This is a genomic window from Acidovorax facilis, from assembly GCF_050626955.1.
GTDB classification, from domain to species: Bacteria; Pseudomonadota; Gammaproteobacteria; order Burkholderiales; family Burkholderiaceae_C; genus Acidovorax; species Acidovorax facilis.
The window spans coordinates 1,067,501-1,124,191 of record NZ_CP192460.1 but is presented as its reverse complement, the minus strand read 5'-3'; the positions used below and the strand labels follow the sequence as shown (position 1 = coordinate 1,124,191).

48 protein-coding genes, 2 tRNA genes, 2 rRNA genes and 1 riboswitch (2 of these 53 only partly in view) are annotated in these 56,691 nt (G+C 64.1%); of the genes, 17 read left to right on the top strand and 35 right to left on the bottom strand.

Going from position 1 to position 56,691, the window contains the following annotated elements:
• Positions 1-469: the beginning of a ribonuclease R gene (gene rnr, locus ACQ4MJ_RS05100; RefSeq protein WP_055394778.1), read on the bottom strand. The gene continues 1,859 nt to the left of window position 1, outside the view; the window shows 469 of its 2,328 coding nt (coding positions 1-469); its start codon is at positions 467-469; its stop codon lies off the left edge, out of view.
• A gap of 19 nt (positions 470-488) precedes the next feature.
• Here rnr and ACQ4MJ_RS05095 point away from each other — a divergent pair.
• Both ACQ4MJ_RS05095 and ACQ4MJ_RS05090 read left to right on the top strand, forming a co-directional pair.
• Positions 489-573 (top strand) — tRNA-Leu (locus ACQ4MJ_RS05095).
• Positions 574-759: 186 nt separating this feature from the next.
• Positions 760-844, top strand: a tRNA-Leu gene (locus tag ACQ4MJ_RS05090).
• A 149-nt stretch (positions 845-993) separates the two neighbouring features.
• On the opposite strand, the gene ACQ4MJ_RS05085 is transcribed toward ACQ4MJ_RS05090, so the two are convergent.
• Entirely contained in the window at positions 994-3,750 is a 2,757-nt protein-coding gene (locus ACQ4MJ_RS05085; protein ID WP_431149663.1) for a DUF349 domain-containing protein, read from the bottom strand.
• A gap of 922 nt (positions 3,751-4,672) precedes the next feature.
• On the opposite strand from ACQ4MJ_RS05085, the gene ACQ4MJ_RS05080 reads away from it, so the two are divergent.
• From ACQ4MJ_RS05080 to ACQ4MJ_RS05065, 4 genes are all read left to right on the top strand, one after another.
• Positions 4,673-5,512, top strand: coding sequence for a lytic transglycosylase domain-containing protein (locus ACQ4MJ_RS05080; protein WP_055394774.1), 840 nt, complete (start codon positions 4,673-4,675; stop codon positions 5,510-5,512).
• 93 nt (positions 5,513-5,605) lie between these two features.
• Positions 5,606-5,760: riboswitch (ZMP/ZTP riboswitch) on the top strand.
• Between the two features lie 35 nt (positions 5,761-5,795).
• Positions 5,796-7,040 (top strand): serine hydroxymethyltransferase, encoded by a 1,245-nt coding sequence (glyA, locus tag ACQ4MJ_RS05075; protein ID WP_121420559.1) that lies wholly within the window; start codon positions 5,796-5,798, stop codon positions 7,038-7,040.
• A 17-nt stretch (positions 7,041-7,057) separates the two neighbouring features.
• The gene (gene nrdR, locus ACQ4MJ_RS05070; RefSeq protein ID WP_055394770.1) at positions 7,058-7,507 is read left to right on the top strand and encodes a transcriptional regulator NrdR; all 450 of its coding nucleotides are present in this window, start codon (positions 7,058-7,060) and stop codon (positions 7,505-7,507) included.
• Between the two features lie 289 nt (positions 7,508-7,796).
• Positions 7,797-8,699 (top strand): DMT family transporter, encoded by a 903-nt coding sequence (locus ACQ4MJ_RS05065; RefSeq protein WP_431149665.1) that lies wholly within the window; start codon positions 7,797-7,799, stop codon positions 8,697-8,699.
• 15 nt (positions 8,700-8,714) lie between these two features.
• Here the strand turns inward: ACQ4MJ_RS05065 and ACQ4MJ_RS05060 are convergent, their stop codons facing one another.
• Positions 8,715-10,532, bottom strand: coding sequence for a bifunctional metallophosphatase/5'-nucleotidase (locus tag ACQ4MJ_RS05060; RefSeq protein WP_431149666.1), 1,818 nt, complete (start codon positions 10,530-10,532; stop codon positions 8,715-8,717).
• Between the two features lie 103 nt (positions 10,533-10,635).
• Entirely contained in the window at positions 10,636-11,733 is a 1,098-nt protein-coding gene (aroC, locus tag ACQ4MJ_RS05055; protein WP_431149668.1) for a chorismate synthase, read from the bottom strand.
• A gap of 173 nt (positions 11,734-11,906) precedes the next feature.
• Between aroC and ACQ4MJ_RS05050 the strand changes: the two genes are divergently transcribed.
• Complete coding sequence (locus ACQ4MJ_RS05050) at positions 11,907-14,141, top strand: sensor domain-containing protein (RefSeq protein ID WP_431149669.1); 2,235 nt, start codon at positions 11,907-11,909, stop codon at positions 14,139-14,141.
• Between the two features lie 305 nt (positions 14,142-14,446).
• On the opposite strand, the gene ACQ4MJ_RS05045 is transcribed toward ACQ4MJ_RS05050, so the two are convergent.
• Positions 14,447-14,899, bottom strand: a complete 453-nt coding sequence (locus ACQ4MJ_RS05045) for a CBS domain-containing protein (RefSeq protein ID WP_055394762.1) — start codon at positions 14,897-14,899, stop codon at positions 14,447-14,449.
• A 147-nt stretch (positions 14,900-15,046) separates the two neighbouring features.
• Here ACQ4MJ_RS05045 and ACQ4MJ_RS05040 point away from each other — a divergent pair, with 147 nt between their 5' ends.
• Positions 15,047-16,357, top strand: a complete 1,311-nt coding sequence (locus ACQ4MJ_RS05040; RefSeq protein ID WP_431149671.1) for an O-acetylhomoserine aminocarboxypropyltransferase — start codon at positions 15,047-15,049, stop codon at positions 16,355-16,357.
• A gap of 2 nt (positions 16,358-16,359) precedes the next feature.
• Entirely contained in the window at positions 16,360-17,178 is an 819-nt protein-coding gene (locus tag ACQ4MJ_RS05035; protein ID WP_431149673.1) for an alpha/beta fold hydrolase, read from the top strand.
• A 30-nt stretch (positions 17,179-17,208) separates the two neighbouring features.
• Here ACQ4MJ_RS05035 and ACQ4MJ_RS05030 read toward each other — a convergent pair whose 3' ends face one another.
• The gene (locus ACQ4MJ_RS05030; protein ID WP_431149675.1) at positions 17,209-18,447 is read right to left on the bottom strand and encodes a DUF418 domain-containing protein; all 1,239 of its coding nucleotides are present in this window, start codon (positions 18,445-18,447) and stop codon (positions 17,209-17,211) included.
• A 131-nt stretch (positions 18,448-18,578) separates the two neighbouring features.
• On the opposite strand from ACQ4MJ_RS05030, the gene ACQ4MJ_RS05025 reads away from it, so the two are divergent.
• Entirely contained in the window at positions 18,579-18,917 is a 339-nt protein-coding gene (locus ACQ4MJ_RS05025) for an Mpo1-like protein (protein WP_055394757.1), read from the top strand.
• A gap of 96 nt (positions 18,918-19,013) precedes the next feature.
• Here the strand turns inward: ACQ4MJ_RS05025 and ACQ4MJ_RS05020 are convergent, their stop codons facing one another.
• Positions 19,014-20,309 (bottom strand): YihY family inner membrane protein, encoded by a 1,296-nt coding sequence (locus tag ACQ4MJ_RS05020; protein ID WP_431149677.1) that lies wholly within the window; start codon positions 20,307-20,309, stop codon positions 19,014-19,016.
• Between the two features lie 21 nt (positions 20,310-20,330).
• Between ACQ4MJ_RS05020 and ACQ4MJ_RS05015 the strand changes: the two genes are divergently transcribed.
• Genes ACQ4MJ_RS05015 through ACQ4MJ_RS05005 form a run of 3 tightly spaced genes read left to right on the top strand, consistent with a single transcriptional unit; the run spans position 20,331 to position 22,702 of the window.
• Positions 20,331-20,753 carry a DUF2069 domain-containing protein gene (locus ACQ4MJ_RS05015; RefSeq protein ID WP_176886420.1) on the top strand — a complete coding sequence of 141 codons (423 nt, stop codon included), beginning with the start codon at positions 20,331-20,333 and terminating at the stop codon, positions 20,751-20,753.
• Positions 20,754-20,799: 46 nt separating this feature from the next.
• A complete protein-coding gene (locus ACQ4MJ_RS05010; RefSeq protein ID WP_431149679.1) occupies positions 20,800-22,215 on the top strand; it encodes an FAD-binding oxidoreductase in 1,416 nt (471 codons plus the stop codon).
• A 19-nt stretch (positions 22,216-22,234) separates the two neighbouring features.
• Positions 22,235-22,702 (top strand): GNAT family N-acetyltransferase, encoded by a 468-nt coding sequence (locus ACQ4MJ_RS05005; RefSeq protein ID WP_431149680.1) that lies wholly within the window; start codon positions 22,235-22,237, stop codon positions 22,700-22,702.
• Between the two features lie 185 nt (positions 22,703-22,887).
• Here ACQ4MJ_RS05005 and ACQ4MJ_RS05000 read toward each other — a convergent pair whose 3' ends face one another.
• The 15 genes from ACQ4MJ_RS05000 to ACQ4MJ_RS04930 form a co-directional block, all read right to left on the bottom strand.
• The gene (locus ACQ4MJ_RS05000; protein WP_431149682.1) at positions 22,888-23,358 is read right to left on the bottom strand and encodes a GNAT family N-acetyltransferase; all 471 of its coding nucleotides are present in this window, start codon (positions 23,356-23,358) and stop codon (positions 22,888-22,890) included.
• Between the two features lie 14 nt (positions 23,359-23,372).
• On the bottom strand, positions 23,373-23,648 hold the full coding sequence (locus ACQ4MJ_RS04995; RefSeq protein WP_431149683.1) for a hypothetical protein: 276 nt from the start codon (positions 23,646-23,648) through the stop codon (positions 23,373-23,375).
• Between the two features lie 75 nt (positions 23,649-23,723).
• Positions 23,724-24,758: a PfkB family carbohydrate kinase gene (locus ACQ4MJ_RS04990; protein ID WP_431149684.1), complete on the bottom strand. Its 1,035-nt coding sequence runs from the start codon at positions 24,756-24,758 to the stop codon at positions 23,724-23,726.
• 28 nt (positions 24,759-24,786) lie between these two features.
• Positions 24,787-26,271, bottom strand: coding sequence for a xylulokinase (xylB, locus tag ACQ4MJ_RS04985; protein WP_431149686.1), 1,485 nt, complete (start codon positions 26,269-26,271; stop codon positions 24,787-24,789).
• Positions 26,272-26,400: 129 nt separating this feature from the next.
• Positions 26,401-27,336 carry an AraC family transcriptional regulator gene (locus tag ACQ4MJ_RS04980; RefSeq protein ID WP_056743668.1) on the bottom strand — a complete coding sequence of 312 codons (936 nt, stop codon included), beginning with the start codon at positions 27,334-27,336 and terminating at the stop codon, positions 26,401-26,403.
• A 29-nt stretch (positions 27,337-27,365) separates the two neighbouring features.
• Positions 27,366-28,769 carry a D-arabinitol 4-dehydrogenase gene (gene dalD / locus ACQ4MJ_RS04975; protein ID WP_431149688.1) on the bottom strand — a complete coding sequence of 468 codons (1,404 nt, stop codon included), beginning with the start codon at positions 28,767-28,769 and terminating at the stop codon, positions 27,366-27,368.
• Between the two features lie 19 nt (positions 28,770-28,788).
• Positions 28,789-29,535 carry an SDR family oxidoreductase gene (locus ACQ4MJ_RS04970; RefSeq protein WP_431149689.1) on the bottom strand — a complete coding sequence of 249 codons (747 nt, stop codon included), beginning with the start codon at positions 29,533-29,535 and terminating at the stop codon, positions 28,789-28,791.
• A 5-nt stretch (positions 29,536-29,540) separates the two neighbouring features.
• The gene (locus ACQ4MJ_RS04965) at positions 29,541-30,584 is read right to left on the bottom strand and encodes an ABC transporter ATP-binding protein (RefSeq protein ID WP_431149691.1); all 1,044 of its coding nucleotides are present in this window, start codon (positions 30,582-30,584) and stop codon (positions 29,541-29,543) included.
• 46 nt (positions 30,585-30,630) lie between these two features.
• A complete protein-coding gene (locus tag ACQ4MJ_RS04960) occupies positions 30,631-31,476 on the bottom strand; it encodes a carbohydrate ABC transporter permease (protein WP_121420576.1) in 846 nt (281 codons plus the stop codon).
• Positions 31,477-31,491: 15 nt separating this feature from the next.
• Positions 31,492-32,355, bottom strand: coding sequence for a carbohydrate ABC transporter permease (locus ACQ4MJ_RS04955; protein WP_431149692.1), 864 nt, complete (start codon positions 32,353-32,355; stop codon positions 31,492-31,494).
• A gap of 175 nt (positions 32,356-32,530) precedes the next feature.
• Positions 32,531-33,862 (bottom strand): ABC transporter substrate-binding protein, encoded by a 1,332-nt coding sequence (locus ACQ4MJ_RS04950; protein ID WP_431149693.1) that lies wholly within the window; start codon positions 33,860-33,862, stop codon positions 32,531-32,533.
• 389 nt (positions 33,863-34,251) lie between these two features.
• The gene (locus tag ACQ4MJ_RS04945; protein ID WP_431149694.1) at positions 34,252-36,735 is read right to left on the bottom strand and encodes a TonB-dependent siderophore receptor; all 2,484 of its coding nucleotides are present in this window, start codon (positions 36,733-36,735) and stop codon (positions 34,252-34,254) included.
• A gap of 317 nt (positions 36,736-37,052) precedes the next feature.
• Positions 37,053-38,078, bottom strand: a complete 1,026-nt coding sequence (locus ACQ4MJ_RS04940; RefSeq protein ID WP_431149696.1) for a FecR domain-containing protein — start codon at positions 38,076-38,078, stop codon at positions 37,053-37,055.
• A gap of 56 nt (positions 38,079-38,134) precedes the next feature.
• Positions 38,135-38,647, bottom strand: a complete 513-nt coding sequence (locus ACQ4MJ_RS04935) for a sigma-70 family RNA polymerase sigma factor (protein ID WP_431149698.1) — start codon at positions 38,645-38,647, stop codon at positions 38,135-38,137.
• Between the two features lie 96 nt (positions 38,648-38,743).
• Positions 38,744-39,265, bottom strand: a complete 522-nt coding sequence (locus ACQ4MJ_RS04930) for a hypothetical protein (RefSeq protein ID WP_121420581.1) — start codon at positions 39,263-39,265, stop codon at positions 38,744-38,746.
• Positions 39,266-39,376: 111 nt separating this feature from the next.
• On the opposite strand from ACQ4MJ_RS04930, the gene ACQ4MJ_RS04925 reads away from it, so the two are divergent.
• The 4 genes from ACQ4MJ_RS04925 (at position 39,377) to xth (ending at position 42,273) form a co-directional block, all read left to right on the top strand.
• Complete coding sequence (locus ACQ4MJ_RS04925; protein ID WP_431149699.1) at positions 39,377-40,216, top strand: thymidylate synthase; 840 nt, start codon at positions 39,377-39,379, stop codon at positions 40,214-40,216.
• Positions 40,217-40,316: 100 nt separating this feature from the next.
• Entirely contained in the window at positions 40,317-40,916 is a 600-nt protein-coding gene (locus ACQ4MJ_RS04920; protein ID WP_055400411.1) for a DUF4337 domain-containing protein, read from the top strand.
• Between the two features lie 17 nt (positions 40,917-40,933).
• The gene (locus ACQ4MJ_RS04915) at positions 40,934-41,422 is read left to right on the top strand and encodes a dihydrofolate reductase (protein WP_121420583.1); all 489 of its coding nucleotides are present in this window, start codon (positions 40,934-40,936) and stop codon (positions 41,420-41,422) included.
• Between the two features lie 74 nt (positions 41,423-41,496).
• On the top strand, positions 41,497-42,273 hold the full coding sequence (xth, locus tag ACQ4MJ_RS04910) for an exodeoxyribonuclease III (protein ID WP_431149701.1): 777 nt from the start codon (positions 41,497-41,499) through the stop codon (positions 42,271-42,273).
• A gap of 204 nt (positions 42,274-42,477) precedes the next feature.
• Here the strand turns inward: xth and ACQ4MJ_RS04905 are convergent, their stop codons facing one another.
• From ACQ4MJ_RS04905 to ACQ4MJ_RS04845, 13 genes are all read right to left on the bottom strand, one after another.
• On the bottom strand, positions 42,478-43,416 hold the full coding sequence (locus ACQ4MJ_RS04905; RefSeq protein ID WP_431149703.1) for a ferritin-like domain-containing protein: 939 nt from the start codon (positions 43,414-43,416) through the stop codon (positions 42,478-42,480).
• A gap of 193 nt (positions 43,417-43,609) precedes the next feature.
• Entirely contained in the window at positions 43,610-45,280 is a 1,671-nt protein-coding gene (ntrC, locus tag ACQ4MJ_RS04900; protein ID WP_431149704.1) for a nitrogen regulation protein NR(I), read from the bottom strand.
• 53 nt (positions 45,281-45,333) lie between these two features.
• On the bottom strand, positions 45,334-46,356 hold the full coding sequence (glnL, locus tag ACQ4MJ_RS04895) for a nitrogen regulation protein NR(II) (protein WP_121508642.1): 1,023 nt from the start codon (positions 46,354-46,356) through the stop codon (positions 45,334-45,336).
• Between the two features lie 92 nt (positions 46,357-46,448).
• Entirely contained in the window at positions 46,449-46,967 is a 519-nt protein-coding gene (locus ACQ4MJ_RS04890) for a hypothetical protein (protein ID WP_055397181.1), read from the bottom strand.
• Between the two features lie 212 nt (positions 46,968-47,179).
• A complete protein-coding gene (glnA, locus tag ACQ4MJ_RS04885; RefSeq protein ID WP_121420585.1) occupies positions 47,180-48,595 on the bottom strand; it encodes a type I glutamate--ammonia ligase in 1,416 nt (471 codons plus the stop codon).
• Between the two features lie 174 nt (positions 48,596-48,769).
• Entirely contained in the window at positions 48,770-49,591 is an 822-nt protein-coding gene (locus ACQ4MJ_RS04880) for a competence/damage-inducible protein A (protein ID WP_431149706.1), read from the bottom strand.
• Positions 49,588-50,526, bottom strand: a complete 939-nt coding sequence (locus ACQ4MJ_RS04875) for an EI24 domain-containing protein (RefSeq protein ID WP_431149707.1) — start codon at positions 50,524-50,526, stop codon at positions 49,588-49,590. The genes ACQ4MJ_RS04880 and ACQ4MJ_RS04875 overlap by 4 nt, the downstream gene beginning before the upstream one ends.
• A gap of 38 nt (positions 50,527-50,564) precedes the next feature.
• Positions 50,565-51,575: a sterol desaturase family protein gene (locus ACQ4MJ_RS04870; RefSeq protein WP_431149708.1), complete on the bottom strand. Its 1,011-nt coding sequence runs from the start codon at positions 51,573-51,575 to the stop codon at positions 50,565-50,567.
• An 83-nt stretch (positions 51,576-51,658) separates the two neighbouring features.
• Positions 51,659-52,516: a polysaccharide deacetylase family protein gene (locus ACQ4MJ_RS04865; RefSeq protein ID WP_431149710.1), complete on the bottom strand. Its 858-nt coding sequence runs from the start codon at positions 52,514-52,516 to the stop codon at positions 51,659-51,661.
• On the bottom strand, positions 52,489-53,472 hold the full coding sequence (locus tag ACQ4MJ_RS04860) for a YncE family protein (RefSeq protein WP_218300367.1): 984 nt from the start codon (positions 53,470-53,472) through the stop codon (positions 52,489-52,491). The genes ACQ4MJ_RS04865 and ACQ4MJ_RS04860 overlap by 28 nt, the downstream gene beginning before the upstream one ends.
• 272 nt (positions 53,473-53,744) lie before the next feature.
• A complete protein-coding gene (locus ACQ4MJ_RS04855; RefSeq protein ID WP_431149711.1) occupies positions 53,745-54,497 on the bottom strand; it encodes a 16S rRNA pseudouridine(516) synthase in 753 nt (250 codons plus the stop codon).
• 87 nt (positions 54,498-54,584) lie between these two features.
• A 5S ribosomal RNA gene (gene rrf, locus ACQ4MJ_RS04850) occupies positions 54,585-54,697 on the bottom strand.
• Positions 54,698-54,851: 154 nt separating this feature from the next.
• Positions 54,852-56,691 (bottom strand): 23S ribosomal RNA (locus ACQ4MJ_RS04845) (it continues 1,039 nt past the right edge of the window).

Here is a 56,691-nt window from a genome sequence, read left to right as displayed (position 1 = left end):
CCATGCCAGGATCGTCCACTTCACCGAGCACTTCGGTGATACGCCCCACAGGCTGGCCGAACAAGGCTGGAGGTTCTGTCAGCTCAACCACCACGACCTGCCCGGGCTTCGCGGCGCCCGTGGCGCCTTTGGGGATCAGTACATCCTGACCGTAGCGCTTGTCTTCGGGGGCCACGAGCCACACGCCGCTTTCCTGCAGCAGTCGGCCGATGATGGGCTGGGGCGGACGCTCAATGATTTCAACGACACGCCCTTCGGGGCGGCCACGGCGGTCCTGGCGGACGATGCGCACGCGCACACGGTCCTTGTGCAAGACTGCGCGCATTTCGTTCGGGGGGATATAGATGTCGCCTTCGCCATCGTCACGGATGACAAAACCGTGTCCATCACGGTGCCCTTGCACGCTGCCTTCAATCTCGTCCGACAAATGCGTGGACTGCGTGCCGGGGGTGGTTTTTTTGATATACAATCTTAGACTTTCCTGAAATGCCCAGGTGGCGGAATTGGTAGACGCACTAGTTTCAGGTACTAGCGAGTAACATCGTGGAGGTTCGAGTCCTCTCCTGGGCACCAAGTTTAACGAGAACCAGCGATGGTTTTCAAAATATCGAAGCCGCTGTACACACAGCGGCTTTTTTATTTGCCGATACGTTTTGCACCTTCTGTTGCGGCCAAAGAATTTTGAACCGACGGCACATTTTTTTGAAAACTCTCCAGAAGCCCGAGTTTCTTATCCTATAATTCGAGGCTGATCTGAAAGCCCAGGTGGCGGAATTGGTAGACGCACTAGTTTCAGGTACTAGCGAGTAACATCGTGGAGGTTCGAGTCCTCTCCTGGGCACCAAACACATTAAAAGCCGTTGCAGTTGCAACGGCTTTTTTGTTTTCTGGCCGCCAAAGAAAAACGAGACCACCAGCGATCTCGTCTTGCGTGTTGCGGTAAGCGCTGTGGGCACACACACCGCAGTGCACATGCCCACCCGTCACATCACATCACTTGCGCAGCAGTGTTTTCAGCACATTCTGCAAACGGCGTGCGCTGCCTGCATCGCTGGAGCTGGCCAGCACGCGCGCCACATCCTGCCCCCAGGTCTGTGCAGGCGCAGGATCATTGCGGCGCGTCAGCAGCTGCAACTGCAGCATGCGACGGGCAGCGATGTGCTCCGCCGGAGTGGGCGCCTCAGCCGCCATCTCCAGGCGCAGCAGCGCTTCTGCCGCATCACCCTTGGGGGCAGCAGTCAGCGCTTGCGTCCAGGCGCTGCGCACCGATGCCGTCACACCCGAACCCAGATCTTGCGTGCCTGGCACCAGCGCTGCATCGCGCTTCTCCCAGGCCGTCAACAACTGGGTCAGCGCCTCGCCGTGGGCCTGAGCCGCCAGCTTCTTCAAGGCCAGCTGGGCATGCTCCATGGCTTCGCGCTGGGCGCGGAACGCGGTGTCACCCAGGCGGGGGCCGCGGTCCTCGAACGCTGGGCGCTCGCCAAAACGGCCGCCACGGTCAGCACGGTCGCCCATGCGACCATCGCCACGCGGGCCACGGGCGCCATCGCGATCACCCGGACGACCATCGCGGCGGTCGCCTGGACGCGCACCACGGCCAGGGGCCGCAGGCGCATCCTTCTTCATGCCGGGGCGGTCGTCACCGCGCACTGCCACCACAGGCCGGGCAGCAGGCTTAGGTGCTGCGGGCGCTGGAGTGGCAACCTCGGCAACTTCACCACCATCGGGGGTTTCGGCAGATTCACCGGCGCCACCCTCGGTAGCAACCGGGAGAGCGCCTGCCTGCGCCTCTGAATGCGCCTGAGCATCCTTTTGCGCCGTGGCCACAGCTTCTGCCGCCTGGGCCTGACCGCGCAGTGCAGCTTCCAGCGCCTGCATGGCCGCGCGAATCTGCTGCGCATCACCGCTGGCATTGGCAGCCTCCAGGGCCTTCGAAGCCTCCAGCACCACGCGATCACGTGCGCTCAATTCGGTCACCGCGCGCTCGCGGTCTGCCGACTTGCGGTTGAAGGCTTCATCGATGGGTTTGCGAAACGCATCCCACAGCTTCTGCTCGTGCTTGCGGTCCAAGGGCACGGTTTGCGCCTCAGCCTGCCAGCGCTGCTGCAGCGCCTTGACCGCATCGATGCGCAAAGTGGGGGCCGCACCAAGGGCCATGGCCTCATCAATCATTGCATGACGGCGGGCCAGGCTTTCCTTCTGAGCAGCTTCCAGGGGAGCAGCTGCCATGGAAATCGCCTGCTTCCAAAGGGGTTGCAGTTCCGCAAACAGCTTCTCGCCCACATGGCCGCCTTCGCGCCAGCGATCACCAAACTGGTGGAGGGCACGGTTGATGGCTTTCCAGTCGCCAGAGTTGGCATGTTCCTGCGCCCACGCCTTGACCTCTTCGATCAGCGCCAGGCGTTGGGCTTTGTGCTCAGCGGCTTCGGTGCGGATCTTGTCAAGCCACGCCTCCACCACCTTGTGCGCAGCGTTGCAGGCTTCGTCGAATTTCTTCCACAGGCTGTGGTTGGGAGCCCCGCCCTGGTCTGCCTGTTTCCACTGCTCGCGCAGGTTGCGCAGGGTTTCCTGCATCTTGCGGCCGCCCAGGGCCTGGCCCTCAGGGCGGTTGAGCAAGGCCTCAGCCTTGGCCACCAGGTCTTCGCGCACCTGGTCTGCGCTCCAGCGTTGCCAGCCTTCCAGCTCACCAGCCGCCACCAGGGCCGTATGCACCTGCTGCTCCAGGGCGCTATCGATGTGTTTGCCATGCACCTTGAGCACGGCGCGCAGCGCGGCTGCAGCCCCGGCACTGGCCTTCCCATGACCCTCGGCAGTTTCCTTTTCGAGGACCGCCAAGGCCTCCCGCACACTATGCGCAGCCTTTTCAATCACTTCCGGCGCGACTTTGGGCTTGGCAACACGCGCAGGCTTGGCGGCCGCAGCGGCAGCAGCAGCCTCCGTGGGCAGGCCGCGCGCGGTACGCAGCTCATCCGCCCAGACGGGCACTGGCGGCAGCGGTGCATTGACATCTTCGGCGGCCGCCACAGCCTGGGCCAAAGCGGGCTGGAATGCCTCCCACACCACCAGCAGCTGGGTGCGCGACGCATCGAGCAAGGGGGGGAAACGTGCCTCCACACTGGCCCAGCTGGCATCGCCAGTCAATTCCTGCGCCTGTTCTTGCCAGCGGGCCACATCGGCACGCAACAGCTCCAGCGCCGCCTGAGCGTCACGCCAGGACTTGGTGGAAAGCACTTCGATGCGCTGGGCCAGCAGCACAGCCGCCTCACGCTGCACCTGAACGCGGTGCTGCAGATCCTCGATCACCTTCACGCGATCCGCGACCTGTACCTTGAGCACAGACAAGGGCTCGCGGGACAGCGGTGCGCCCGCCTTGGCGGCATCACGCTGCCATGCCAGGGCATCGGCAATGTTGAGCTTAGGGGCTGCAAGCAGCACCTGCGCTTTTTCAGCCCACTCGGCGGCAATGACCTCCTGGCCCTTGGCGCGGCGGATTTCATCGAGGCGCTCACGCACCGCGCGCGCGGCGCCCTTGTCACGCCCGCTCAACTCTTTGAAAACCTCCTGCAACTGCTCGTGGTCTGGCTGGGTAGCCAGCCAGTCACGAATGCGGGAGGCGCGCTCGCCTGAGGTAGCGGCAGAAAAAGCGCCACCGGTCAGCGCATCAAGCGGATGCGGCTCATGGGTTTTGGCCGGGGCCGGATTCACTTCAGGTGCGTCGGACATTTTGCTGCGGGAAAAAAATGGAAACATGGATCCAATGGATAACAAAGGCGGCCCCGGGCGCACTGCCTGAAGGCCTGCCCCGGCAACTGCGCTGCACGCGCGCCAGGGCAACAAAGCGGCTATTTTCACCGGGTTTGGCAAACAGGCCGCAGCATGGCGGTGTGCCAAGCCCTGAGGGGTGATCTGGCACAAGGCTTTGCCAGACGGGCTGACATGCTGCGGCCCTGCAAGGGTGCCGCCGCTCTAGGGAACAGCCCCCATTATCTATATATAAGGGCCAAGAGCCCAAAAGCACGCCACGCCACAAACAAGAAAGCCCGGCAGACAGGGCCTCAAGGCCTGCCTGCCGGGCTTGACGGCTGACACAACGGTCTTTGCCATCGGTCGCGATGCGGAGATGAAGGTCCACATGGCGAGGAGGCAAGGTATTGCCTCCAGGGGTTTGCCGTAGAAGCCGCATCTGCTGCACCAGGACACTGAATGCCCTCGGAGGGAGACTTGGCTTCGTCTGGCGATGCCTGAAATCTACAGGCAACGCAACCTTACCAAAGGCGCCGCCGCAACTCAAACTGGATTCTCAATGGCGAAAAGACCGGCGATTGAATTTGACATACGCACGTAACAACAGCTCGCAAAGTCCCAAGCGCCAGGTCGGCGCACACCCCCTAAAACCTGTGATTTTTTACATACTTTTCATAACTTAATGATCTTAAAAATCAAAATGTTAGTATTGACTAAGCATTTAGTGAACTTCTAGAATCCGCCAGCCCCAAAACGGGCTAGTAAAAACCCCAACCTCGCTGCCGAACCCGGCTAAGTCAAAGCAGGCCCCAAGCACACCAAAGACGTGCGGCCTCACTTGATGGCGTACCAATCCAGGCGATCCGCCGAGACGAGACAGTCCCCGACGACTGCCCGGCTCACTGTGGCGCCTCAGAAAGGAAGAGCTATGACAGCGTCAGGAAAAATAGTCTCCGGCGTGCGGACCTTCGTGGCCGACGTGACCGAAGGTTTTCTTGAAATCACCCACAACAGCTTTGCCCTCATCGGTCTTGCTGTCGCCTTCGTCGTGATCACCCTCACGGCCCGCCCGGACTTGCGCCAGGCTGGTGAAGCACAGTTGATGAACTGGCTGCAGGCCCGCCAAGTGGAAGTGCTTGGCATGCCCATCGAACCAGAAGCCAGTGAGCGCGCCACGGCGGGCAACCCCAAGGACCTGCCCAAAGAGCAGGCTGCCGTCGCCTTCTGGCTCAGCAAGAAGTACCGTGTGGCCCCTGAGCCGCTGAGCGTGCTGGTGGCCGAGGCCTATGAAATTGGCGCAAAGTCCAAGATCGACCCGACGCTGATCCTTGCCATCATGGCCATCGAATCGAGCTTCAACCCGTTTGCACAAAGTGCCGTTGGCGCCCAGGGGCTGATGCAGGTGATGACCAATGTGCACACCGACAAGTACCAGAACTTTGGCGGGCACTTTGCTGCCTTTGACCCCGTGAGCAATCTGCGTGTGGGCGTGAAGGTTCTGCAGGAGTGCATTGCGCGCGCGGGTTCGGTGGAGGGCGGGCTGCGCTTTTATGTCGGCGCAGGCAATCTTGCCGACGATGGCGGCTATGCGGCCAAGGTGATGGCCGAGCATTTCCGGCTGCGCCAGGTCGCCGGTGGCCGTGCCATGCCCACCACGCCACCACCCAACCTCTCCACCCAGGCTCCCGCACAGGTCATCCCGGTGGCCGCACCGCCCGCAACGCCTGCCGCCAGCGGCGACAAAGTGGCCCTGCTCTCTGGGCTCTGACAAGGTTCGCGAGCCCCTGGGGGCAGAAACATCCCCCGGACACACCGCCTCCCATTTCCCTGGCACCTTTGCGCGCGTCACGTCAGCTACACTAGCGAGGTACGCGACTGGCGATAGGCGCGGCATCCCACACAGGGTGCTGCCGCTGACGTGGAAACCGACAAGGGCCTGCCTCTTGTGAACCACTGGGAAGCGTGCCGCACGGGGTTTATCCCTCCTGCGTTCAGCCGTTCGCCTGGGCAGCCCTTGTTTCAAGGGACACAAGTTCATAGGACTGCCAATCATGTACGACCGCAATATTCTTGTCGAACAAACCGACCCCGAACTGTTTGCCGCCATCCAGGCTGAAAACGCCCGGCAAGAGCACCACATCGAGCTGATCGCCAGCGAGAACTACGCCTCCCCCGCCGTGATGTGGGCGCAGGGCACGCAGCTGACCAACAAATACGCCGAAGGCTACCCCGGCAAGCGCTACTACGGTGGCTGCGAGCATGTGGACGTGGCCGAGCAACTGGCCATCGACCGCGTCAAGCAGATCTTCGGCGCCGAAGCCGCCAACGTGCAGCCCCACTGCGGCGCCTCTGCCAACGAGGCGGTGTTCCTGGCCTTCCTGAAGCCCGGCGACACCATCATGGGCATGAGCCTGGCCGAAGGCGGCCACCTGACACATGGCATGCCGCTGAACATGTCGGGCAAGTGGTTCAACGTGGTCTCCTACGGACTGGACGCCAACGAAGCCATCGACTATGAAGCGATGGAAAAGAAGGCCCACGAGACCAAGCCCAAGCTCATCATCGCCGGTGCATCGGCCTACAGCCTGCACATCGACTTTGCGCGCTTTGCCAAGGTGGCCAAGGACGTGGGTGCGATCTTCATGGTGGACATGGCCCACTACGCTGGCTTGATCGCAGCTGGTGTGTACCCCAACCCCGTGCCCCACGCCGACGTGGTCACCTCCACCACGCACAAGAGCCTGCGCGGCCCCCGTGGCGGCATCATCCTGATGAAGGCCCAGCACGAAAAGGCTATCAACAGCGCCATCTTCCCCGGCCTGCAAGGCGGCCCGCTGATGCACGTGATCGCCGCCAAGGCCGTGGCCTTCAAGGAAGCTCTGCAACCCGAGTTCAAGGCCTACCAGGAGCAAGTAGCGAAGAACGCCAAGGTGGTGGCAGAGACGCTGACCGCACGCGGCCTGCGCATCGTGAGCGGCGGCACGCAAAGCCACGTGATGCTGGTGGACCTGCGCGCCAAGGGCATCACCGGCAAGGAAGCCGAGGCCGTGCTGGGCGCCGCCCACATGACCATCAACAAGAACGCGATCCCCAACGACCCTGAAAAGCCGATGGTGACCAGCGGCGTGCGCATCGGCACCCCCGCCATGACCACGCGCGGTTTCAAGGAAGAAGAGGCCCGCATCACGGCCAATCTGATCGCCGACGTGCTGGACAACCCGCGCGACGAAGCCAACATCGCTGCGGTGCGTGCCAAGGTCAATGCCCTGACCGCCCGCTTCCCCGTCTACGGCTAAATCCACAGCCGAAAACCATGAAGTGCCCCTTCTGCAGCCACCTCGAGACGCAAGTCGTTGAAACGCGGGTGTCTGAGGATGGGGTCTTCATCCGCCGCCGCCGCCAGTGCGGCGCGTGCGACAAGCGCTTTACCACCTACGAGCGGCCGGAAGTGAACTTCCCGGCCATCGTCAAGAAGGACGGGCGCCGCATTGAATACGACCGGGGCAAGCTGCTCGCCTCGTTCAACCTGGCTTTGCGCAAGCGCCCCGTGAGCACCGACCAGATCGACAGCGCCATCGAGCGCATCGAGGAAAAGCTGCTCAACCTGGGCCAGCGCGAGGTGATCTCCAGCCGCATTGGTGAGCTCGTGATGCGCGAGCTCAAGAAGCTCGACAAGGTGGCCTACATCCGCTTTGCCAGCGTGTACCGCAGCTTTGAAGACATCGACGACTTCCGCGCCATGGTCGACGAAGTGCGCAAGTAAAAGCCTTCGTATTGCTGTCTGCACCGGTGCCGGCTACAGGGCCGGACGATCTCAGGCGATTTTGGCCTCCAGCGGTTATCACACAAGCGCTAACAGCTATAAATAGAGTAGCACCCACATCCACGGGCGACGCATGTGGACCTGTGCGGGCGGGCGCTGTCGCGCGTGCTACACCGCAAAATGCTCCAAAATTAATAGCTGCCCGCGCTTTCTGGACAAACGCTAGGTGCCAATTTGGCTTGAAAACTGGCTTGGTGCGAGCCAGCGCGTGAGTCGCTTGTACTCCACAATGCGCCCGGTGAAAACCCGCCACTTCCTGCAGCTGGTGCTGCTGTCCGCCCTGTGGGGCGCCTCCTTTCTTTTCATCCGCATTGCCAGCCCCGTGCTCGGGCCCAACGTGATGGCCGCGCTGCGCATTGGGCTGGCCACGCTGACGCTGATGGGCATCATGCGGGTCGCCAACGAACCCTGGCCGTGGCGCCATTGGCGCGAGCTGTTCGGGCTGGGCACGCTCACCGTCGCACTGCCTTTTCTGCTGTATGCCTGGGCGGCCTTGCACCTGCCCGCCGGCTACAGCTCACTGCTCAACACCATGGCCGTGCCCTTTGGCGTGATTGCCGCCGCGTGGATGAAGGAGGACACACTGAGCACGCGCAAGTGGCTGGGTTGCGTCTGCGGCTTTGCGGGGGTGGCGCTGATCGTGCAGCTGGGGCCCGTGGAGCCCACGCCTGCCTTGCTGATGGCCGCGGCGGCCTGCATTGCAGCGTCTGCGTGCTATGGCATCTCTACGACGTGGATGAAGCGCGCCACGACGCGAATGTCCCCGTTGTCGATCGCCGCAGGCATCCACGCCGCCGCGCTGGTGTTGCTGCTGCCGGGCGCTGCGTGGAGCCTGCCCGAGGCCCGTTTCACACCGGGGGCACTGGCTGCGGTGGCCGTGATGGGCATCGTGACCTCGGGCCTGGCCTACTGGCTCAACCTGCGGGTGCTCAAACATGTCTCGCCCGTGGCAGCGATGAGTTCGGCCTTCATGATCCCGCTGTTCGGTGTGGCCTGGGGCCACATCTTTCTGGGCGAGGCCTTGGGCCCCGGGATGGTGTGGGGCGGGGCGCTGGTGCTGGTGGCCACCGGGCTGGTGACAGGATTCAACCCGCTGCGCTGGCTGGCGGCAATGCGCCCGGGGCGCAGCTAAGAACCAGCACGCGCCTCAGCGGGCCCCGCGCGTGATGCGGTCAGTGGCGGGCACCGGCACCGGGCTGTGGGCTCGGAAGTAAGCCTCCAGCGCGTCCAAGTCCAGCCCGCCCACCAGGCGGTCGCGGCCTTCGGCCAGCACGGTGAAGTTGTCCCCGCCGCTGTCCAGGTAGCTGCTCATCACCACGCGCACCTGCGCATCGTCGTGCAGCGGTGTGCCGTTCAGCACCATGTGGCTAATACGCGCACCCACTGGCTGGGTGAGGTCATAGCGGTACGAAAATCCTGCTGACACCAATAGCACCCGGGGCCGCTGCACGGTGTTGCTGCCGCTGGCGAACTGCTGCTCCAGCGCCGCCTTGATCTGCGCGCCCGTGAAGGTCTTGACGACCAACTGGTTGCCGAAGGGCTGCACCGCATAGAGCTGGCCATAGCGCACCAGCCCTTGTTCATTGGGCACCAGATCAGCGCGCAGGCCACCCGGATTCATCAAAGATAGCTGCGCCCCACCCTGCTCCGGTGCACGCATGGCGTGGAGCTGGGCATCGGCCACCAGATTGCCCAGCGCGCTTTCGAGCGACGGGGCCGGTGTGCGCCGCAGGGCGCCAGCGGCCTGCCCCACGGGGCGCTGGGCCAGCGGCACGGCAGCCGCGCGGTAGGTGTCGATGACTTTCTGCACCTGCGGATCCGCCGCAAAGGACGGCACGGCGGAGGTCAGGGGCACGTGCCCCTGGCTGCCCGTGAACGCCTCGCCCTGCACGATGACATTGCGCGCAGCTTTGTGCACCACGCGGCGGGTGCGCGTGTCCACCCGCAACTGGATGTCCGTGAGCAGCGTGCCGTACTGGCCCGCGCTGGTCAGCAGAAAGGGCTTGGCCGGGTTCACGCGGCCGTAGTCGCAAACATAGGCCTGGTGCGTGTGGCCCGAGACCACCACGTCCACGGCCGGGTCCAGCCGCTCCAGGATGGGCACGATGTCGCCCGAGAGGCCCGCGCAGCTGGTCTCCTGCACGCCAGCCGTGGTGCCGCCGCCCTCGTGGATGACCACGGCGATCACATCGGCGCCCTGGGCCCGCAGCAGCGGAATCAGCGCGTTGGCCGTGGCCGCTTCGTCCTCAAAGCGCAGGCCCGCCACACCCGAAGGGCTGACCATGGTGGGCGTGGCCTGCAGCGTGAGGCCGATCACGCCCAGGGTGACGGTCACCCCACCCTCGGTAAATCGCTTGATGCCGGTGGCAGGCAGCAGCGTGCGCCCATCCTCGGTGCGCACGGTGTTGGCGGCCAGGAAGCCGAACCGCGCCCCAACGAAGGGCTGGCTGATCTGGCAGGGCTGGCGCGCGGTGAACTTCTCGCAGCCGCCGTGCTGCAGGCGCAGCAGTTCGCGCCAGCCCCGGTCGAACTCATGGTTGCCCACGGCATTGAAGTCGATCTGCATGGCGTTGACCGCCTCGATGGTGGGCTCATCCAGGAACAGTGACGACAGCAGGGGTGATGCGCCCACCATGTCCCCCGCCGAAACCACGGCGTGGTGCGGCCCCCGGGCCTTGAGCGCTGCCATGGCGCTGGCGAAATAAGCCATGCCCCCGGCAGGCACCGAGACCGGCCCCGCCGCAGTCTGGACGGTATGCGCCATGCGCGGCGGCTCCAGGTTGCCGTGCAGGTCGTTGAAGCCAATGAGCGTGATGTCGATGTGCTGAGGGGTTCGCCCATCGCCAGTTGGCAAAGCCGTGCCGCAGCCCGCAAGCAGCCCCCCCAGTGCGGCCACCATCGCGAGTGTGACCTTGCGGCGACCTCGCTGCGATCCCATGAAACCCTGTGCCAACAAGCTGCGCATGGACTACATCATTCAATCCAAGAAAAAAGGGCGCGCATCGCTGCACGCCCTCTGCGTCACCAGCACCGAAAGCCCGTGCTCCACCCGCAGCGCAGCGCGCCCGTTACAGGAACGATGCCTGGATGGGCGGCACCGGGGGCACCACGTCACCACACTGCGCGCGGTGGCGCAGGGCGTGGTCCATGAGGACCAGTGCCAGCAGCGCTTCGGCAATGGGCGCCGCGCGGATGCCCACGCAGGGGTCATGACGGCCCTTGGTGATGACCTCGGTGCTGTTGCCATGCACATCGATCGATTCACGCGGGCTGATGATGGAACTGGTGGGTTTGATCGCAATGCTCACCTCCAGGTCCTGCCCGGTGCTGATGCCGCCCAGCACACCACCGGCGTTGTTGGTGCGAAAGCCCTGGGGCGTCATCGAATCACCGTGCATGGTGCCCCGATGGGCCACGCTGGCAAACCCAGCGCCGATTTCCACGCCCTTGACAGCATTGAGGCCCATCATGGCGTGGGCAATGTCGGCATCAAGCTTGTCGTACAGCGGCTCACCCAGGCCCACCGGCACGCCGGTGGCCTGCACGCGGATGCGGGCACCGCACGAATCACCGGCCTTGCGCAGGGCATCCATGTAGTCCTCGTACTGCTGCACGTCGGCCACGGGGGCGAAGAAGGGGTTGCTGCGCACATGCTCCCAGCTCTCGAACGGGATGACCAGCTCGCCCAGCTGCGTCATGCAGGCGCGAAACTGCGCACCGTACTGCTGGGCCAGCCACTTCTTGGCCACCGCGCCCGCAGCCACCGTGGGGGCCGTCAGCCGGGCCGATGACCTGCCACCGCCACGCGGGTCGCGGATGCCGTACTTGTGCCAGTAGGTGTAGTCGGCATGGCCGGGGCGAAAGCTCTCGGCGATGTTGCTGTAATCCTTGCTGCGCTGGTCGGTGTTGCGGATCAGCAGGGCGATGGGCGTGCCTGTGGTCTTGCCCTCGTACACGCCGGAGAGGATTTCCACCGCATCGGGCTCGTTGCGCTGCGTGACGTGGCGGCTGGTGCCAGGGCGGCGCCGGTCCAGGTCGGCCTGGATGTCGGCCTCGGACAGCGGCATGCCGGGCGGACAACCGTCAATCACGCAGCCAATGGCCGGGCCGTGGGATTCACCAAAATTGGTGACTGCGAATAGGGTTCCGAAGGTGTTGCCGCTCATGGGGCGGGATTATCCCAGAGCGGCGTGCGCCGCCGTCGCTGGGCCCCACCACAGAGCACGCCCCACCCAAGAATGACAGGCACAACATGGGGTTCAGATGAATACTTGCCACAAACGCGCTTGGCAGTGTGGCGCGCACTTGCTAGCATCCATGGACGATCTTTGGGACATCCATGCCCGTTTCAGCCCCGCACACTTCCGGCACTCCTCCCCACCACGGCATCCTGCCGCCAGCCCCTTTGGCCGATTCCCCGTTGCGCAGGGCACTGGATGCCAGCGACAACGCCATCGTGATGAGCAACAGCACCCGGCACGTGGTGTATGTGAATGAAGGATTCACCCGCCTGTTTGGGTTCAGCCCTGCGGAGGTGCTGGGCAAATACCTCAGCGACGTGCTGCTGGGCCCACACTCCGACCCCGGGCTTCTGAGTGAAATCCGTGATGGCATCGACCAGCAAGGGGGCTTTCATATAGAGACGCTGCTGTACAGCAAGGCTGGCCAGCCACGCTGGGTGTCGATGATGATCAATGCCTCGAACGAGGCCTCCGGCGGACCGGGTGGCAGCATCACGGTGCTGACCGACATCACACTCACCAAGATGCACGAAGTGCTGCAAAAGCGCGTGCTGGAGGGCATGGTCAACGAATTGCCGCTCGCCGACCTGATGGCTCTGGTGTGCCGCGAAGTCGAACGCATCGCCCCCGAAGTCACGGCCTCCATCCTGTCCGTGGACGAGCTGGGCCTGCTGCACCCGCTGGCAGCGCCCGGGCTGCCCCCCGCCATCTGCCAGGCGCTGGACGGGGTTCCCATCGGCCCTTGTGTCGGTTCGTGTGGCACTGCGGCCTTCCGGCGGGCGCCTGTTGTGGTCACCGACATCGCCACCGACCCCTTGTGGGCCGACTACCGCACCCTGTTCGAGCCCAGCGGCATGCGAGCCTGCTGGTCCAGCCCGATCTGTGACCACGCAGGCAAGGTGATTGGCACCTTTGCCTTTTATTTTCGGGAGCCGCGCGCGCCGGACGCGCTGCACCATCGGCTGGTGGACGTATGCCTGCACTTGTGTGCGCTGGCCATTGAACGCAACGCCACACGCCAGCGCATTCACCAGCTCGCCTTTTTTGATGAACTCACGGGCCTGCCCAACCGCGCCATGTTCCGCAGCAGTGCGGAGCGTGCGCTGGCCAGCCTGCGGCAGGAAGACCACCCTGGTGCGGTGCTTTTCATCGACCTGGACCGCTTCAAGCAGGTCAACGACACCCTGGGCCATGCCGCAGGCGACGCACTGCTGTGCGAAGTGGCCAAGCGACTCACGCAGTGCCTGCGCGCGCGCGATCTGATCGGCCGGCTGGCGGGTGATGAATTCGTGCTGCTGTTGTCCGAGTGCAGCACCGGGCAAGTCGTGCAGATGGCCCAGAGCATGTTGCAAGAGATGGCCCGCCCCATGGACCTCCACGGGCAAGCCCATGTCTGCCACGCCAGCATTGGCATTGCGATGTTTCCGGACGATGGCGATGCGATCGACACGCTGCTGCGCCACGCTGACCAAGCCATGGTCCAGGCCAAAAGCGACCACCGGCACAGCCTGCAATTGTTCAGCGCCGAAATGAACCGCCGCGCACAGGAGCGCGCCGCCCTGGAACGCGCCTTGCGTCAGGCGCTGGCCGAGCGCAGCCTGAGCCTGCACTACCAACCCCAGGTGCTCAGCAGTGCGCCTGGCACCCTGCACGGTGTGGAAGCCCTGGCGCGCTGGCAACATCCCGAATGGGGCATGGTGCCCCCCAGCCGGTTCATCCCAGTGGCCGAAGAGGCCGGCCTCATTCACGAACTGACCTTGTGGCTGCTGGACGAAGCCTGTGCGCAGCTGTCGGCCTGGCGTGCAGCTGGCCACAGCGTGCCCTGCGTGGCCGTGAACCTGTCAGGACGCAGTTTTCACCAGGCAGAGTTTGCGCAGCAGGTCTGCGACGCGCTGGAGCGCCACGGCCTGCGCACCAACGATGTGCTGCTGGAGATCACCGAAAGCGTGATGATGGATGCACGGCCGGTAACGCTGGCCAACATCGAGGCGCTGCACCACAAGGGCTTTAAGCTGTCGCTCGATGACTTTGGCACCGGCTACTCCAGCCTGAGCTACCTGCACCGCCTGCCCATCAGCGAACTCAAGCTGGACATGGCGTTTGTGCAGGACCTCACCACCAGCCCCACCGCACGCGCGCTCACGGTATCGGTGCTCAGCATTGCCCACAGCCTGGGCATGGTGGTGGTGGCCGAAGGGGTGGAAACTACAGGCCAGCAGCAATGGCTACAGGCCCACGGTTGCCCTGTGATGCAGGGCTATCTGTTCGGCAGGCCCATGCCACCAGATGAACTGGAAGCCTGGCTTTGCGCGCCTGCGCGGGGCGTGAGTTGAGAACCTGTTCAAAGTCTTTTTGGAGACCGCATTGGAGTGCAATCGGGATGAGTGGATGCTTCGGATGTGCCGCATGGGCTGGTGCCCATGCAAGCAGTCGGGGCGTCCAGTCGCCCGATTTCACTCCAACCCTTCGGGCAAACGCCTTGCCGGGCGGTCTGCGGCGTTGCGGCGCTTGCCAATAGCACGGGCTATTGGCTGCACCCCGCGCCTTGCATCCCATCCCGGCAAGGAGCTTGTGCGGTTCTAAAAAGACTTTGAACAGGTTCTGAGAGCCGCGCTCGGTGTCGCAGACGTCGCAGCGTTCAGCCGCTGCGGGACTCGTCTTCCGGCCAGTCGCGGATGTAGGCCTTGAGCATCTTGTTCTCGAAGTTCTGGCTATCCACGACGGCCTTGGCCACGTCGTAAAAGCTGATCACGCCCATCAGCATGCGGCGGTCCATCACGGGCATGTAGCGCGCATGGCGGTCCAGCATCATGCGGCGCACTTCGTCCATGTCGGTTTCGAGCGTGCAGGTCAGGGGCGCGTCGTCCATGGCCGAGCGCACCAGCATCGTGCCCACGCTGCCCCCGTTTTTGACCAGGGCCTGGATCACCTCGCGGAAGGTGAGCATGCCCACCAGGTCGCCATGCTCCATCACCACGAGCGAGCCAATGTCGCGCTCGGCCATCAGGCTCACGGCACCCGCCAGCGGCTCGTCCGGCGATGCGGTGTAGAGGGTGTTGCCTTTGACGCGAAGGATGTCGCTGACTTTCATGGTGCAGAGTCTCCGGGGGATCGGGAAGAGTATGTGTGGACCCACAGGCACCAGCACATCCGCTGGGGTTGCCGAGGTGCTGCAGGCCGTTTGTCGGCAAATATAGCCCACAATGCCCGCCTGCATTGACAACATGGGAGACACAAGATGCCCGGTTACTCCGACCCCGGCTTTGACACGCTGGCGCTGCACGCAGGCGCGAGCCCCGACCCCGCCACTGGCGCGCGCGCCACGCCCATCCACCTGACCACGTCGTTCGTCTTCGAGTCGAGCGACCACGCGGCTTCACTGTTCAACCTGGAGCGCGGCGGCCATGTGTACAGCCGCATCAGCAACCCCACCAACGCGGTGCTGGAACAACGCGTGGCAGCACTGGAAGGCGGCGTCGGCGCGATTGCCACCGCCAGCGGCCAGGCCGCTCTGCACCTGGCGATTGCCACACTCATGGGCGCGGGCAGCCACATCGTGGCCAGCACGGCGCTGTATGGCGGCTCGCAGAACCTGCTGCACTACACGCTCTCGCGCTTCGGCATTGAGACCACGTTTGTGAAGCCCGGCGACATCGACGGCTGGCGCGCTGCCGTACGCCCCAACACCAAGCTGTTTTTTGGCGAGACCGTGGGCAACCCCGGCCTGGATGTGCTGGACATTCCCACCGTATCCTCCATCGCGCACGAGGCCGGCGTGCCACTGCTGGTGGACTCCACGCTCACCTCGCCCTGGCTCATCAAGCCCTTCGAGCATGGCGCCGACCTGGTCTACCACTCGGCCACCAAGTTCCTCTCAGGCCATGGCACCGTGGTGGGTGGCATCGTGGTGGACGGCGGCAGCTTCGACTGGGACGGTCCGAAATCCGCCGGCAAGTTTGCCGAGCTGACCCAGCCCTACGACGGCTTTCACAACATGATGTTCACCGAGGAGAGCACCGTGGGCGCCTTTCTGCTGCGCGCGCGCCGCGAGGGCTTGCGCGACTTTGGCGCCTGCATGAGCCCGCACACGGCCTGGCTCATCCTGCAAGGCATTGAAACCCTGCCGCTGCGCATGGCGCAGCACATGCGCAACACCGAGAAGGTGGTCGAATTTCTGGCCACACAGCCCTTTGTGTCGCGCGTGGGCCACCCCATGCTGGAGTCGCACGGGAGCCACGCCCTCGCGCAAAAGCTGCTGCCGCGTGGCGCGGGCTCGGTGTTCAGCTTTGACCTCAAGGGCAACCGCGAGCAGGGCAAGAAGTTCATCGAAACCCTCAAGGTCTTCAGCCACCTGGCCAATGTGGGCGACTGCCGCAGCTTGGTGATCCACCCGGCCAGCACCACGCATTTCCGCATGAGCGACGAAGCGCTGGCGGGCGCAGGCATCAGCCAGGGCACGATCCGCCTGTCCATCGGCCTCGAAGACGCCGACGACCTCATTGACGACCTGAAACGCGCGCTCAAAGCCGCAGAAAAGGCGGGGGCCTGACCATGCACATCCAAGTCAACGGCGCCGCCATCTACTGCTACACCGGCGGCAAGGCATTTGACGCCGCCAAACCGACCGTGGTGTTCATCCATGGCGTGCTCAACGACCACAGCGTGTGGGCCCTGCAAAGCCGCTACATGGCCAACCACGGCTGGAACGTGCTGGCCATCGACCTGCCCGGCCACTGCCGCAGCAGTGGCGAGGCGCCCGCCACAGTGGAGCAAGGCGCGGACTTCATCGGTGCGCTGCTCGATCCCGCCGGTGTGCAGCGCGCAGCGCTGGTGGGCCACAGCTGGGGTTCACTCATTGCCATGGAGGCGGCCGCGCGCCTGAAGGACCGCATCAGCCACCTGGTGCTGGTGGGCACGGCCTTCCCGATGAAGGTCTCGCCCGCGCTCATCGAAGCGTCACAGACCGACCCCGAGAAGGCGATGCGCATGGTCAATGTGTTCTCACGCAGCACCTTGTCTGCGCCCCCGTCGGCCCTGGGCCCTGGCACCTGGGTGTTTGGCGCAGGCATGGCGCTGGGGCGCAAGGTGCTGCGCAGCAATACGGCGGTCAACGTGTTCCACCGGGGGTTTGTGGCCTGCGATAGCTACACCGGCGGCGAAGCCGCCATGGCGCAGCTGACATGCCCGGTGCTGTTTGCGCTAGGCAGCCAGGACCAGATGACACCGCCCAGAGCCGCGCAGGGCCTGGTGAATGCGGCACGCGCAGCAGGCAAATCCGTGTCGATGGCCAACCTGCCGGTGGGCCACAACCAGATGACCGAGGCGCCGGAAGAAACGCTGTTCGCGCTGCGCGACTTTCTGGCCCGCTGAGCAGCGCTCCGCACGCGTCCCGGCCTGCAGTCAGGCCGGGACGCGCCGCCATGCGGGCCACTGCCACTGCGTGAAAGCACGCAGCAGCCATTCCACCGGACCATAGGCATGCGTGGCCATCCAGCGGTGGCTCCACGCCAGCTGGCTGGCGTACAGCACCAGCACGCCCAGCACCACCCATCCCGGCGACACCTGGCCCACCAGTGCCAGGCCGTAGGCCGTAAAGACCAGCGCCCCCACCAGCGACTGCAGCAGGTAGTTCGTCAGTGCCATGCGCCCCGCTGGTTGCAGCGCAGCGCCCAGCCGGCGGCCGGCAGGGCCGCGCTGCAGCAACCACAGCAGCAGCGCGACATAGCCGAAAGTGAGAAACGGTGCGGTGGCCAAATCCACTGCCAGTGCAGCCAGACCCACATGCTCGGGCGAGTGAGCGCTGCCGCCTCCCTGCGTAGAGGCATAGAACAACGCACCCACCACACCGACCGGCAGGCAGCACACCATCCAGCGGCGCAGTCGCGCGGGGTGCTGCGCCACAGTGGCCAGATAGCCGGTGCGGTGCGCCGCCAGCCCCAACAAGAACATGGCCAGCGCACACGGGCCCTGCACGAACACCAGCACAAACCACACGCCCTCGGCCATGTCCCGCCCGCGCTGCGCAATGGCCTCCAGGGCACTGGCGCGATACGCTTGCGCGGCTTGCTGCGCCTTGGCGTGCAGCTCTGCCAGGGGCAAGTCCATCGGCGGCACCTGCGCCACCAGCCAGGCCAACAGGCCCCAGCCAGCGGCAGTGGCCCCCAGCAGCACCAGTGCCAGCACCACTGCCGTGCCCGGACGCACGTCCCGCCATGCGAGCAGCAGCACACCCAGCAGCGCATAGGTGACCAGGATGTCGCCCGCAAACAGCAGCCACGCATGCACCAGCCCCAGCAATGCGAGCCCCAGCAAGCGCCGCAGAAAACGCGGAACAAAAGCGCTGCCGGTGCGCTGGGCGGCATCCATCTGCAGTGCAAAACTGTAGCCAAACAGCATCGAGAACAGCAGATAGAACTTGGTCTCGAAGAAGAAGCGCACCAGCCAGCGCACGGCGTGGTCCACCGGCCGCGAGAAGGCTGGGTCAGACACTCCCACGCCAAAGTAGGTGGAGGCAAAGCTGCCCGCATTGACCATGAGGATGCCCAGCAGCGCAAAGCCGCGCAGCGCGTCGATGGCGTGTTCGCGGCCCACTGCGGGGGCAGCGACCGACGCGGTGGTTGTGGATTCCGTGGAAGTCATCCTGGCGATGGTGACAGAACCAGTTCAACGACAGCCCACGGCATCTCATGTCCACAGTGGCACTGCATTTTCAAGGGCTTGGGCGTATAAAGCGTTTGGCCTCAGGTAGCCCCACCCCCAAGGAGACAACGATGGACATCAGTGCCCCCCACACCACGACCACCGACCCGCGCACCTTCAAGCGTTTCGCCGACTTCTACCCCTTTTACCTCGGCGAACACAGCAACCGCACTTGCCGCCGCCTGCATTTTGTGGGCTCCACGCTCACCCTGGTCTGCCTGGCCATGCTGGTGGTCACGGGCAAACCGCAGTACCTGCTGTATGGCCTGCTGTGCGGCTACGGCTTTGCCTGGGTGGGTCACTTCGGCTTTGAGAAGAACAAACCCGCCAGCTTCAAGCGGCCGCTCTACAGCTTCATGGGCGACTGGGTGATGTACAAGGACATCTGGACGGGGAAGGTGCCGTTCTGAAGCGGTGATTCGCCACAGCTGTCACGGCGATAAATTCAATTAAAAACAGGCCCTAGCGCTTATCCAGCAGGCGCAAGCAGCTATATTTTCGATAGCTTACATGGGCACGGCCCGCTGCGCGCCCAGGCCGGAGTCAGCGCCTGCGCCCACCTGCAGCACATCCTCCAGCAGCAACCCGTCCAGCCGGGCCTGTGACCACAGCGGCTGCAGGCTCTCGGCGCGCTCCAGCAGCAGGCGCTGCACCAGCGGCACCAGGGGTGTCGCGCCCGGGTTGGCCAGCAGCACATAGCGGGGCTCGGGCACGTCCGCAGCGTCCACCGCCGCATCGTTGACCTGGCCCACCCAGTCCAGCGCGGTCAACGCCTCGAGCACCGGGGCCAGTTGCAGCACGTCCACCCGCAGCAACTGGGCGAGCTGGCCGGGGCGCAGGCCTTTGAGGGGCTGGTGGCGCACGCGGTGCAGCTGCTGCAGCACCTCCACCGCCAGTTGAAACGTCCAGCCCGCCACGGTGCCGCGCCGCGCCACACCTGCCAGCAAGCTGGGCAGGTAGGCCGTAACCACCGCGCCCAGCAGCACGATGACCCAGGCCACATAGATCCACACCAGCAAAATGGGCAGCGTGGCGAATGCACCGTACACCACCGAATACGTTGGCACCTTGCCGAGGTACAGCGCCAGCACCTTCTTGGCCAGCTCGATGCACACGGCCACGAACAGCCCACCCGTCCAGGCGTGCCGCCACTTCACCGGCGTGTTGGGTACATAGTGGTACAGCGACGCCATGCCCCCCGCCAGCACCACAAACTGGATCGAATCGAACAGCAGCTGCACACCATCGGGCAGGCGCTTGACCAGCCCGCCCGAGGCCGACATCACATACGACGTGAGCGCCAGGCTCGCCCCCATGAGCAGCGGGCCGAGTGTGATGGCGGCCCAGTAGATCAGCACCCGCTGGCCCAGCGGCCGCAGCCGCTGCACGCGCCAGATGTCGTTGAGCGTGCGGTCGATGGTCAGGATCAGCGCCAGCGCCGTGGCCAACAAAATGCTGAAACCCGCCACCCCCAGGCTGCTGGCCTTGGCAGCAAACTGCGTGAGGTAGCCCAGCACCTGTCGGGAGATGCTGTCGGGCACCAGGCTGTTCACCAGCCAGCCCTGCAGCGCATCCTGCAGCTTGCCGAAGATGGGGAAGGCCGTGAACACTGCCAGCGCCACGGTGAAGAAAGGCACCAGCGCCAAGATGGTGGTGAAGGTCAGGCTGCTGGCCGTGAGCCCCAGATGGTCCTCACGAAAGCGCTCACGCAGCGTCTGGGCCGTGGTTTTCCAGGGGAAGTGCGACAGCTCGGTCACCAGCGCCTCCGCGCGCTGGGCCACTGCCTGTAAGGACAAGGACATGGCCGATATGATGCCACCCCAATGACCGCATCACCTTCCGCCCCGCCCGCCCTCCCCGTTCCCGCAGACAGCGCTGTGGAATCCACGCGCTGGCTGGCCACCGGCAGCCTGCTGGCGCTGATTGTTCTGTGCCTGGCCTGGGAGCTGGTGCTGGCCCCGTTGCGCCCTGGTGGCTCATGGCTCGCACTCAAGGCGCTTCCGCTGTGCATCCCGCTGGCGGGCATTCTCAAGAACCGCATGTACACCTACCGCTGGGTCAGCCTGGTGATCTGGCTGTATTTCACCGAAGGCGTGGTGCGCGGCTGGAGCGACAAGCCCCCGTCGCAGTGGCTGGCCTGGGCCGAGGTGGCCCTGTGCCTCGTATTGTTCACCGCCTGCACGCTGCATGTGCGACTGCGCCAGCGCAATGCCAAGGCGGCTGCAGCCGCCTCTGCTGCATCCTGATGCTGGCCTCCTCTTTTCATCGCCTTGAAGAAGAAACTCCTTGACCATGACCACTCTGCTTGACACCCTGCGCGCCATCGTCGGCCCTGCCCATGTGATCACCGAAGGCGACCTCTCTGCCTGGGAGCAGGACTGGCGCCGTCGCGTGCGCGGCAAGGCCCTGGCCGTGGTGCGCCCCGCCAACACGCAAGAGGTGGCGGCTGTGGTCAAGGCCTGCGCAGCAGCAGGCACCGCCATCGTGCCCCAGGGCGGCAACACCGGCCTGGCCGTGGGCTCTACGCCCGACGACTCGGGCACGCAGATCGTGCTGAGCCTCACGCGCATGAACACGGTGCGCAGCGTGGACACCGACAACCTGACCATGACGGTGGAAGCCGGCTGCATCCTGCAGAACCTGCAGGATGTGGCGCAGAACGCGGGCGTGCTGTTCCCCCTGTCACTCGCGGCCGAGGGCAGCTGCACCATTGGCGGCAATCTGGGCACCAACGCAGGCGGTACACAGGTGGTGCGCTATGGCAATGCACGCGACCTGTGCCTGGGCCTCGAAGTGGTCACCGCCCAGGGCGAGGTGTGGGACGGCCTCAAGGGCCTGCGCAAGGACAACACGGGCTACGACCTGCGCGACCTGTTCATCGGTAGCGAAGGCACGCTGGGCATCATCACCGCTGCGACGATGAAGCTCTACCCCCAGCCCGCCGCCAACCTCACGGCCTGGGCCGCCGTGCCGTCGATGGAACACGCCGTGGCCTTGCTGGGCCTGGCGCACAAGCAGCTGGGGGCGGGCCTTACGGGCTTTGAGGTGATGGGCCAGTTTGCGCTGAGCCTGGTGGGCAAGCACATGCCGCAGCTGCGCGTGCCCTTTCTGGGCGACGACAACGCGCCCTGGTGCGTGCTGCTCGAAAACTCCGACAGCGAATCCGAAGAACACGCGCGTGCACGGTTTGAGTCGCTGCTGGAGACGGCGTTTGAAATGGGCTGCGTGACCGACGCCGTGGTGGCAGAGAACCTCACGCAGGCCCACCAGCTCTGGCACATCCGCGAGAGCATTCCGCTCGCCCAGGCCGAAGAGGGCCTGAACATCAAGCACGACATCTCGGTGCAGATCTCGCGCATCCCCGCCTTTGTGGCCCACACCGACGCGGTGCTGCAGCGCGAGATCCCCGGCGTGCGCCTGGTCAACTTCGGCCACCTGGGCGACGGCAACCTGCACTACAACGTGCAGGCGCCCGCCGAGGGCGACCCCAAGGCCTTTCTGCGCGAGCACGAAGCCCATGTGAACCACCTCGTCTATGAGGCCGTGGCCGAGTTCGGCGGCTCATTCTCGGCCGAGCACGGCATTGGCGAACTCAAGGCCGACAAGCTGGAGAAGTACCAGTCGCCTGTGGCCATGGGCATGATGCGCGCCATCAAGCAGGCGCTGGACCCGCAGGGAATCATGAACCCGGGGCGGGTGCTCCAATAAATCCACTGGAGGTCACCCCATGACCGCTGCGGTTACCGTACGCCCCGTTCAGCCCGAAGACTATGCCGCATGGCGCCCGCTCTGGGACGGCTACAACGCGTTTTACGGCCGCTTTGGCGCCACCGCGCTGCCCGAGCACATCAACGCAACCACCTGGCAGCGCTTGCTGGACCCGGCAGAGCCCGTCTTCTGCCTCGTGGCGCACGACGCTGCGGGCGGCAAGATCCTCGGGCTTGCGCACTACCTTTTTCACCGCAGCACAACACGCATCGATCCCATCTGCTACCTGAGCGACCTGTACACCAACGAAGCCGCGCGGGGCCGGGGAGTGGGACGTGCGCTCATCGACGCCGTGTACAGCGCAGCGCGGGCAGCCAAGGCATCGCGCGTGTATTGGCAAACCTACGAAACCAATACCACCGCGCGACTGCTGTACGACAAGATGGCCAAGCACCATGGGTCCATCGTCTACTCGCAGGAACTCTGATCAACGCCTGCCGGCCACGCCGAGATTTACTATGAAAACAATAGCTGATTGCGCTTACACATCAAGCGCCAGGGCCATTTTTTACTAACATTCTCGATTCCAACAACTGCCATAACCCTGATGGACAGGGCTCTCGCCGAGGTCGTGGCTCTGGGCATCGCGTTCCACGCGGCCGAGAGCCCCCTTCAGAACACCTTGCGCATCGGCTGTGCCTGCAGCCCGGCCCAAGACTGCACTGCACCTGCGGGTTCATAGCCATTGCGGCGGTAAAAAGCCTCCGCCGTTCGCGTGCTCTCCAGCCCGAGTGCCGCCAGCCCTGACTGCCGCGCGTGGGCCTCAGCCTCAAGCAGCAGGGCGTGGCCTACCCCCTGATGCAAGGCCTCTGGCACCACATAGCACAACGCCAACGTGGCCCTCGCCAGCAGCGCAAAGCCCACCATCATTCCGCCCCGGTATGCGCCCCACACCGCAGCGCCCGGCGCGGACATCCACGCAGCAAGGTTCTCGGGCGTCTTGTTGGCCAGCCAGGCCGTCAGGATAGCGGGGTCATTGGCATGGTCGAGCACGCAGCAGTGGGTGATGGACCGACGGATGACCGTGCAGGCGGCTTCTGCCGCCTCGGGGCCCACCGGGATGATCTTTGTGCCCTGAGGCACTGCGCTAACCGCAATCACGCCGAAGCCAGCCCCGAAAGCGCGATGGCCAACACAGCGAGCACCCCATAGAACAACAAGCCCACGAATATCAGGCCATTGGTCGTCACCACACGTTGTCCTTCATGCCGGAACGACAGTGCGCCCGCTGCACTCCAGGTCCGCGCTTCGTTGCTGCCCCAGCGCTCAGAGCGCCAGCGGCCCAGGCCGACCACCCGCACCACCTGAGCACCCGTGAAGACGATCAGCACTTCAACCACTGACCACAGCATCGCAACCAGAAACTCCGTCATCGGCATCCTCCGCAAATCTGTGAAGGGAAATGATAGACGGACAGCCTTGACGAGGGCGATACCCCTCCTCGGACGTCAGCGCGGGTCTTGGGCTGCCGGATTCTGCTGGCTCCACACGAGGGCGGCCTCCCAGCCCGGTGGCACGCAGCCTTGCTCCATCACGCACAAACTGGCGCTGGCCAGCGCATGGCGCAGCGCCTGCTGGCACGCATCGGCCGCCAGCGCTTCGACAAACCGCACAAAGCTCGCACCACCGGCAGCCTGCGATTGCCGCAGCAAATGCGCCAGCAGCCCGGCCAGAAAGCTGTCGCCCGCGCCCACGGTGTCCACCACTGGCAGCGACTGGGCCTCTTTGGCAAAACGCTGCGCGCCGTTACGGTGCAGCAGCCAGGCGCCTTCCGCGCCCAGCGTGAGCGCCAGCAGATGGGCCTGTGGGTTGGCGGCCAGCAGGTGCTGTGCGCGGGCCAGGGCATCCACACCAGGCACAGCGAGATGCTCCAGGTCTTCGTCGCTGGCCTTGATGATGTGGGCGTGGGCCAGCGCGGCATGCACCGTGGTGCGGTAGGCCGCCAGGTCGGGCATGACGGAGGGGCGCAGGTTGGCATCAACCACCACACAGCGGCCTGCGGCGCGCTGGGCGGCCAGCCACGGCAGGTAGATGGCTGTGTCACGCGCGTCGAGTGCCAGCGCGCCGGTGCAGACCAACTGCAGCGCGGGCAAGGCGGTGCAGGCGTCGCCCAGGCCTTGGGCCGACACGGCACGGTCTGCCACGCCTTCGCGGTAGAAGGCATAGTCGGGGTGACCATGTGCATCGAGGTTGACCACTGCCAATGACGTGACTGGCTGTACGGGCTCGGGCTGGGCCAGCGCCACACCGTCGGCCACCAATTGCGCCGCCAGCTCGCGGCCAAAACGGTCACGCGACAAGGGGTTGAGGTACTGCGTGCCCACGCCCTGTCGCGCCAGCGCGCGGCACAGGTTGTAGAGCGCGCCGCCCAGGCACGGCAAGTAGCTGCCATCGGGGCGGCGGATCAGGTCGATGAGGGCCTCGCCTGCAATGGCGGCGTGGATGGGCGCTGTGCCGTTGGAAATCGTGGATGCGGAAGTCATGGACGTTTGGGAGGAAGCAGACAGTGCGTCAGAACTGCGATTGCAGCGCGGGGTACAGCGCGACAAAGCGGGAATAGCGTTCGGCCAGCAGGGCTTGTTGTGCGGGCTGTGGCATGAAGGTGGCGTCAGCAGCCAGGGGCTGGCACCAGTGGGCTTCGTCACCACCGCAGGCCATGGCCGCCAGGCGCGCGGCACCTAGGGCTGCGGCAGCGTGTGCGCCCTGCGGGCGCTGCAGTGGGGTGCCCAGCGCGCTGGCCAGCAGCTGCGCCCAAGGGCTGCTGCGTGCGCCACCCCCGACGAGCGCCAGGGGCGCATCACTCCGACCTGTGTCACTACCCTTCCCCGGCCCTGCGGCGCGCATGGCGTTGAGGCCATCGAGCAGGCCAAAGCCCACGCCTTCCATCACGGCATAGGCCAGGTCCGCCGCTTCGTGCTCGGCCCGCAGGCCCATGAACACGCCGGTGGCAGCAGCGTTGTTGTGCGGTGTGCGCTCGCCGCTCAGGTACGGCAAAAACAGCGGCGCCTGCGCCTGGCGGGTGGTGTTGAGGACGCTGACGGCGTCAGACAGTTGCGCCTCGTCGCCACGCCCCGTGAGCCGGGTGACCCAGCCAAACGCACTCGCTGCACTGAGCATGACGGACATGTGGTGCCAGCGCTGCGGCAGCGCATGGGCGAAGGCATGCACGGCGCGCTCGGTGGCAGGCGCAAAAGCGTCCGTCACGCGAAAGACCACACCCGAGGTGCCCAGCGACACAAAGCCCTGCCCCGCAGTGCGGGCGCCCACGCCCACGGCACTGGCGGCGTTGTCGCCCGCGCCAGCAGCCACGACGATGCTGTCACCGAGCCCCCAGCGGCGTGCCACATCGCTGCGCAGTGTGCCGGTGGGCGCACTGCCCTCGGCCAGCGTCGGCATGTGCGAAACATCGAGCCCACAGGCTTGCAACATGGCCGGGCTCCAGGCGCGGGCCTGCACGGCCAGCCACAGCGTGCCCGATGCGTCGGACATGTCGCTCACTGCATCGCCGGTGAGCTGCAGGCGCAGCCAGTCCTTGGGCAGCAGCACGGTGCGGATCTGGTCGAACACGGCGGGCTCGTGCGTGCGCAGCCACAGCAGCTTGGGCGCGGTGAAGCCGGGCATGGCGAGATTGCCGGTGATCTGGCGCGAGCTGGGCACAGCCGACTCCAGCTGCGCACATTCGGCGCTGGCGCGGCCGTCGTTCCACAAGATGGCCGGGCGCAGCACCTGGCCCTGCGCGTCCAGTACCACCGCGCCATGCATGTGGCCCGAGAGGCCGATGCCCCGCACCTGCGCCCACGCTGCGGGAGCCTGCGCGCGCAACTGCGCCACGGAGGTCTCCACAGCAGTCCACCAGTCGGCGGGGTGCTGTTCGCTCCAGGTGGGCTGGGGGCGCAGCTGAGGCACGGCGGCATCTGCCGTAGCGACCACAGTGCGCGCATCGTCCAGCAGCAGGAGCTTGACACCCGAGGTGCCTAAATCAATTCCGAGGTACATGGGTGATGGACAGATGTCAGTGATTCACAGTGAAAGCCATGGCCCGGCCTTTGCCTTTGGCGGGCTGCGTGCAGGGGTCACGCAACAAGGGCCTCCCCCCGCCTCTCAGGGTGCAGATCCGGCCGGGGATCAGGAAGTCTTTCCAAACCTTCCCGCGCCCTGCTTGCGGTACTCGCTGGGCGTCATGCCCTTGATGTCCAGAAAGCGGCGGTTGAAGTTGGCCATGTTGTTGAAGCCCACGTCATATGCAATGTGGGTGATGTAGCGCTCGGTCTCCATCAGTAGCTGGCACGCGCGGTTCACGCGCACCAGGTTCACGAAGTCGGTGAAGGTATTGCCCGTGGCGCGGCGGAAGAAGCGCGAAAAGCGGCTCTCCGTCATGCCCAGCTCTTGCGCCAGGTCGGCCGCCGACAGCGGGTCGGCCAGGTGGTCGGTGATGCGGCTCACGATGGCGTTGATCTGGTCGAGCTGGGTATCGTTGTCCTCGCTTTGCAGCTGCGTGCTCGACAGCAGGCGAAAGTCGGTGCAGCGCGCCAGGTCGCTCATGAACTCACAGAAAGCGCCGAACCGGGCGAGCCCCTGGCGCGCCTTGATGCGGTGCCAGTGCTCTTGCGCCTGCGCTTCCATGCCAAAGAACTCCACACCGTGGCGCGCGCGCTCCAGCAGAGGCAGTACCTCGCGCAGCTCGGGGATGGTCTCGCTGCTGGCCACCAGCGGCGCGTGCGAGAACTGGATCACCAGGTCGCGCAGCGGCACGCCGCCTTCGGGCAGATCCATACTGATCCAGTTGTGCGGCAGGCGCGGCCCGGTCAGCACCAGGTGGCCGGGCTGGAACTGACCGATCCAGTCCCCCACAAACACCTTGCCAGAGGTGGCCGTGATCAGGTGTAGCTCGTACTCGTCGTGGTAATGCCAGCGCGCCAGCGGCGTGGGAAACCCGTGCGACAGGCAACGGATGAAGCCCGCCGTCTCGGGCGACTCGTAGCCCAGCGCGGGCGAGCGCACATAGTCGTGCTCCAGCTCGGGCTTGGTCTGGCGCGGGGCGATGGGCATCTTCACGGTCATGGCGTTAGTGGGCTCAAATTACACCAGCATCAGGCGCCTGTCCGCTCCGCCACAAAAGCCAGCACGCGGGCATAGGCTTTGCGCAACGCGTCTACGAGTCGGGGGTGGCCGGCCATCTCGCCCCACAAGGTCGTGTCGGCCGCAAAGGCCGCCACGGGGTCAGCGGCATCGCAGATGGCATGGGCCACGGCGGGATCCATGGCTTGATCCTGGTAGCTGTAGGGGATCTGCCCCGCATGCCAGCGCTGCAGGTAGGCCAGGAACAGCGCGGGCAGCATGGCCACGCTGTCGAACGACGCGTTGCGCGCGAGCTTGTCGCGGATAGTGGGCGCAATCATGCCGGGGATCTTGGAGAACGCATCCATGGCCACGCGCTGGTTGGTGTCGGCGATGGCAGGGTTGCCGAAGCGGTCCAGCACCACGTCGCGGTACTGCTCCAGGTTGATGGGGCATGGTTGCTCGGGCGTGTGGAGCACCGGGATCGCGTCGTCGGTGACGTAGTCGTAGGCCATCTGGCGAATGGCCGCGTCGTGTGTGCCTTCGTGGATGTACTGGTAACCCGCCAGCGTGCCCGCCCAGGCAATGCAGCTGTGGGTGGCGTTGAGCAGGCGGATCTTGGCCTCTTCGTGCGCCTGCACCGACTGCACCATCTCGACACCGACCGTTTCCCACGAAGGGCGGCCTGCGATGAAGTCGTCTTCGACGACCCACTGGATAAAGCTTTCACCCATGAGTGCTGCCTTGTCATCCCAACCTGTTGCAGCCTTCACGCGCTCGGCCACATCGGGCGTGGGGCGCGGCGTGATGCGGTCCACCATGGCGTTGGGGCTGGTGGTGTTCTGCTCCACCCACTCTTTGAGTGGCGCATCGCCCAGCGCCTCGATGAACTGCAACAGCCCGCCGCGCGAGCGGTCGCCGTTGTGGCGCAGGTTGTCGCAGTTCATCAGCGTCACGGCGCCCGCACCGGCTGCCCTGCGCGCGCGCAGGATGCTGACCAGGCCGCCGTAGATGGTGTGGCCTGCCTGGCCCGCCTTCACGGCCGCCAGGTCGGCGCGCAGGTCGGCAAACGTGGGCCAGTCGAGCTGGTTCTGGGCATCCAGGTAGTAGCCCGCTTCCGTCACCGTGAAGCTGATGATGCGCGTGGCAGGGTCGGCACCCATGGCAATCAGCGGGGCCAGGTCATCCTGGTAGGGGATCACCCGCTGGATCGACTCGATGACGGTGTAGTTGCGCTCGCCTTGGGGGGTGACGGTTTCGAGCGTGTAGCGCCCATCCTGCGCTTGCAGCGCCGCGATGGTGTCGGCCATGTCCGGGCGGAGATTGCCGCCTGCGATGGCCCAGCCCGTGTCGCCCTGCTGGCGCAATGCGTGAACGTAAACGGCCTGGTGGGCGCGGTGGAACGAGCCCAGGCCCAGGTGCAGGATGAAATTCATGGTGCGTGACTGCGGGTTTCTAGAGATCAAAGTTCGTGGGCATCATCACGACGTCGCGGATGGTCATGCCGCGCGGGCGGGTGAGCATGAAAAGCACCACGTCGGCCACTTCGGACGCCTCGATGAGGCTGCCGCTGGCCTTGGCCTCGGCGAGCTTCTCCGCGGGCCAGTCGGCCAGCAGCGAGGTGATGACGGGCCCGGGCGAGATGGAGCCCACGCGGATGCCGTGCTTGAACACCTGGCGGCGCACGGTCTGCACAAAGCAGTTGACCGCCCACTTGGACGATGCGTAGACAGGCTCCCACGGCGTGGGGAAATGCGCGGCCAGCGAGCTGGTGACGATGATGTCGCCCGTGCCACGCTCGATCATGTGGGGCAGCACGTTGTGCACGTTCTTCATCACCACGTTGACGTTCAGGTTGAGCATGCGGTCGATAGCGTCGGGGTCGGCATCCACCAGGTCGCCGCCCACATACAACCCAGCATTGGCGTGAAAGATGTCGAGCTGACCAGCCAACGCCAGCGTGCGCTGCAGCAGGCTGGCGCATTGCCTGGCATCGAGCAGGTCCAGCACCAGCGGCAAGGCGACGGGGCCGAGGGCTGCACACGCCTTGGTCAGCGCGGCCTCGTCACGATCGATCAGCACCACACGCGCACCAGCGTTGGCCATGGCTTGGGCACTGGCAAAGCCGATGCCCGATGCGGCGCCGGTAACGGCCGCCACCTTGCCTTGAAGTTCTTGTCCGGGGGGCATGGAAGCAGTCATGGCGGTCATGCGGTCTGGCGGGCCACCACGCGGCCGTTCGGGTCGAACCAATGGGCTTGCGAGGCATCGATGTCCAGGCAAACCGCATCGCCCGCACGCAGGCCTGTGCGGTCGTTCTGGCGCGCCACAAACTGCGCGCCGCTGGGCGTGCTCACGTAGATCAGCGTCTCTGCGCCCAATGCTTCCACCAGGTCCACCTGGCCCGGCACCAGCGTCGCGCCGGTGTTGCGCACCGTGATGTTCTCGGGGCGCAGGCCGATGGCGCCGCCCTCCGCCCCGACGGGTGCCTGCTGCTGCACGGGCGATGGCAGCTGCGGCAAGGGCACCACGTTCATCTGCGGCGTGCCGATGAACTGGGCCACGAACTGGTTGGCAGGCTTGTCGTACAGCTCCAGCGGCGTGCCCACCTGCTCGATGACGCCATCGCGCAGCACCACCACGCGGTCGGCCAGCGTCATGGCCTCGACCTGGTCGTGCGTGACGTAGATGGTGGTGGCCCCAAGGTCGCGGTGCAGCTTGGCGATCTCTACACGGGTCTGGCCGCGCAGCGCCGCGTCAAGGTTGGACAGTGGCTCGTCAAACAGGAACACCTTGGGCGCGCGCACGATGGCGCGGCCGATGGCCACGCGCTGGCGCTGCCCGCCCGACAGCTCCTTGGGCGTGCGCTGCAGGTACTGCGTGAGGTTGAGGATGCGCGCGGCGTTCTGCACCTTCTCGTCGATCACCTGCTTGTCCACCTTGGCGAGCTTGAGCGCAAAGCTCATGTTCTCGTACACACTCATGTGCGGGTACAGCGCGTAGCTCTGGAACACCATGGCCAAGTCGCGCTTGCTCGAGGGCTGGTCGGTGATGTCGCGGCCGTCCAGCATCAGGGTGCCGCCGTCGATATTTTCGAGCCCCGCAATCAGCCGCAGCAGCGTGGACTTGCCGCAGCCCGAGGGGCCGACGAAGACGATGAACTCGCCTTGCTGGATGGTGAGGTCGATGCCCTTGATGGCGCGGTGCTCACCAAAGAATTTCTCGATGCCGCGCAGTTGAAGGTAGGCCATGGAATCGGGTTCCTGAAATCTTGAAAACTGAGAGGAAAACTGCGGCTTACTTGACCGCACCAAACGTCAGGCCCTGCACCAGCTGCTTCTGGCTGAACCAGCCAAAGACCACGATGGGTGCAATGGCCATCAGCGAGGCGGCGGACAACTTGGCCCAGAACAGGCCCTCGGGGCTGGAGTACGACGCGATCAGCGTAGCCAGCGTGCCGGCCTTGGCGGCGCTGAGGTTCAGGCTCCAGAAGGCCTCGTTCCATGACAGCACCAAGCACAAGAGGCCGGTGGACGCGAGGCCGCCCATGCCCAGCGGCAGCAGCACCAGGCGCACCTCCTGCCACAGCGTGGCGCCGTCCATGCGCGCGGCTTCCAGGATCTCGCGCGGGATGTCCTTGAAGTGCGAATACAGCATCCAGACCATGATGGGCAGGTTGGACAGCGCGAACACGATGATGAGCGCGAGCTGCGTGTCGAGCAGGTGGCTCTTTTGCGCCAGCACATAAATGGGTACCAGCGCGCCCACGGCGGGCATCATCTTGGTCGAGAGCATCCACATGAGGATGTCCTTGGTGTACTTGCCCTTGAAGAAGGCCATGGCGTAGGCCGCAGGCGCGGCCAGCATCAGGCCCACCAGGGTAGAGACCACGCTGGTGATGACCGAATTCTTGGCGTACAGCAGGTAGTCGCTGCGCTCCTGCACCTCGTGAAAGTTCTCGAGCGTGGGGATGAAGAACAGCTGCGGCGGCACGGCGATGGCCTGCAACTCGGTCTTGAACGCAGTGAGGAACAGCCAACCCAGCGGAAAGAACAGCAGCAGGGCCACGCCCCAGGCGGCCACGGTGCGCAAAGCCAGCAGGCCCAGCGGGTAGTTGGAGCGTCGTCGTTTTGTCGTTGTCATGATCGTTGCCCCGTCTTACTTGTCAAGGTTCTTGCCGACCATGCGGATCAGAAACACCGCCGCGATATTGGCCAGCAACACTGCGAACAGCGCCCCGGCCGAGGCCACGCCCGCGTCGAAGTTGAGCAGTGCCTGCTTGAAGATCAGGAAGGTGACGTTGGTGCTCGCATCGCCCGGCCCGCCACCCGTGGTGGTGTAGATCTCGGCAAAGATGCTGAGCAAAAAGATGAGTTCGATCATCACCACCACCGCCACCGAACGCGCCAGATGCGGCACGTACAGATAGCGCAGCTGCTGCAGGTAGTTGGCGCCGTCCATGCGCGAGGCCTCCAGCTGCTCGTGATTCATGCTCTGCAGCGCGGTCATGAAAATCAGCGTGGCAAACGGCAGCCATTGCCACGACACCATCACGATGACCGAGAACAGCGGGTGGTCGGTTAACCAGTCCACCGGCTGCGCGCCGAAGAACATCCACACCTGCGCCAGCACGCCGTAGATGGGGTTCATCATCATGTTCTTCCACATCAGCGCGTTGACCGTGGGCATGACGAAGAACGGCGAGATCAACAGCACCCGCACGATGCCCCGGCCCGCAAACGGCTCGTTGATGAGCAACGCAATCGCAATGCCGAACACCACCGTGATGAGGATCACACTGCCCAGCAGCAAGATGGTGTTGAGCACCGCCGTTCCAAACGAGGGGTCGGTGACGAAATACTCAAAATTCTCCAGCCCGGCAAAACCGGTCTGGTCCGGCTGCATCAGGTTGTATCGGATGAGCGAAAAGTAGATCGTCATCACCAGCGGCACGATCATCCACAGGAAGAGCGTGACCATGGCTGGCGTGAGCAGCAGACGGGGGAGCAGGCGGCGGTTCATGGGAGTCTCGGGAGAATCCGGCTTTGCCAGATGAAATTAAAACCAGCAGCGCAATAGGCGTTCAGCCGACTTAGCGAGCGGTCCGAGGTGGGGGCGCTGTACCGCAGCCGTACTCTTGTACGGCGAGGAACACCGCCCCCAGATCGGGCCGTGCAGTAGCCGAATGAATGCCTATTTACTTGTAGTAGCCAGCCTTTTTCATTTCACGTTCGGCCGACACCTGGCTGGCTTTCAGCGCAGCGTCCACCGTCGTTTTGCCTGCCAGGGCTGCGCTCATCTGCTGCCCCACCGCAATGCCGATGGCCTGAAACTCCGGGATGGCAGCGAACTGCACGCCCACATACGGGCTCTTGGGCAGGGTCGAATCGGTCGGGTTGGCCGAGTCGATGGCTGTCTTCTCCGCCGCAGCGAAGCGGGCTGCCTTCTGGAACTCTGGCGATGCGTACGTGCTCTTGCGCGTACCGGTGGGCACATTGGCCCAGCCGTTGGTCTTGGCCACCAACTGGATGTAGTCCTTGCTGGTCGACCAGGCGATGAACTTCTGCGCGGCATCGATCTTTTTGGACCCGGCCGGAATCGCCAGATTCCACGACCACAGCCAGTTGGCGCCCTTGGGCGTGTTCATGGTGGGCGCCTGGGCAAAGGCCATCTGGTCGGCCACCTTGGACTGCTTGGGGTCCGCCACGAACGATGCCGCGATGGTGGCATCCACCCACATGCCGCACTTGCCCGAGTTGGTCAGCGCCAGGATCTCGTTGAAGCTGTTGGCGGCAGAGCCGGGCGGGCCGTAGTTCTTGAGCAGGTCCACGTAGAAGTTGATCGCATCTTTCCAGGGCTTGGACTCGAGCTGCGGCTTCCACTGCATGTCGAACCACTGGCCGCCGAAGGTGTTGACCAGCGTGGTCAGGAACGCCATGTTGTCGCCCCAGCCCGGCTTGCCGCGCAGGCAGATGCCGTACACCCCGTTCTTGGGGTCGTGCATCTTGGCGGCCAGGTCCTTGATCTGCGGCCAGGTGGGACGCTCGGGAACCTGCACGCCCGCCTTGTCGGCCAGGTCCTTGCGGTACATGAGCATCGAGCTTTCGCCGTAGAACGGCGCAGCGAACAGCTTGCCGTCGATGGACAGGCCGTTGCGCACGGCGGGCAGCAGGTCGTCCACGTCGTACGCAGCGTCGGTTTTCAGCTCCTGCAGCCAGCCCTTCTTGCCCCAGATGGGCGCCTCGTACATGCCGATGGTCATCACGTCGAACTGGCCGCCCTTGGTGGCGATGTCGGTGGTGACGCGCTGGCGCAGCACGCCTTCTTCCAGCGTGACCCACTTGAGCTTGATGTCGGGGTTGGCCTGCTCGAAGTTTTTGCTGAGCTTTTGCATCTCGATCATGTGGCCGTTGTTCACGGTGGCAATGACCAGCTCGGTCTGCGCGCTGGCGGCGCCGCACAGCGACAGGGCCAGTGCAGCGGCCAGGGCGAGGCGCTGAGGAGCAAAAACACGGGGGGAATGTGGCATCGGAATGTCTCCTTCGTAATTGGTATGGGATCGACCGTTCAACGCCAGTGCAGGCATACGGCATTGACGAACTGAACGATACCGATGCTGCAATGCTCGATTGGTACTCCAGATGCCTCCACAAATACTAATTTGCACCAGATACTCAGGATTTATACCTAGAGGTGTCAACAGGGTATCTAACCGACCAGGAAGAGAGGGGCCGGACCCCCAGCACGGTTAGTCGCGGATGCCCCAAATCACTATCAAATCAATAGCTTTTGGCGCTTATCTATCAAGCGGTAGAGGCCAATTTAATCCATATTTCGTGCACCAAGGCCCACCGGGGAAGACACCACTACCCCCTCCTCCATCCATTTGTCCGTCCGCCCACGGCAGCACTGCTCCCGTCAGAAATCCACCGTGGCAGAGAGAGTCACCGTGCGAGGACTTCCCACATACAGCCAGTTGCCGGAGCCGCTGGACCAGTAGTTGCGGTTGAACAGGTTGTCCACGCCCGCGCGCAGCACCAGCGGCCGGCTCCACGCCTGGGTCTTGTAGCGGGCACCGATGTCCCAGCGCGTCCAGCCCGGAATGCGCCGCAGGTTGGCGGCGTCCACATGCTGCGCGCTGCTGGCGATCATGCGGGCCGACAGCGTCAGTCCTGGAACGGCAGCCACGTCGTGGTCGCTGCCCAGGTTGAGCTGCCAGCGCGACACATTGGGTGCGGCGTTGCCGTTGTAGGTGCCGCCTTCGGTTTTGGTCAGCCGGGCATCGTTGAAGGTCACGCCGCCCAAAAGGCGCGTGCCCCGGGCCACCTCGCCAAAGACATTGAGCTCGACCCCGCGGTTGCGCTGCTCTGCACCGACCTGGTAGGTGAACGTGCCATCGCCGTTGGACGCCACCAGCCCGCTCGGCTTCTGGATGTGGAACAGACTCGCCGTGGTGCTGAAGCGGCCCCAATCGGCCTTCACGCCCACCTCCCGCTGCTTCGTCCGGACCGGCGGAAACACCTGCCCGGCATTGGTGGTGCCCAGTGGCGCTGAATCGCCCTGGACCAGCCCTTCGATGTAATTGCCGTAGAGCGATACGTGCGGCTGCAGCTTGAACACCGCCGCCAGCGCCGGCGTTACCGCGTGCTCGTCGTACGCGGTGCTGCCTGCCCCGGTGGTGGTGTCGTACTTGACGACCTTCACGCGCTGGTAGCGGGCACCCAGGGTGACGGACAGGCGGTCTTGCCACAGCGAGACGGTGTCTGACAGCGCTACAGACGGCAACTGCAAGGAATCGGTCTGGGGCGGCCGCGATGAGAAACCTTCGATGGACGGACGCGCTGTGGCCGCGGGTGCATACATGTTCGTGGCGAAGCTGTCGAAGCCGTAGTACTGCGCCGTGAAGCCGCTGTCCTTCTTCAGGTACGACGCATGCAGGTGGATGCGATGCGTGAGTTCGCCGGCACGCACCGTGCCTTGCAGGCCGCCTTGCACGGTGCGGTAGTTCGTCCAGTTGGGCCAGAAGTACGTGGTGGCCTGCGCATCGCCCTGCACGCTGGTCACGAACACGTCGGTGGCGAGGTAGCGGGACCGCGTGTGGCTGCCACCCGCGGCTGCAGAGAGCGTCCAGTCCGGGGTGAGGTCGTACTCGGCTTTGGCCAGAAGGTAGTTGCTCTGCGACCTGGCGAACTCCCAGTCCTGCGCGATGCGATGGCTGGCCCGGGGCGGCCTGGGGATGGCAATGGCGTCGTCGATGCCAAAGCCCGCGGCGCCTTGCGGCGCTTCGTTGTTCATCGTCTGGTGGCCGGCATCTACCGAGGCCCGCAGCTGGCTGCCCCGGTAGTCCACGGCCAGCGCCGCAGCCCCCAGCTCGACGGACTGGCCCTGGGTGGCGGTCTTCCCGTCACGGTAGACGCCGTTGAAGCGCACACCCCACTGGTGGTCGTCGCCGAACCGGCGGCCCACGTCCAGGTGGCCGCCCAGGTTGCCCTTGGACAGGTAAGTGGTGGTCAGGCGGGTCAGCGGCACATCGCCCGCCCGCTTGGGCACCAGGTTGATGGCGCCGCCCACCGCGCCGCCCGCCCCAGGCGCCATGCCGTTGAGCAGCGCGTTGGGGCCCTTGAGCACCTCGACGCGCTCGGCCGCTTCGACCGCCACGGCACGGTTGGTGGCGATGCCGCCGATGCCGTCGAACAGCACCGAGTCCTGCACCGAGAAGCCGCGGATCAGAAAGATGTCGCCCCCCGCAGCAGCGTTCGTCAGGCTGTAGGACACCGTGCGCACGGACGGGTCGTTGGCCAGCACATCGGCCACGGTGATCGCCTGCTGGTCCTGCATGAGTTCGGCCGTGTAGCTGGTGATGTGAAACGGCGTGTCCATCAGGCTCTGCTGACCCAGCAGGCCGACCCGGCTACCCGTGGCGACCTGGCCGCCGGCATAGGCGGGCAGCAAATCGCCGGGCGCTGACTCGGCGCTGGCCGTCACGGTGACGGCGCCCAGGGTGGCGGCATCGCTGAGCCGGGGTGCCTGCGCTGCGGGGCGCGATGCCTCACGCAGCGTGAAGACGCCGCCCGTGGCCTGCCGCAGCTCCAGCCCCGAACCCGCCAGCGCGCGGCGCAGTGCCTCGGGTGCATCGAAGCGGCCCCGCACGGGCGCCGCGTTGCGGCCTTCCACCAACTGCGCATCGGCGGTGAGGGCCAGGCCTGCGTCGCGCGCGATGCGGTTGAGGGCCGCCCCCAATGGCCCGGCGGGCAGGTCGTAGTCGCGCACCGCCGCAGCGCTGGCCGTGGCCGCAGGGGCCTCTGCCGTGGCTGGCTGTGCGGCCACGACAGAGGCCCCCAACGCGAGCAGCAGCGCCGCGGCGCAGGGGTTCAGCGGGAAGGGGAGAACAGCAGAGGGCATGGGTCAGACTCCGAAACGGTCACGTCAGAAAAGAGGGGCAACCGCGCCGATGCACGGTCTCTGTCTGATTGCCGAACGGGTGCCGAAAAGTGAGAGGGGGCCGGGACAATTTCTTTTTTCGGGCCGGCATCGTTGGTGGATGGGGTGCCGGCTGGCAGCGGCGATCTGGGTTGATCTGCTTCGGCGGGTTGATCTGGGTTGATCTGGGTTGAACTGAATGGAAACGTCGATCAGCCGCACCAAGTCACTCATTTTTTGATAGCTGCCAGCGCTTGCCCATCAAGCGGTAGCGGCCGATTTTCTTTATATTTTCATCCTCAGGGCGCAGCACGCGGCTTGAGCGTGACCCACCAGCGCGTGGTCCAGACCACCTCCACCGGCACGGCCGCGGTCAGCGCCAGCAGGGCCTGGTCGGTGTCCGCCAGGGGCAGCGTGCCCGTCACGCGCAACCCGGCCACACGGGGGTCAACATCCAGGTGGCCGACCCGGTGCCGCGCCAGCATGGCCACCACCTCGCCCAAGGGTTGGTTGTCCACGACCAGCATGCCGTCCTTCCAGGCGTCGGCATCGGGCGGGGCCACCCACGGGTCCACCCGCCCGCCCTCCAGCCGCGCGCCCTGCCCGGCCGACACGATGCGCTCGGCACTGCACGGCTCGGACGCTGCTGCCGCACAGCTCGCCGGGCGGGCCGCAACGGCCGACTGGGTGACCGCGACCTCGGTGGCGGGCGCGCCACGGCCCTGCGCCCCATCGCTGCCAGCAGCGGGCGCCTGTGGCCAGCGGCGCACGGTGAAGCGGGTGCCCAGAGCGCGCAGGCTGCCGTCCTCGGTCAGCACGACGAACGGGCGCCGCTCGGCCGGGTCGGCATGGCGGGTTTCCACGGCCACCTCGCCCGCGCGCAGGTGGATGGCGCGCTGGTCTTGGCTGAACACGATGTCCACAGCGCTGCGGGTGTTCAGGTGCAGCACGGTCTGGTCGGGCAGCACGATGGTGCGGCGCTCGCCGGTGGCGGTGCGGTGGTCGGCCAGCAGCTGGCCCACGGGCTGGTAGCGGTCCAGCACCAGCGCGCCGCAGGCCACCACCAATGCCAGTCCCAGCACGGTGCCCGCCACACGGGCAGGACGGCGCCGGCGCGGTGGCAGCAGCAACGCTGCGCGGGCTCCGGGACCTGCGGCGGCACGGGCCAAGTGCTGGTCGATGTCGCCCAGTTGGCGCCAGGCGCGGGCATGGTCGGGGTGTGCGGCCAGCCAGTCGGCCAGGGCTTGGGCGTCCGCCGGCGAGGTATCGCCCTCTCCCTGGCGCAGTTGCCAGCCGATGGCGGCCTCCAGCACGGCAGGCGGCACGGGATGGTCGTCGCCTGTACCACCAGCTGGGCCGCCCATTGTCCAGCCCGCACTGCTCACGCCGCGCCGCCAAAACGCAGGTGGTAGGCGTGGCGCATGGCGTTGGCCAGGTATTGGCGCACGCGGGGCACCGACACCTGCAGTCGCTCGGCAATCTCTGCATGCGTGAGGCCATCGAGCCGGTTCATGAGCCACGCTGCGCGCGTCTTGGGCGTCAGGCCCTGCAGCAATGCATCGACCGCGTGGAGCATCTGCACGGCGGCCAGGCGCTCTTCGGGGGATGGCTGCAGCACCTCGGGCTGCAGGGCCAGGTCTGCCAGGTAGGCGCGCTCCAGTTCACCCCGGCGCCAGAAGTCCACCAGCAGCCCGCGTGCCACCGTGGTCAGGTAGGCGCGCGGCTCGCGCATCGCGTCGGGGGCGATGGCGGTCGGCCGTGCGAGCAGGCGCACGAAAGTGTCCTGCGCCAGGTCGGCCGCATCGTCGGCACAACCGAGCCGCCGGCGCAGCCAGGACTGCAGCCATCCGTGGTGGCGGCTGTAGAGCGCGTGCAGGGGATGAGCGGCAGACATGGCGTGACGGCCTTTTTGAGAATGATTCTCGATTATAGAAACACATTCCCGCCCAGATCCTGGGCACGCCACCACGCGGACAGGTCGGCTGCGCGCTCAGCGCCGCGCGTTTTCCATCATCGTGGCAACGTGGGCCGGCAGGGTCTTCGGGGTCCCCAGGTCCTGCACGTCCCATTCCTCCCCGCCGGTCAGCAGCCATACGCGTACCGTGTCGGTGGCGGCGTGGATCACGATGGCGGCGGCCGCCGTGTCACCTGCGTCCGGCCGGTTGCCGGTGATGTAGAGCATGGAGCCGTCTTGCCGCAGCGGCCCACTCACCTGCAGGTTGTCCAGCAGCACGTTGTAGTTGGCGAGACCGAGCAGCCCACGCAGCCGCTCGGCCAGCGGGCCGGCACGCAGGAAGTCTGAGCCCCCGACCGGATAGTTGCCCACCTGGGTTTGCAGGTTCCCCCAGGGATTGGCGGGCGCGGCAGGTACGTCGTTGAGCACAGGACGCGCGACCTTGCGCGGCGCAGTGGGCGCGGTGGGTACCGTGCCCACGCAACCCGGCAGCAGCACCGCCAACGCAAGAGCGGCCAGCACGGCGCGTGACAAAGGGGCTGGAGAGACAGGGCGCATGATCGGGGGCTTCTTTCTAGAAAGGGCAGCTGGGCGAAAAGGTCTGCGAGCTTAGCCGGTTCCTGCCGGCAGCCGCGCCCCTAAAATCGCGTCTTTCGCCTTCCAACCGCCATGACAGAACACGCCCGCCCCGTCCGCTCACAATACGAAGACTTCATGCGCCACGTGTTCACCCATGGCGTGGACAAGTCGGACCGCACGGGCACCGGCACCAAGAGCGTGTTCGGCCACCAGATGCGGTTTGATTTGAAAGAAGGCTTCCCGCTGGTCACCACGAAGAAGGTGCACCTCAAATCCATCATCCAGGAGTTGCTGTGGTTCCTCACGGGGTCGAGCAACAACAACTGGCTCAAGGAGCGCGGCGTGACCATCTGGGACGAATGGGCGCGCGAGGACGGCGACCTGGGCCCCGTGTACGGCGTGCAGTGGCGCAGTTGGCCCACCCCCGATGGTGGCCACATCGACCAGATCAGCGACGTCATCCAGACCCTCAAGACCAACCCCGACTCGCGCCGCATCATCGTGAGCGCCTGGAACGTGGCCGAGTTGAACAAGATGGCGCTCATGCCCTGCCACGCGTTCTTCCAGTTCTACGTGGCCCCGGCGCAAGAACCCGGCGGGCGTGGCACGCTCAGCTGCCAGCTGTACCAGCGCAGCGCAGACATCTTCCTCGGAGTGCCCTTCAACATCGCCAGCTATGCACTGCTGACCCACATGGTGGCCCAGCAGTGCGACCTGGACGTGGGCGACTTCATCTGGACCGGCGGCGACTGCCACATCTACAGCAACCACCACGAGCAGGTGCAGACCCAGCTGGCGCGCACGCCCTACCCCTACCCGGTCTTGAACATCAAACGCAAGCCCGACAGCATCTTTGACTACGAGTACGAAGACTTTGAAGTGCTGGACTACCAGTGCCACCCCGCCATCAAGGCCCCTGTGGCCGTTTGATCAGCCGACATCCCTCTTTGGTACCCCCTACCTCTTGAGTCCCAAGGGCAGAGTCAACAGCGCCTTGCCCGCTTCCACCCAACACCACGAGCTTTTATCCATGTCTTCCGGCGGATTTCACGTACACGGCCCCCACGACCACGCAGTGGAGCATGCCACCCACGGCGACCACGCTGCAGCGCACGGCACCGACAGCAACTCGTCGATGAACAAGATCGCCATGTTCACCGCCATCGTGGCCACGGTGGGTGCCATCTTTGCCTACATGGGCGGCGCCACGCAAGCCAATGCCGGCCTGCTCAAGAACGACGCAGCCATCAAGAAGACCGAAGCATCCAACCAGTGGAATTACTTCCAGTCCAAGAGCACCAAGCAATCCCTTGCCGAGCTGGCTCGCGACCTGGCGCCCGACGACCGCAAGGCAGGCTACCAGACCAAGGTGGAGCGCTACGAGGCCGAGAAAAACGAGATCAAGGTGGTGGCCGAGAAGCTCGAAGCCGACGCCCATGAGTTCGACCGCAAGAGCGAGGCCCAGATGCACCAGCACCACCGCTGGGCACAGGCCACCACGGCGCTGCAGGTGGCGATCGCCCTGGCCGCCATTGCGTTGCTGACCAAGAAAAAATGGCTGGAGTACGGCATGTACGGCGTGGCTGCCGTAGGCCTGGGCGTGGGCGCCCTCGCCGCCTTGCATATCTGAAACAAGGAGGCCCCACCATGCCCCTGCACCTCATCTACGCCCGCGCCGCCAATGGCGTCATTGGCAAGGACAACACCATCCCATGGCACATCCCGGAGGACATGGCGCACTTCAAGCAACTCACGCAGGGCTGCGCCGTCATCATGGGCCGCAAGACCTGGGACTCATTGCCCCCGCGTTTTCGCCCCCTGCCCGGCCGCACCAACATCGTGGTCACGCGCCAGGGCGACTGGCAGGCCGAGGGCGCCGTGCGCGCCACCAGCCTGCAGGATGCGCTGCAGCAGGCACCTGCCGATCAGACGGTGTGGGTGATCGGCGGCGCGCAGATCTACGCCGAGGCCCTGCCCCTGGCCGACCGCCTGGAAGTGACCGAGATCGACCAGGAATTCGACGGGGATGCCTACGCGCCCACGCTGGGTGCGCCATGGACAGAATCCGCACGCAGCCGCCACGTCAGCACCAAGGGGCTGCCGTTCAGCTTTGTGACCTACGTGCGCGCAGGTTGACACGGCGCTGGAACGCAAGGCTCTTCAATTGATAGCACTTAGCGCTTATCCATCAAGCGCTGGAGGCCAAAAACATGCAAATCGCCACCTGGAATGTCAACTCCCTCACCGTCCGCCTGCCCCAGGTGCTGGCCTGGCTCGCGGCCAACCCGGTCGATGCGCTGTGCCTGCAAGAGCTCAAGCTCACCGACGACAAATTTCCGCACGACGCGTTCAAGGAGGCAGGCTATGAGGCCGTGACCTTTGGCCAGAAGACCTACAACGGCGTCGCTATCCTGAGCCGCCACGCCATGCGCGACGTGGTGCGCAGCATCCCCGGGCACACGGACGAGCAGGCCCGCGTCATTGCCGCCACGCTGGACACGCCCGACGGGGAACTGCGTCTGGTGAACTGCTACTTCGTGAACGGCCAGGCCCCGGGTTCGGAGAAGTTTGCCTACAAGATGCTGTGGCTTGCGGCGCTGCATCGCTGGCTGCGTGAAGAGCTGCTGGCCCACCCGCGCCTGGCGCTGCTGGGTGACTTCAACGTAGCGCCCGAAGACCGCGATTCGTTCGACCCGGTGGGGCTCAAAGACACCATCCACCACACGGTGGAAGAGCGTCAGCACTTCCAGGACCTGATTGCCCTGGGCCTGACAGACACCTTCCGCATGTTCGAGCAGCCCGAGAAAAGCTACTCATGGTGGGACTACCGCATGCTCGGGTTTCAGAAGAACCGGGGGCTGCGCATTGACCACATTCTGGTGAGCGATGCACTGCGTGCGAGTGTGACCGCCTGCACGGTAGACCGCGCCCCCCGCAAGAACCCACAACCCAGCGACCACGCGCCCGTGGTGCTCACCATGGCATAACAACCCTTGACGATGCGGGCCGTGCGACAACAAGCTGGACGCCCGGCATACACAAAAGGCTGCAAGGAAAATCCTTGCAGCCTTTGTTTTTGGGGAATCGGCGCGCAAGAAACCTGCGTCCAAAAATCCCTATGGCCTATGGCCTATGACTTGCGACGCGCCGGGGGCCCCTGAACGAAACCCCAGCGCGCAAGCTGTGCCCTATCAGCTGTTGGCGAACGTGTCGCGCAGGCCACGTACTTCATCGTGGTTGCGCTGCGCGCCCTGGGACTGGCGTTCTACCAGGGCCCGCACATCCAGCGGCAGGCTGGCCTTCAGGGCCTTGCGGTAACGGGCCACGGCAGCGTCCTCGCCGCGTTCGCATTCCTGCAGCACGGCCTTGTCGTCGTGCACCGACAGGGCGGATTTCACCGACACCCAGCCGCGGTGCAGCGCGCCAGCCACGGTGCCGCCTGAAGCAGGCTCGCCCCCCAGGCGACGCACCTCGTGCTCCAGCTCGACAGCGGCGGCCGCACATTCGCGCGCATGGCGCTGGAACACGCTCTTGAGCTGGGCAGAGTCGGCATGCTCGGCGCAGGCGGTGAAGCCGTATTCGCCATCGCGGGACGACTCCAGCAGGTCGTTGAGCACATCCACCACGTCTTCGTTGTCCACGACATCCATGGGGCGGTCGTCGTTCAGGCTGGAGCGCGAGACCCGTTCCCAGGCGGCGCGGGCGGCGGGGCGGGCATCCGTCCAGGCCAGGCCGTCCGAATGGCGCGCCCGCCAGTCATCGGCCAGCCGGGGTTCCACCGCCTCAAAATCGCCTTCATAGCGGCCCACCGACGACCAGCCCAGTTCGTAGGCAGGGCGGTATTGTTCGTAGGTGCGGCCACCCACGTAATAAGGCTCGCGGTGGAAGCTTTCGCGCCAGTAGGCATCTTCCTCGGTGGGGTTGACAGCCTCGGCGGCGGCCTTGCCCGCCAGGCCGCCGGCTACCGCACCGGCCACGCCGCCAATGGCTGCGCCGACCGGGCCGCCAAAGGCGCCTGCTGCGGCACCCGCAGCGGCGCCGCCCAGGGCAGCACCGACCCCGGTTCCGACGGGATGGGAACCCGGTTCATTGGTCAAAGGGTCACGGTTGGCATCGTTGAAATCCGACATAGAAGCTCTCCGGTTGGTTGACAGTGCCTTCATTGTTGAAGTCACTCCCGGAGGGCTGGGTCGGCCCAAGGAGGGCCTGCTTGTAGGACATTGGGAGGTGTGACTGCCCCGGCATCCGCCAAGACAGACCCACCTCAAGTACTACAAAATTTATAGCACTTAACGTTTTACCATCAAGCGCTAGAGGCTATTTTTATGCCTCATCGGGCGCATCCAGGCCCAGCTCCTGGATCTTGCGAGTGATCGTGTTGCGCCCAATGCCCAGGCGCTGCGCGGCTTCCATGCGGCGCCCATGGGTGGCGGTGAGGGCGGTGCGGATCAGGCGCGATTCGAACCGCCGCGTAAGGGCGTCCCACACTTCGGGCTGACCACCCGCAAGCAGCTTCTGCGCCTCGGTCTCCAGCGCCTGCTCCCAGGTCGCCGCAGTGCCAACGGTAGCAGCTATGCCGCCCGAACCCGTCGCCATCTGCGCCTCGGCGGGCCCGTGGGGCGTAGCGCCCAGCGCCGGGGTGGCAGAGGCCGCAATACCGCCCACCAGGGGCTGCGTGGCGACAGTGGCAGGTTGTGGCAGCCCTCCCACCAGCTCCACCGCCGGCGCAGGGGTTGGCATTGGGGCCGCAACGGCGTGCACGGCAGCTACCGCCGCAGACGGATCACTGCCGGGTCGGGGAGCGGGTTGGTAAAGGGGCGCCTCAAGCACTTCGGGCGGCAGATCCTGCAGCGAGATGACCTGGGCGGGCGCCATCACCGTGAGCCAGTGGCAGATGTTCTCCAGCTGGCGCACATTGCCCGGAAAGGCGAACTGCTCCAGCCGTGCGATGGCCGAGTCAGCAATGCGCTTGGGCTCCACGCCCAGTTGCCGCGCGCTTTGCTGCAGGAAATGGCGGGTGAGCACAGGCACGTCCTCGTGCCGCTCGCGCAGCGCGGGCAGGCGCAGGCGGATGACGTTGAGGCGGTGGAACAAGTCTTCGCGAAAGCCCCCCTCCTTCACGCGCCGCTCCAGGTCCTGGTGGGTGGCAGCGATCACGCGCACATGGGCCTTCACGGCGGCATGGCCGCCCACACGGTAGAACTGGCCGTCCGACAGCACGCGCAGCAGGCGCGTCTGTAGGTCGAACGGCATGTCGCCGATTTCATCGAGGAACAGCGTGCCGCCCTCGGCCTGCTCGAAGCGGCCGCGACGCTGCGTCTGTGCGCCGGTGAAGGCGCCGCGCTCGTGACCGAAGAGTTCTGATTCGAGCAGGTCCTTGGGGATGGCCGCCGTGTTGATGGCGACAAAGGGCCCGTCTGCGACCGGCGAGTGCTTGTGCAGCGCGCGCGCCACGAGCTCCTTGCCCGAGCCCGATTCGCCGGTGATGAGCACGGTGACCTGGCTTTGGCTCAAGCGGCCGATGGCGCGGAACACGTCCTGCATGGCGGGCGCCTGGCCGAGCATCTCCGGGGCTTCGGCCTGGCGCTCTTCGGTCACTTCCTCGCGCTGGCTTTCTTCGACCGCGCGGCGGATGAGCTCCACCGCCTTGGGCAGGTCAAATGGCTTGGGTAGGTACTCGAACGCGCCGCGCTGGAAGGCCGACACGGCGCTGTCCAGGTCGGAGTACGCCGTCATGATGATGACGGGCAGGCCGGGCTGCAGTTCGCGCACTTTTTCCAGCAGTTGCAGGCCGGAGCCGCCAGGCATGCGAATGTCGCTTACCAGGACCTGGGGGCCTTGCCGCGCCGGGTCTCCGGGGGTGATATCGGCCAGCGCGTCCAGCACTTCGCGGGGGTGCGTGAAGCTGCGCGTGGGCAGGTTCTCGCGGGCCAGCGCCTTTTCGAGGACGAAGCGGATCGAGGGGTCGTCATCTACTATCCAGATCGGCTTCATATGTTTTTCTTACCTTCCCTGTGGTTGCGTGTCAGGGACCGTCATGCGTTTTTTTAAGGCAAGGGAATCAGGATACGGAAATCGGTGCGACCCGGCGCGCTGTCGCATTCGATCAACCCGTGGTGGCGTTGCACGAAGGTTTGCGCCAACGTGAGCCCCAGCCCTGACCCGCCATCCCGACCCGATACCAGAGGGTAAAAAATCCGCTCTTTGATCGCATCAGGCACGCCCGGTCCGTTGTCGATGACATGCAATTCCAGTGCCAGCCGATAGCGCTGGCGACCAAACGTTACTTGTCTCGCAACGCGGGTGCGCAGTGTGATCGTCGCCTCACCCTCTGCGATGCGCTCGGTCAGCGCCTGGGCTGCGTTCTGTACGATGTTCAGCAGTGCCTGGATGAGCTGGGCGCGGTCGCCACGGAACTCAGGGATCGAGGTGTCGTAGTCGCGCAGCACCTTGAGGCCCTGGGGGTATTCCACCAGCACCAGAGACCGCACGCGCTCGCACACCTCATGGATATTGACGTCACCCACCAGGTGGGGATGGCGATGGGGTGCCAGCAGCCGATCCACGAGGCTTTGCAATCGGTCGGCCTCGTGGATGATGACCTGGGTGTACTCGGTCAGTTCGCGGCTTTCAAGCTCCATCTCCAGCAGTTGCGCAGCACCGCGAATCCCGCCCAGCGGGTTCTTGATCTCGTGGGCCAGGTTGCGGATCAACTCCTTGTTGGCCTGGGCTTGGTCCAGCAGGCGCTCCTCGCGGTCCTGGCGGGCCTGCTGCTCCAGCGGCCACAGCTCCACCAGAATTTCGCCGACCTGCTCGGCATCGGCCACGCTCACATGCACGGGCACCGGGTCCTGGTGCTGGCGCTTGAGGCTGGCTTCATACCGCAGGGCCGCGAAGTCCTTGCCCCGCGCGCCCGCCAATGCGGTCTGTAGCAAGGCGGGGTCGGTGAAGAAGGTGGAGAAGTCCACCCCCTCCAGGGTGCGGCGCGAGAGGCCGAGCGCGTTCTCCAGCGCTGCATTGGCGAATTGCACGGCGCCATCGGCGCGCAGCACCGCCACCAGGGTGGACATCAGGTCCAGCGAATGAAAGCGCCCCGTGTCGGAGGCTGGGGCTTCTGTAAAGGGTGAGGAACTCACACGCGTGCCAAACGAGAGAAAGAGATTCAGTTGGCCGGAAGACGGGCGATTTCGCGCTTGATGCCTGCGATATCGCTTTCGCTGCGGGCGACGCTGGCCTTGAGTTCTGCCGTGCGCTCCATGTAGCGCTGCGGGTTGCGCAGGTCGAGCGCGTTGCGCTCCGGCGCGCCACCGTTGTATTCCTTCACCAGCTCGGCATGGCGCGCCTCGGCCTTGCGCAACTCGGATTCGAGGATGGCACGGGCATCGGCATCGCGGGCCTTCTGGTCGTTGGTGGCGACACGGGGTGCAGACGGGGGAGATGCGGCGGGAGCTGTGCCCGCCCCAGCCCCGGTTCCCGCCGCTGGCGCTGCCGTTGCGGCGCCTGCAGGTCGGGTGCCCTGGACCACGGTGACGTTGCCTCCCTCAACCAGCTTGCAGCCGCGCTCCTTGGCCTGCTGGGCGTTGTTGGTGTATTCGTTGCCGCAACGGTAGATGCGGTCTTGCGCCCATGCGGCGGGAGCCGTCGCGGCGATCAGTAACAGGGTGATGAGCGTTTTCTTCATTCGGTTTCCTCGCACTGCCATGCAGGGGTTCGGGGAGTATCCCCCAATCACCACACATCGCCAATCCAACACCAGCAGCCCCGCACAGGGCTTTGTACAAGGATGCAACGGCCCAGCCAGTGGTTCCGTTTCAGCGAAACCCGATCCTTGAGCGCAATAAAAAAAGGCGGCCGGGGCCGCCTTTGTGAGGGTAATGGCCTGCAGGCAGGCGATTACAGGGAGTAGTACATGTCGTACTCGACAGGGTGAGGTGCCATGCGGAAACGCGTGACTTCGCCCATCTTGAGTTCGATGTAGGCATCCAGCATGGAGTCGGTAAAGACGCCACCCTTGGTAAGGAAACCACGGTCCTTGTCCAGATACTCGAGCGCTTGGTCCAGGCTGTGGCACACGGTGGGCACCAGCTTGTCTTCCTCGGGTGGCAGGTGGTACAGATCCTTCGTGGCGGCTTCGCCGGGATGGATCTTGTTTTCCACACCGTCCAGGCCCGCCATCATCAGTGCCGAGAAGCACAGGTATGGGTTGGCCGATGGATCGGGGAAACGCGCTTCGATGCGGCGGCCCTTGGGGTTAGCCACGTAAGGAATGCGGATCGAGGCCGAGCGGTTGCGGGCCGAGTAGGCCAGCTTCACAGGGGCTTCAAAGCCAGGCACCAGGCGCTTGTAGGAGTTGGTGCCGGGGTTGGTGATGGCGTTCAGGGCACGTGCGTGCTTGATGATGCCGCCGATGTAGTACAGCGCAAAGTCGCTCAGGCCGGCATAGCCGTCGCCAGCGAACAGGTTCTTGCCGTCTTTCCAGATGGACTGGTGCACGTGCATGCCGGAGCCGTTGTCGCCAGCATAGGGCTTGGGCATGAAGGTGGCGGTCTTGCCGTAGGCGTTGGCCACGTTCCAGACCACGTACTTCAGGACCTGCGTCCAGTCGGCGCGCTCGACCAGCGTGCTGAAACGCGTACCGATTTCGTTCTGGCCAGCGCCCGCCACTTCGTGGTGGAACACTTCGACCGGGATGCCCAGGGATTCGAGGATCAGGGACATCTCAGCGCGCATGTCTTGCGTGCTGTCGACGGGAGGCACTGGGAAGTAGCCGCCCTTGACGGTGGGACGGTGACCACGGTTGCCGCCTTCGAGCTTGGCGCCCGAGTTCCAGGGGGCTTCGTACTCTTCGATCTCGAACATGACCTTGCCGGGTTCGTTGGACCAACGCACGCCGTCGAAGATGAAGAATTCTGGCTCTGGGCCGAAGAACGCCGTGTCGCCCAGGCCGGAGGCCTTGAGGTAGGCTTCAGCGCGCTTGGCGATGGAACGTGGATCGCGGTCGTAGGCCTTGCCGTCACCGGGTTCGATCACATCGCACTGCAGGAACAGCGTGGTTTCTTCAAAGAAGGGGTCGATGTTGGCGGTGCTGGGGTCGGGCATGAGTTGCATGTCCGAGGCTTCAATGCCCTTCCAGCCGGCTACCGAGGAGCCATCAAATGCATGGCCGGACGTGAACTTGTCTTCGTCGAAGTGGGACACAGGCACGGTCACGTGCTGTTCCTTGCCACGGGTATCGGTGAAACGGAAGTCAACGAACTTGACTTCGTTCTCCTTCACCATCTTCATCACGTCTGCAACGGTCTTGGCCATCAGGTTCTCCTGGATAAAGCGCTTGTTGAAAAAAGGAATTTACCGAAATAAAAGCAGTTTGCGTGCCAGCTGGGTGCAGCCGCCGCACTATGAAGGAGCACTAAGGACTGCAGGCCGAGGGAGCACCCGCCGAACCGCACCAATTTAGTGCAAACCTACTATCAACACAGGGCATCACAAGCTGCGCACCAATTCAGGGCCACAATTTGCACCAAACTTGTGCAACTCCCGTTTCAGGTCCTGCCATGCAGCGGGAACGAGGGGAGCAGGACCTTTGACACCCAGTTCAATATGCCGCCCGTATTGTGGATGATCCACGCTGGGCAAACTGAACACCCGAACGTTCGGGTGCGTTTTTTCGATGCGCTCCATGAGGGGCGTCAAAGCCGCTTCCATGGCCCCATAGACCACCACCGACTGCTCGGTCTGTGGCGTGCGGTTGAAAAACGCTGCGTAGTGCTGGTCCAGCACCCACTCGATCATCGGCCAGGCCATGACAGGGAATCCAGGAACAAAATGCACGGCCCCTCCACGACCGCCCTCGCAGCTGAACCCGGGGATCTTGTTGTAAGGGTTGGGAATGATGTGGGCACCTGCCGGAAACAGCCCCATGTTGAGCCGGTGCACGTTGTCGGGACGGTCCGGCTCATACGTCACACCCTGCTCCTGGGCCACGTCCTGCATGCGCTCGCGGATCAGAGCCTCAGCGTCGGGGTGTAGTACCAGGTCCCGGCCCAGGGCACGCGCGGCGCATTGGCGGGTGTGGTCGTCTGGCGTTGCGCCAATGCCACCGCAGGAAAACACCACGTCACCCGACGCAAAAGCGCGCTGCAGCGTGGCCGTGATGCGGTCCGGGTTGTCGCCCACGTAGTCGGCGTAGGTCAGCGAAAGCCCTCGCGCTGACAGCAGTTCAATGACCTTGGGCATGTGCTTGTCGGCACGCTTGCCAGACAGGATTTCATCACCCACGATGATCAGACCGAAAGATGGGATCATGGTGCAGGGCTTCCGTTGGCAGGAGATGGGGGGGCAGAAAGAACAGCAGTGGGCGACGCCGCAGGCGGCAGCGCGGAATGCGCGGGCTCCCCCGCGTCTGCAGCCTTCGGTGTAGACACTTCAACGGGTGTTAACCCTGTGCCCTCTGCGCGCAAGCGCTCCAGGGCTGCCAGGCAATAGTGGGTGAACCAGAGGGAAGAGAACGCAAAAACCAGGGTGTAGATCCAGATCGCAAGCGGCACCAGAATGAAAAAAGCCGCAGCAAAGACCACGCCTGAGGCCCACACGATGCTGGGCGCCGCCCCGAGGTAGCCGGTGAGAATGCCAATACCCAGCAGGCTGCTGCGGTGGCGGCGGAAAATCTCTTGCCGCTCTTCCTTGCTGGCATGGTCAGCCAGCGCATCAAACACCATCACGCGGTAGGTCAGCCACCCCCAGATCAAGGGGGGCAGGATGAGCACCAGGGGTGGCACCAGCCACAGGGGCACCGACACCACCAAGGCAATCAATGCCAGCACGGTGGAGCTGACCGACCAGGCCACGCTGGCGATGAAGGAGCCACCCTTCTTGCGCTCCAGCACAGGGAAGCGCCGATCCGCCACCAACGCCACCAATGCGGGGGTCATGAGGACCGCGACCACCAGCAGCGAGACCACCACCAAAGCCGGAGCCACCGCCAAAACCACCATGAGGGGCGCCACGACGGAGGTGACATCACCCAACCCCCACCCTTGCAGCCAATTCCAGAAGCTGGCCAGAAGCGGAGAGGCATCCAGCAGCGCGCGCATGCCCTGCACGGCTCCGTCCCAATAAAAATAGCCCAGCCCCAACGCCAGCCCCACCATCAGCAGCAACGGCAAAACGGACAGGGCCATGACGCGGGGCCGCAGGCAATAGGCCGCAGCACGCCAGAAAGAATCAAGCAAAAGTCCCATGCCGACAAGCATACCTTCTTGACCGCGTGGAGGGTCTTTCAGGCCTTGCCCAGCAGCCTAAGAACACCCCGCCATTGCTGCGACCAAAAGCCCTTGCCATAGTCGCGCAAGCGCCCGTCTGGCCCCGGCTCCACCTGATCGCGCACGCCCGTGGGATCAAAACGCAATTCAAAGTTGGCCGTGCGCATCAGCATGTCCCACCAGGGCAGCAATACGCCGAAGTTGTGCCCGCCCAGCACCACGCGGTATCTGGCGCCCTGCGCAGCAGCCTCCCCTGACAATGGCTTGACGGTCTCATGGCCAATTCCGATGCTGTGGTGCAGCCGGTGAAACCGCGGACTGATCCACAGCCGCTCGCCCCAGCGCCCAAACCACAGGCGCACATTGGCGTGCTGAAAGCTCTCGCTGAGCTGCGTGATGGCCACGATAGCGATGAACTGTCCAGGTGCCACACCGATGAGCTGCGCCACCACCACCAAGATGGTGTCGCGCAGCACGTCGTCCAGCAGATGGTTGCGGTTGTCGCTCCACATGGTCATCTGGCGCTGCGCGTGGTGCAAGGAATGCAGGCGCCACCACCATTCAAAGTGGTGCTGCCCCCGGTGAATCCAGTAGTCCACGAAGTCGAACACCACCAGGTACAGCAGCAGGCTGACCCAGGGTACGTCGGTGAGCCCAGGCCAGAGGCCATCAAGCTGGAAGGTACTGATGCCAGCCACTCGCAATGCCCCAAAGATGGAATCCATCAACGGGTCCACCGCGAGGAAGAGACCCAGGCGAAACAGCCCCAGCCGGTGAATCAGCGTGTAGAGAATGTCGGTGCGGATCGTCGCGCGGTCGGTCACCGCCTCCACCGGCCGCCAATGCTGCAATGGGCCAATCACTGCCGCGATCACCACCAGCTGCAGCAGCCCCACCAGCACCCATCCAGCGGCCTCGTAGCCATTTTCGAGCTGGTTTCCCAAACCGATAGCAAACATCACTGGCTGCAACAGGCTCTCGAAAAGCCATTGCTGAGCCGCATCAAACCCATTGCCTAGCCAACCCATTGCGTCATGCTCCGTCTATCTCTCACCACACACGCCCTTGCTCCGAACGGCCTCCACGATTTGCCTCGCCTCCACCACTGCAGTCAGCGCCCCATTAAAGGCGCGTAGTCAGGATGCTCTCGCAGCGTGCGAAAACAGAATCCGCGCTCCTTCAGCCCAACGATTAGCGGCTCCAGCACGGCAGGCGCCCAGGGATCCTTGCGTGACCAGATCCCCAGGTGCGCAAGCAGAATGTCACCACTGCGCACATCCCGCAAAGCCTTGTTCAGCAGCGCGGTGTTGCTGGCCTTTTCACTGGGCAACTCATCGCCCAGGAATCCCGCCGGTGACCACCCCACATGCGTGTACCCACATGCGCGGGCACTGGCAAGCAACTGCGGCGAAGTCTTTCCACCTGGGGCGCGAAACAGGGGCAAGGGTGTTTTGCCGGTCACGTGTTTCAACCGATCTGCGGCCCGAGCGATCTCCTCACAGTAACCGGCTGCCGTCAGCACAAAATCCTGCCCAGCGCGCGGCCCGGCCGACGGTCGAACGCGGAACGAAGGGGCCTGAGCCGATCCCAGATCCGCGCGCCAATAGGTGTGGTCCCAGGTGTGGGATGCAAATTCGTGTCCCTCTGCGGCCCGTGCGCGCCACCAGGAAGCCCAGTGGTCGCCCAGGCTGCCATCGCCTTCCTGGGTGCGTTCGTTGGCGGCGAAAAACGTCACGCGTACCTGCTGGCGTGCGAGAACGTCGGCGACCAAAGGCGCCACGGCCATATGGCCAGTATCGAAGGTCAGATAGAGAGGCTTTTTACAGTCTTTTTGGGCACTAGCGCTGGATACAAAAACGCTAATAGCTACAAAATAAATAGCAAAACAAAATCGCAGAGACACTCCCCTGCGAGGCGCCGACGCCCGCACACCATCGCCAATCAGCGGGGCGCGTGTTGCAACGTCCATACGCCATGGGGCGACTTGCCCACAGTGACCTGCCGCACGACCTTCTTGGCCTCGGTATCCACCACAGAGAGCTTGCGAGCCCAGCGGGAACTCACATAAATGAAGCGGCCATCGGCCGACACTTCCATACAGTCCGGCCCACCGGGTACCGGATAGGATTCGACAACCTGCTGGGTGGTCATGTCGATCTTGCTGATGGAATTGGCCACCCGGTTGCTGACATACAGGTGGCGCCCATCGCCGGCAGCGCGAAAGGCGTGGGCACCGTTGCCCGTTTTGATCTTCTTGATGCTCACGGGCTCGCGTCCCGAGACGTCAAATACCTCCACGCTGTCGCTACCGGTCAGGCCCACAAAAATGCGCTTGTCGTCCGCGCTGCCATATACGTCCGCCGGCATGGCGCCCGTCTTGGTGCGCCACTTGATCGTCTGCGTTGCGATATCGATGGCCACCAACTCATCGCTATCCTGCATGGTGGAATACACCGTGGTGCTGCGACTGTCGATCCACAAATGGCTGGGAGTCCGGGAGGTGGCCACCCGCTGGACGAGGGTCAACTCCTTCCCGTCCCAACGGTAAAAATCCACATGGTTCAAACGATTGGCAGCGGTGATAAACCACTTCATGTCGGGTGTGAACCGCAGGTGGTAGGGGTCCACAATGCCCCGCACCGTGCGTTGAATCTGCGCAGTGCGCGGATCCAGGAACGTCAGCGTATCCCCCAACGCATTGGCCACAATGATCGACTTCTCATCCGGCGTGAGATACAGATGGTGCGGCTCCTTGCCCGTCGGAATGCGGGCCGTCTCGGTCCATGTCACCGGGTCAATAACACTGACATTGGCTTCGAGGGAGTTCAGCACAAACAGTGGTGGCGCGGCAGCCAGTGCCCCCCCTATTGAGATCCACAGTCCACCCAAGACAGCGCACGCGCGTGCAATCGAGAAAATCTTCACAGAACCACTTTCAACACAGCCAAGAAGTGTAGCTGTGCACTTACCAATACCTTGGGAGAGAACACGTAACATTCTTGATGTGGAACGAATTTCGACGAGCAAAAGAGCACCTCACTCGACTGGCAACCACTGGCGCTCATCATGGATTCGTCAAGTCAGCGCATTCGCCGCCACGCTCTCGTCATCATCGAATCCTTCCAGAGATGTAGCGGTCGCTTCGCTTAGTCAGATCGCACACCAAGTAGCGCTTCACCATCTGTGGTCCAAGCCCCTCAGGACGACTGAGCCAGCAAGGACAGATCCTCCTGACTGAGCCATTTCCATGCCCCAGGAGGCAGGTCAGCGGGCAACACCAGAGCACCGATCTGCGACCGATGCAATCCCTCTACACGATTACCGACGGCAGCAAGCATACGCTTGACCTGATGGTACTTGCCCTCGGTCAGGGTGAGGTCCAGCCGATGGCTCGCAGTCTGCTCACAAGCCGCCGCTTTTACGGGCTTGGGGTCATCGTCCAGAACCACCCCCGCCAACAAGCTCGATATCTGTTTTTCATCGACTGGATGTTTGGTAGTGACCTGATAAACCTTGGGCACATGTTTCTTGGGCGAACTCATGCGGTGAATGAATTGCCCGTCATCGCTCAACAACAGCAACCCGGTGGTGTCTTGGTCCAGCCGTCCTACGGCCTGCACCCCTTGCACCGCGCTTTTTGTTGGCCGCTGCCGCAAAGGGGCTGGCAACAAGGTATAGATGCTGGGATAGGTTGAGGGTTTTTGAGAGCACTCTGTCCCCGCCGGCTTGTGCAGCAGCACATAGGCTTTCGCGTGGTAGGGCCAATTGATGCCTTGGACCTGCAGCTGCAGGCCTTCTGGGTCCAGCTCAGCAGTCGCATCGACGCACGGCTCGTAATCCTGAGTATCAGATGATGACCCGCGTATAGAAACCCAGCCCTGCTGAACCAGCCCCGCACAGACACGGCGGGTGCCAAAACCTTGGGAATACAAAATATCCTGGAGCTGCATAGAAAGGGGCAGGAAAAAGAATTCTTGAGTCACAAAGCAAAACGCCCCTCTGCTCGATTGAGCAGAAGGGCGATTTGGGCTGTAAGAGCCTGACGATGACCTACTTTCACACGGGAACCCGCACTATCATCGGCGCAAAGTCGTTTCACTGTCCTGTTCGGGATGGGAAGGAGTGGTACCAACTTGCTATGGTCATCAGGCATAACTGGGTGCTGAGCTGTTCGAGGAACAGCCTAGCGAATTCATAGAGTTTGGAATCAGATTTTTGTGTCTTTTGACTGCGTCAACTTGGCATAACAATCTTTGAGCTTTTCACACATTCCTTACGGTTTGCATATTGGCTATCAAAGTTATAGGGTCAAGCCGCACGAGCAATTAGTATCAGTTAGCTTAACGCATTACTGCGCTTCCACACCTGACCTATCAACGTCCTGGTCTTGAACGACTCTTTAGGGGGCTCAAGGCCCCGGCAGATCTCATCTTGAAACGAGTTTCCCGCTTAGATGCTTTCAGCGGTTATCTCTTCCACACTTAGCTACTCGGCAATGCCACTGGCGTGACAACCGATACACCAGAGGTGTGTCCACTCCGGTCCTCTCGTACTAGGAGCAGGCTTCCTCAAATCTGCAGCGCCCACGGAAGATAGGGACCAAACTGTCTCACGACGTTTTAAACCCAGCTCACGTACCTCTTTAAATGGCGAACAGCCATACCCTTGGGACCGGCTACAGCCCCAGGATGAGATGAGCCGACATCGAGGTGCCAAACACCGCCGTCGATATGAACTCTTGGGCGGTATCAGCCTGTTATCCCCAGAGTACCTTTTATCCGTTGAGCGATGGCCCTTCCATACAGAACCACCGGATCACTATGTCCTGCTTTCGCATCTGCTCGACTTGTCAGTCTCGCAGTTAAGCACGCTTATGCCATTGCACTATCGTCACGATGTCCGACCGTAACTAGCGTACCTTCGAACTCCTCCGTTACGCTTTGGGAGGAGACCGCCCCAGTCAAACTGCCTACCATGCACTGTCCCCGATCCAGATAATGGACCTAGGTTAGAACCTCAAACACACCAGGGTGGTATTTCAACGTTGGCTCCATGAGATCTAGCGACCTCACTTCAAAGCCTCCCACCTATCCTACACAGATCTGTTCAAAGTCCAATACAAAGCTACAGTAAAGGTTCATGGGGTCTTTCCGTCTTTCCGCGGGGAGATTGCATCATCACAAACATTTCAACTTCGCTGAGTCTCAGGAGGAGACAGTGTGGCCATCGTTACGCCATTCGTGCAGGTCGGAACTTACCCGACAAGGAATTTCGCTACCTTAGGACCGTTATAGTTACGGCCGCCGTTTACTGGGACTTCAATCAAGAGCTTGCACCCCATCATTTAATCTTCCAGCACCGGGCAGGCGTCACACCCTATACGTCCACTTTCGTGTTTGCAGAGTGCTGTGTTTTTATTAAACAGTCGCAGCCACCGATTTTTTGCAACCCCGTTGGGCTCGCCTTGTACAGGTTCACCTACTTGGGGCATACCTTCTCCCGAAGTTACGGTATCAATTTGCCGAGTTCCTTCTCCTGAGTTCTCTCAAGCGCCTTAGAATACTCATCTCGCGCACCAGTGTCGGTTTGCGGTACGGTCGTCAATAGCTGAAGCTTAGTGGCTTTTCCTGGAAGCAGGGTATCACTCACTTCGTCTGCAAGCAGACTCGTTATCACCCCTCATCTAAGCCCGGCGGATTTGCCTACCAGGCACGACTACAGGCTTGAACCAACATATCCAACAGTTGGCTGAGCTAACCTTCTCCGTCCCCACATCGCACTATTGATCGGTACAGGAATATTGACCTGTTTCCCATCAGCTACGCATCTCTGCCTCGCCTTAGGGGCCGACTCACTCTACGCCGATGAACGTTGCGTAGAAAACCTTGCGCTTACGGCGAGGGGGCTTTTCACCCCCTTTAACGCTACTCATGTCAGCATTCGCACTTCTGATACCTCCAGCATCCGTTACCAGACACCTTCACAGGCCTACAGAACGCTCTCCTACCACGTGCAATAAATTGCACATCCGCAGCTTCGGTAACTGGCTTAGCCCCGTTACATCTTCCGCGCAGGACGACTCGATCAGTGAGCTATTACGCTTTCTTTAAATGATGGCTGCTTCTAAGCCAACATCCTGACTGT

What these genes read in the sequence shown, in the direction of transcription:
- ACQ4MJ_RS05085 (WP_431149663.1), bottom strand. Translation starts at nt 3,750, where the DNA reads ATGTTTCCATTTTTTTCCCGCAGCAAAATGTCCGACGCACCTGAAGTG.
- ACQ4MJ_RS05080 (WP_055394774.1), top strand. Translation starts at nt 4,673, where the DNA reads ATGACAGCGTCAGGAAAAATAGTCTCCGGCGTGCGGACCTTCGTGGCC.
- glyA (WP_121420559.1), top strand. Translation starts at nt 5,796, where the DNA reads ATGTACGACCGCAATATTCTTGTCGAACAAACCGACCCCGAACTGTTT.
- nrdR (WP_055394770.1), top strand. Translation starts at nt 7,058, where the DNA reads ATGAAGTGCCCCTTCTGCAGCCACCTCGAGACGCAAGTCGTTGAAACG.
- ACQ4MJ_RS05065 (WP_431149665.1), top strand. Translation starts at nt 7,797, where the DNA reads ATGCGCCCGGTGAAAACCCGCCACTTCCTGCAGCTGGTGCTGCTGTCC.
- ACQ4MJ_RS05060 (WP_431149666.1), bottom strand. Translation starts at nt 10,532, where the DNA reads ATGCGCAGCTTGTTGGCACAGGGTTTCATGGGATCGCAGCGAGGTCGC.
- aroC (WP_431149668.1), bottom strand. Translation starts at nt 11,733, where the DNA reads ATGAGCGGCAACACCTTCGGAACCCTATTCGCAGTCACCAATTTTGGT.
- ACQ4MJ_RS05050 (WP_431149669.1), top strand. Translation starts at nt 11,907, where the DNA reads ATGCCCGTTTCAGCCCCGCACACTTCCGGCACTCCTCCCCACCACGGC.
- ACQ4MJ_RS05045 (WP_055394762.1), bottom strand. Translation starts at nt 14,899, where the DNA reads ATGAAAGTCAGCGACATCCTTCGCGTCAAAGGCAACACCCTCTACACC.
- ACQ4MJ_RS05040 (WP_431149671.1), top strand. Translation starts at nt 15,047, where the DNA reads ATGCCCGGTTACTCCGACCCCGGCTTTGACACGCTGGCGCTGCACGCA.
- ACQ4MJ_RS05035 (WP_431149673.1), top strand. Translation starts at nt 16,360, where the DNA reads ATGCACATCCAAGTCAACGGCGCCGCCATCTACTGCTACACCGGCGGC.
- ACQ4MJ_RS05030 (WP_431149675.1), bottom strand. Translation starts at nt 18,447, where the DNA reads ATGACTTCCACGGAATCCACAACCACCGCGTCGGTCGCTGCCCCCGCA.
- ACQ4MJ_RS05025 (WP_055394757.1), top strand. Translation starts at nt 18,579, where the DNA reads ATGGACATCAGTGCCCCCCACACCACGACCACCGACCCGCGCACCTTC.
- ACQ4MJ_RS05020 (WP_431149677.1), bottom strand. Translation starts at nt 20,309, where the DNA reads ATGTCCTTGTCCTTACAGGCAGTGGCCCAGCGCGCGGAGGCGCTGGTG.
- ACQ4MJ_RS05015 (WP_176886420.1), top strand. Translation starts at nt 20,331, where the DNA reads ATGACCGCATCACCTTCCGCCCCGCCCGCCCTCCCCGTTCCCGCAGAC.
- ACQ4MJ_RS05010 (WP_431149679.1), top strand. Translation starts at nt 20,800, where the DNA reads ATGACCACTCTGCTTGACACCCTGCGCGCCATCGTCGGCCCTGCCCAT.
- ACQ4MJ_RS05005 (WP_431149680.1), top strand. Translation starts at nt 22,235, where the DNA reads ATGACCGCTGCGGTTACCGTACGCCCCGTTCAGCCCGAAGACTATGCC.
- ACQ4MJ_RS04995 (WP_431149683.1), bottom strand. Translation starts at nt 23,648, where the DNA reads ATGACGGAGTTTCTGGTTGCGATGCTGTGGTCAGTGGTTGAAGTGCTG.
- ACQ4MJ_RS04990 (WP_431149684.1), bottom strand. Translation starts at nt 24,758, where the DNA reads ATGACTTCCGCATCCACGATTTCCAACGGCACAGCGCCCATCCACGCC.
- xylB (WP_431149686.1), bottom strand. Translation starts at nt 26,271, where the DNA reads ATGTACCTCGGAATTGATTTAGGCACCTCGGGTGTCAAGCTCCTGCTG.
- ACQ4MJ_RS04980 (WP_056743668.1), bottom strand. Translation starts at nt 27,336, where the DNA reads ATGACCGTGAAGATGCCCATCGCCCCGCGCCAGACCAAGCCCGAGCTG.
- dalD (WP_431149688.1), bottom strand. Translation starts at nt 28,769, where the DNA reads ATGAATTTCATCCTGCACCTGGGCCTGGGCTCGTTCCACCGCGCCCAC.
- ACQ4MJ_RS04970 (WP_431149689.1), bottom strand. Translation starts at nt 29,535, where the DNA reads ATGACTGCTTCCATGCCCCCCGGACAAGAACTTCAAGGCAAGGTGGCG.
- ACQ4MJ_RS04965 (WP_431149691.1), bottom strand. Translation starts at nt 30,584, where the DNA reads ATGGCCTACCTTCAACTGCGCGGCATCGAGAAATTCTTTGGTGAGCAC.
- ACQ4MJ_RS04960 (WP_121420576.1), bottom strand. Translation starts at nt 31,476, where the DNA reads ATGACAACGACAAAACGACGACGCTCCAACTACCCGCTGGGCCTGCTG.
- ACQ4MJ_RS04955 (WP_431149692.1), bottom strand. Translation starts at nt 32,355, where the DNA reads ATGAACCGCCGCCTGCTCCCCCGTCTGCTGCTCACGCCAGCCATGGTC.
- ACQ4MJ_RS04950 (WP_431149693.1), bottom strand. Translation starts at nt 33,862, where the DNA reads ATGCCACATTCCCCCCGTGTTTTTGCTCCTCAGCGCCTCGCCCTGGCC.
- ACQ4MJ_RS04945 (WP_431149694.1), bottom strand. Translation starts at nt 36,735, where the DNA reads ATGCCCTCTGCTGTTCTCCCCTTCCCGCTGAACCCCTGCGCCGCGGCG.
- ACQ4MJ_RS04935 (WP_431149698.1), bottom strand. Translation starts at nt 38,647, where the DNA reads ATGTCTGCCGCTCATCCCCTGCACGCGCTCTACAGCCGCCACCACGGA.
- ACQ4MJ_RS04930 (WP_121420581.1), bottom strand. Translation starts at nt 39,265, where the DNA reads ATGCGCCCTGTCTCTCCAGCCCCTTTGTCACGCGCCGTGCTGGCCGCT.
- ACQ4MJ_RS04925 (WP_431149699.1), top strand. Translation starts at nt 39,377, where the DNA reads ATGACAGAACACGCCCGCCCCGTCCGCTCACAATACGAAGACTTCATG.
- ACQ4MJ_RS04920 (WP_055400411.1), top strand. Translation starts at nt 40,317, where the DNA reads ATGTCTTCCGGCGGATTTCACGTACACGGCCCCCACGACCACGCAGTG.
- ACQ4MJ_RS04915 (WP_121420583.1), top strand. Translation starts at nt 40,934, where the DNA reads ATGCCCCTGCACCTCATCTACGCCCGCGCCGCCAATGGCGTCATTGGC.
- xth (WP_431149701.1), top strand. Translation starts at nt 41,497, where the DNA reads ATGCAAATCGCCACCTGGAATGTCAACTCCCTCACCGTCCGCCTGCCC.
- ACQ4MJ_RS04905 (WP_431149703.1), bottom strand. Translation starts at nt 43,416, where the DNA reads ATGTCGGATTTCAACGATGCCAACCGTGACCCTTTGACCAATGAACCG.
- ntrC (WP_431149704.1), bottom strand. Translation starts at nt 45,280, where the DNA reads ATGAAGCCGATCTGGATAGTAGATGACGACCCCTCGATCCGCTTCGTC.
- glnL (WP_121508642.1), bottom strand. Translation starts at nt 46,356, where the DNA reads ATGTCCACCCTGGTGGCGGTGCTGCGCGCCGATGGCGCCGTGCAATTC.
- ACQ4MJ_RS04890 (WP_055397181.1), bottom strand. Translation starts at nt 46,967, where the DNA reads ATGAAGAAAACGCTCATCACCCTGTTACTGATCGCCGCGACGGCTCCC.
- glnA (WP_121420585.1), bottom strand. Translation starts at nt 48,595, where the DNA reads ATGGCCAAGACCGTTGCAGACGTGATGAAGATGGTGAAGGAGAACGAA.
- ACQ4MJ_RS04880 (WP_431149706.1), bottom strand. Translation starts at nt 49,591, where the DNA reads ATGATCCCATCTTTCGGTCTGATCATCGTGGGTGATGAAATCCTGTCT.
- ACQ4MJ_RS04875 (WP_431149707.1), bottom strand. Translation starts at nt 50,526, where the DNA reads ATGGGACTTTTGCTTGATTCTTTCTGGCGTGCTGCGGCCTATTGCCTG.
- ACQ4MJ_RS04870 (WP_431149708.1), bottom strand. Translation starts at nt 51,575, where the DNA reads ATGGGTTGGCTAGGCAATGGGTTTGATGCGGCTCAGCAATGGCTTTTC.
- ACQ4MJ_RS04865 (WP_431149710.1), bottom strand. Translation starts at nt 52,516, where the DNA reads ATGGACGTTGCAACACGCGCCCCGCTGATTGGCGATGGTGTGCGGGCG.
- ACQ4MJ_RS04855 (WP_431149711.1), bottom strand. Translation starts at nt 54,497, where the DNA reads ATGCAGCTCCAGGATATTTTGTATTCCCAAGGTTTTGGCACCCGCCGT.